The sequence below is a fragment of the Planifilum fulgidum genome (assembly GCF_900113175.1).
Lineage (GTDB): Bacteria > Bacillota > Bacilli > Thermoactinomycetales > DSM-44946 > Planifilum > Planifilum fulgidum.
This window is the reverse complement of record NZ_FOOK01000013.1, coordinates 1-57671: the sequence shown is the minus strand read 5'-3', so window position 1 is coordinate 57671 and position 57671 is coordinate 1. Positions and strand designations below refer to the sequence as shown.

The window sequence follows — 57671 nt, the reverse complement described above, 5'->3', positions numbered from 1 at the left end:
GAGCATCGACGTGGAAGCGGAGGAGATCCTTCGCCGGATTCTGGAGCGCTTCCCCCATCCCGGCCAGCGCCATTTGAAGGAGGCGGTGGAGGACGGTTACAAGCGGTTGATCGCCCCCTCCGTGGAGAGGGAAATCCGGGGCATGATGACGGAGAAGGCGGAAGAACAGGCGATCCGCGTTTTTGCGGAAAACCTGCGCAATCTGCTGCTCACGCCGCCTGTCTCCGGCAAGCGGGTGCTGGGGATCGATCCGGCCTACCGCACCGGATGCAAGTTGGCGGTGGTGGATGAAACCGGCAAACTGCTCCACATCGACGTGATTTATCCCACGCCTCCGGAAAACCGGGTGGACGAGGCGAAGCGGATCACCCGGGGGATCATCGAGGAGTACGGCATCGATCTGATCGCCGTCGGCAACGGCACCGCCTCGCGGGAGACGGAGGCCTTTGTGGCGGAGCTGATCCGGGAGCTGGACAGGGAATGTTACTATGTGATCGTCAATGAAGCCGGAGCCAGCGTCTACTCTGCTTCCAAAACGGCCCGGGAGGAGTTTCCCCACCTGGATGCGGCCTCCCGCAGCGCCGTCTCCATCGCCCGCCGGCTGCAGGATCCCCTGGCGGAATTGGTGAAAATCGATCCGAAGGCGTTGGGGGTTGGACAGTACCAGCACGATGTTTCCCAGAAGCGTTTGGCGGAAAGCCTCGCCGCTGTCGTGGAATCCGTCGTCAATCACGTGGGGGTGGATGTGAACACTGCCTCCCCGGCCCTTCTGGGGTATGTGTCGGGGATCACCTCCGCCGTCGCCAAAAACATCGTCAAACGGCGGGAAGAGGTGGGCCGCTTCAAAAACCGGGAAGAGTTGAAGGAGATTCCCCGCCTCGGGGCGAAGACCTACGAGCAGTGCATCGGGTTTCTGCGCATTCCCGACGGAGAGCAGCCCCTGGACAAGACGCCGATCCATCCGGAATCCTACCCGGTGGTGGAGCGGCTCCTGGCCGAGCTGGGATGTGCACGCGAGGCGATCGGCACCGAGGAGCTGAACGAACGGCTGCACCGGGTGGACGTGTCGTCCATGGCGGAACGGATCGGATGCGGTGTTCCCACCCTTCGGGACATCATCGATGCCCTCCGGAAACCGGGGCGGGATCCCCGGGAGGAGCTGCCGCCTCCCATCTTTCGTTCCGACGTGCTGAAGCCGGAGGACCTGCGTCCGGGGATGCAGCTGAAGGGAACGGTCCGCAATGTGGTCGATTTCGGCGCCTTTGTGGACATCGGGCTGAAAAACGATGGACTAGTGCACATTTCCCGGATGAGCGAAAAATATGTGCACCATCCCCTGGATGTTGTCTCCGTGGGGGATATCGTCGATGTGTGGGTCATCGGGGTGGATCTGGAACGGGAGCGGGTTTCCCTCAGCATGGTTCCCGTCCCGTCCGGGGAAGGCGAATAGGGATCGGACATGTGCAGGGGTGCCGGGGAAAACTCCGGGGCACCCCTTTTTCCAACCTGCCGGGGAAACGGGCCGGATACGGTTCCGAAAACGAGACGGAAAGGAGGGTCTCCTTGATCCGCCGCGGATTCGTTTTGCTGTTGATCGCAGCCCTGCTGGGGGCCCTTGTTTTCATCTTTCGCGATGTGTTCCGTTCGGGGGAAGTCCGGGAACTCCGCCTTCCCGCCGGCCTGGCCCGCCACTATGCGGCGGCGGAGAGGGAGACGGGGATCTCCTGGGCGTACCTGGCGGCGATTGACGAGGTGGAATCGGGGTATCGGAAGGCGACTCCCGCTTCCATCCGGGAACGGGCTGCATGGATGATGGAAAAGACCGGAGGAAACAGCGCTCCGAAAGCGACGGAACGGGCGATTCGCAGCGGATTTCCGGACGACCGGGCGGAGGAAATTCTGGAGATTGCCGAATCGTACCGGTGGATGGTTCCGTCATTGGCCGAGGAATACGCCTTTCCCTTCCGGAAAACGGACTTGAGTCGCATTTCATATTCGGATACCTGGGGAGCCAGCCGGACCTACGGCGGCAATCGGAAACACGAAGGCACCGACCTGATGGCGGAAAAGGGAATCCCCATCCTGTCGGTCTCTGACGGGATTGTCGTGAGCAAAGGGTGGAACCGGCTCGGGGGATGGGCCGTTACGGTCATGGATCGGAATCATCCGCAAAGGTTCTACTATTACGCCCACATGAGCCGCTTCGGCGAGGGGATCGAGGCGGGACACCGGGTGAAAAAGGGCGAGGTGATCGGCTACGTAGGGGACAGCGGTTACGGCCCCGAGGGGACGACGGGAAAATTTCCTCCTCATCTCCATTTCGGCATTTATGTCCGGGAAAATCTTTTGTCATGGAGGCGAGAAGCGATCAACCCCTATCCTCTTTTGAAAGTGTGGGAAGCGGGACAATAAAAAAACGCCTCTGCGGCGCCGCCTTGGCGAAAGAAATCCCGGAATCACCCGCCCATGGATGTCCGGTCTTTGTTGTAAAAGGTGAACCAGCACTCGTTCAGATAGCGGATCTGCCACCGGTCCTTCCCCTGAAAGGCCCGCATCAGTTGTTTTCGCAGCCATCTGGGCATTGCCGTCCCCTCCCGATGCATCCCTCTTTGATTACCCATATTTTATGTGGAACGGAGGTTTTGCGTGTATGATCCTTTGCATGTATCCCGGCGGGAGGAAGGACCCGTGAGCCGGAAGCGGGAGATAAGCGATGCCGCGCTGCAGCGATGGGTGGAAGAGATCTCCGAGCGGGACTTCGGAAAGCCCTTCCGGCACACCGCCCGCTATAACCATCGGCTCCGCACCACGGGCGGTCGTTATTTTCCCCGGGATCACCGCATCGAGATCAATCCCGCTTATCTGGAAGCGGGGGAGGAGACGATGCTGGGCATCATCCGCCACGAACTTTGTCATTACCACTTGCATTTGGAAGGGAAGGATTATCGCCACCGGAGTCCCGAATTTCGCCGGCTTCTCGCGCAGGTGGGAGGACTGCGCTACGCCCCTCCCCTCCCGGGAAGGAGCCGGTCGCTTCCGGTCCGCTACGCCCTGATCTGCCTCCGCTGCGGGCGTACCCACCTCCGGAAGCGGAAAATGGATCCCCGCCGCTACCGCTGCGGCGCCTGCGGCGGCCATCTGGCGCTGCGGCGCCTGAAGTGAGGCCGAAACGTCCTCCGGAATCTCCTGCCATATCAAGACCCGAAGGGACAGGATGAGTTTCTTCCGCGGGGAATGATACAATGGAAGTATCAGAGATGTTTCCCTTTTGGTATGTTCGGAATATTTGGTTGGCTTCCGAAGCGGGGATTTGTGAGGGCGGTTTTCAGATGTGATACTGCAGCTGCGGAGGGATGCTTCATGAAAAAATACGGCCTTTACATCGACGGAAAGTGGACTCCGTCCGGCAGCCGGGAGACCTTTGACGTGCTGGATCCGGCGACAAGGGAGGTGGTCGGAGCCGCAGCCGAGGCCACGCCGGAGGATGTGAAACGGGCGGTGGATGCCGCGCACCGGGCCTTTCCCGGCTGGGCGTCCCGTCCCGCCAAGGAGCGGTCGGCCATCCTGCACAACTGGTACCGTTTGATGTTGGACCATCTGGATGAACTGGCGGAGGGCATGACCCGGGAACAGGGAAAGCCGCTTCGGGAGGCCCGGGGAGAGGTGCAGTACGCGGCGGACTTTGTTCAGTGGTATGGGGAGGAGGCCAAGCGGGTTTACGGGGAAACGATTCCCGCGTCCTTCACCGACAAACGGATTTGGGTTCTCCGCCAGCCCGTGGGGGTGGTTGCGGCGATCACCCCTTGGAATTTTCCGGCGGCGATGATCACACGGAAAATCGCGCCGGCGCTGGCGGCGGGCTGCACCGTGGTGATCAAACCCGCCGAGCAGACGCCCCTCACCGCCTGCCGGCTGGTGGAGCTGATGGAGGAAGCGGGGTTTCCGCCGGGAGTGGTCAATCTGGTCACGGGCAGCCGTCCCGAACCGATCGGAGACGCCCTGCTGCAGGATCCCCGGGTGCGCAAGCTGACCTTCACCGGGTCGACGGAAGTGGGGAAAATCCTGATGAAAAAGGCGGCGGACACGGTGAAGCGGGTCAGTCTGGAGCTGGGGGGGCACGCACCCTTCCTCGTGTTTGAGGATGCGGACCTGGAGGCGGCGGCAGCCGAAGTGGCGGCCAGCAAATTTCGCAACGCCGGCCAGACCTGTGTCTGCACCAACCGCATCTATGTGCACGAGAGCGTGGCGGAGGCTTTCACCGAAGCGCTGGTGAGGCGCGTGGAAGCGATGAAGGTGGGTTACGGGCTGGAAGAAGGGGTGGATATCGGTCCCCTGATCGATGAGCAGGCGGTTCTGAAATCGGAGCGGCACGTGCGCGATGCGGTGGAAAAGGGGGCGCGCATCGCCATAGGGGGCAGCCGTTGCCGCCTTTCCGGAAAGCTGGAGAAGGGGACCTTCTTCCAACCGACGGTGCTGGTCCAGGTGACGGATGAGATGTTGGTGCAGCGGGAGGAGACCTTCGGACCGGTGGCGCCGGTTCAAACCTTCCGGACCGAAGAGGAGGCCATCGCCCGGGCGAACAACACCTCCTACGGTTTGGCCGCCTATCTGTTCACCCGGGATCTTTCCCGGGCGGTTCGGGTGATGGAACGATTGGAGTACGGCATCGTCGGAGTCAATGACGGCCTTCCGTCCGTCGCCCAGGCCCCCTTCGGAGGGTTCAAGGAGAGCGGCATCGGCCGGGAAGGCGGTCGGCACGGGATGGAGGAGTTTCTGGAAGCCAAATATGTGTCCGTCAAGCTGGTCTGAAAGCGCTCCTGCCGGGGGCGGGCCTAAAATCCGTGTTGAAATCGTCCACCTCTGTGGCGGGCGAAAAGGGAGCTTTCCGGGCATATGCTAGGCAAAACCGGGCGGATCCCGCGAGGGAAGCCCGGTTTTTACATGATGCGGCATTTTGTGAGGCTGGAGGCAAAAGATCCTTATTCCACGGCGGGACCTGCCGCATTCACCTCCGCCGAAGGAGAGGTGCAGTGGGCGCACCGCATGGCCTTGGCGGGAGCGGTGACAAGCAGGGAGACACTTCTCGGTTTCCTCCGACTTTCCTTTTTTCAGGCCGGTTCCGCGGAAGATTTGCCGGCGCAGCAACAACAGGGCAAAGGCCGCGCTGAGAAAGTCGATCCCGTCAATGGTTGAACGCGTCCGCCTCCTTCGCGACGGTTAGAGTCCGGCACAAGTTTCCGGCAGATCGGCGAAACGGGTTGGAAAAGTCGATGTGGTCCGGGCAACTGGGCCGATGGAAGGCATCGGAGGTGACGATTTTGTAGAAGGGGGCGCCGATGATCCCCCCGACGGCCGGATCGATCACATTTGCCGCCCATGGCGAATTCCTTGAATTCCCGGATTTCGGGCTGCTCCCTCTCCAAAGCGTTGGATGGGTGACGGATATGGTGTCACAGCGGGGTGCATCCGTCCTCACGCCGGAATTTCCGCGGCTGATATGCACAAAAAAACCGGGCCGATCCCGAAGGATCGCCCGGTGAGCTGTCCTCCCGCATTACCGGTTGAGCAGCTTGAAGAATTCCCGCATGAAGCCCGGCAGGTCCGGCCAGGCGTGGGCGGAAACCAGGTTGTCGTGGACGTGCAGGGTGTTGGTCTGATAGATGGCGCCGCAGGCTTCCACGTCGGGACGGCAGGCCTGGTAGGCGGTCATCTCTTTCCCCTTGATGTGCTCCTTCACCAAGGCCAGGACCTGGGAGCCGTGGCAGATGGAAGCGACCGGTTTGCCCGCTTTGAAGAAGTGTTCGAGAATCGGCTTAAGGTGCTCGTTCATCCGGATGTATTCGGGAGCGCGGCCTCCGGGGATGATCAGCCCGTCGTATTCCTCCGGTTTCACTTCTTCGAAGGAGAGATGGGACTCGATGCGGTAGGCCGGCTTTTCGGTGAACGTCTCCATGTGGGGCTCAAAGTCGTGGCACACTGTGTGCAGCGTTTTTTTGGTCGGCGAGGCGATCACCGCCTCATACCCTTCTTCCAGGCAGCGGTAGTAAGGATAGTAGATCTCCAGTGCTTCAACGGCATCGCCGGTGACGATCAATACCTTTTTGGCCACGTGATCCTCACTCCTTTAAGGGAGATTCGTTCCTGCGCAGGATGGCGGTGTGTATGGGTCCATCTTTATTATATCAAAAGTTTTTCGGGGCAACCGTCCACGGGCGGCTCCGTTCGATTTGGGAACATCCGTTATCGCCGATATGTTTCGACCTTTTCGTTTTCCTGTTTTTTGATTTGTTCCAGAAGATCATTTATGCGTTTGTATTCTTCGTCAATCTGTCCGATTTTTTGTTCACGCAACTGTCGCTGGTATTCCCTGATCATTTTTCGCCGGTGGTTCAGCTTTTTTGTCACCTCTCCCTCGAAGCCTCCCATCGATTCCGGGATGATCCGCTGGTCGATGAGAAACTCCACGGCCGCTTCCATCCGTTCGTATTCCCGGTCGCTCAGGCTTCCGATCTTTCCGGGTTGAACGCTGCTTCCCAAAAGTTCCCATATATATTCATATTCCTTTTGCCGTTTCCAGAAGAGACCCCTGGAGTTGTCGAGATACCAGCGATTGATCTGACTGGAGCGACCGAGGTATGTCCAGATGTTAAATCCGTCCCTCATTTCCTTGGCGGATCGGACATGGGTGAATTCCCCGCCGCCGGCCTTGGCCACCTGTTCCAGGGCCTTCCGGCTGTTTTGGTCCAGATCAAACCCGATGATGTTGACCACGGCTTTGATTTTGGATTGATGCAAAGCCTTGGCCTCCTTCACCGGGTCGCCGCCGCAGGATTCAATTCCGTCGCTGACCACGTACACGATGTTCTCGTCCTCGGGATGGGCCGACGCCAAATCCTCGCCCGCCCCCCGGATCGCCGCGGCCAGCGGGGTCCAGCCCGAGGGTTTCAGGGAATCGATCACTTGGTTGAACCGTTCCTTTTGATAGGCGGACAGGGGATACAGCTCCTCCGTGCTGGCGCAGGAAAGTTTCTTGTCCTTTTCCCGGTTGGTCCCCTTGTGCCCGTAGGCGCGGATGGCGATCCGGATGTCGCCTTCCAGGGAACCGGCAAACTCCTTCACCGCCTTCTTGGCTTCCTCCATCTTGGTGTTCCCGCTGACTTTGCCGGCCATGCTGCCGCTGGAGTCGATCAGGATGACGATGTTTTTCCTCTTGTTCTTTTCTTGCTTTTTCCCTTCCGAATTCTGCTGCCGGTTGGGATCAAAATCCCCGAGTTTGCTCAAGGAGAAGGAGGGCTTGTACTCCTTTGCTTCTTTGATGACGGGTTTGTAATCTTCCGCCATTAGCCACACCAAGCGGTTGTACACCTCATCGGCGGTCATGTTTTTGGGCCATTTCTTCAATTCCGCCTGAACCTTCGCCTCGTCATACCGATCCCCTGCAAACTTTCCGGGGCCTTCGGTGACCATTCCTTCGGGGTCCGTGGCCGCCGGTTTGATGGTTTCTTCGGGCTTGTCCGCGGATTTGCCGGCGCCCGGCGAGCAGGCGGACAGAAGGAGAAGACTGAGAAGGATCAGGAGACAAGGGCGTTTTCTCATCACAAGCCACCTTTCTGCAAAATGGAAAATCGCAAATTCATAGAAAATAATACCATCAAAAAGAATGGCGGGCCAGTTCCCGACACTTCCCTCTGTCTCCCGAAAGAAAAAGGGGCTCCTTGAGACCGGCCGTCCCTGCCGTGGTAGAATGAGATAGAGAACATGTTGGAGGGATTCGCATGACGCTCAACGACTGGTTTGAAAAGGGAATGACGACGAAGGAATATATCGACTCGATGCAGGTCAACCGGGAAGAGATGATGGGGATTTATCAGGAATATGCCCTTCCGGAGGCGGCTCGACCCTTCTATGAAGGGCTTAAGGAATTGCGGCTCCGCGCCGTCATTTTGACGGCGGACTGGTGCGGCGACGCCATGTTGTGCGTGCCGATCCTCATGCGGGTGGCCGAGGCGGCCGGCATGGAGCTGCGGTTTCTCATCCGGGACGAAAACCTGGAGCTGATGGATCAGTATTTGACCAACGGCAAGTCGCGGTCGATTCCCATCTTCATCTTCATCGATGCCGACGGCAGGGAGCGGGCGGTCTGGGGGCCCAGGGCGCCGGAGGTTCAGCGGCTGATCGAGGAAATGCGGGCGTCGCTTCCGCCGAAGGACGATCCGCAATTTGAGGAGAAACAGCGGGAGATGTACCGCTCCTTCAAAAAGCGCCTGTTGGAAGACCGTTCCCTCTGGGATGCGGTGGAAAACAGCATCCGGGGCCGGCTCCGGGAGAAGTTGGGCCGCTAAGGCGCGGATCGGGTTTCGGAGCGGAAGGAGTTCATCCCTCGAGGCAGAAAGTATATGGGGGAAGCGGTTGGATCGGGGGCGGGGCTGAACGCGGGAAAGCGGACCCGGCCCCTTTCGGATCTGTCGTCTGAGGCTCCGCCCGAAGGTTCCGAGACGCCTCGGGAGGGATAAAAGTGTAAAGGAGGTAGATGCATGGAGCCCCGTTCACTTCGTGTCGGTTTTATCGGCCTGGGCATCATGGGCCGCTCCATGTCCCGCAACATCCACCGGGCCGGATTTCCGGTCACCGTGTGGAACCGGACGGCGTCCAAGATGGAAGAGGCGGCGAAGTGGGGAGCGAAAACGGCGGGTTCCCCCAAGGAGGTGGCGGCGGAAAGCGATGTGGTGATCACCATCGTGGGGGACACCCCCGATGTGAGGGAAGTGGTGGAGGGTCCCGGAGGCGTCCTGGAGGGAGCGCGGCCGGGGACCGTTTTGATTGACATGAGCACCATCTCTCCCGAAGCGACCCGCCAAATGGCCCGGCGCGCCGCGGAAAAGGGGGTCCACATGCTGGATGCGCCGGTCAGCGGAGGCGATGTGGGCGCCAGGGAGGGAACCCTTTCGATCATGGTGGGGGGCGACGCAGAGGTCCTCGAACGGGTGCGGCCCGTCCTGGAAGCGATGGGGAAAAACATCGTCCATTGCGGGCCGGTGGGAGCCGGTCAGACGGTGAAGGCCTGCAATCAGATTCTCGCCGGCATCAACCTGCTGGCGATGGTGGAAGCCCTCGCCTTTGCCAAGAAAGCGGGGGTGGATCTGGAGAAGATGCTGCAGGTGACCACCAAGGGCGCCGGAACTTCCTGGGCGCTGGAAAACTATGCTCCGCGCGTTCTGAAGGGGGATCTCGATCCCGGTTTTTCCATCCGGTTTCAGCAGAAGGACCTGCGGATCGTGCTGACGGAAGCGGAAAGGATGAATCTGCCCTTGGTGGGGACCGCGGTGGTGAACCAGCTCCTCCGGTCGATCCAGGCCCACGGCGGGGATGAGCTGGGGACCCACGCCCTGATCACGGCCATGGAGCGGATGGCCAATCTGGAACTGGTGCCGAGGAAGAAAAAGGCGGGTGCGGACTGAAGTCCTCTGCGGGAGCGCGGGGTAAGCCCCTAAAAACGCGGCGGGGACCGAAAAAAGGGTGTACCGCGCAGAGGCCTTCCTTCAAAACGGGGCGCGGTACACCCTTTTGTATGAAGTTGCCGGATGTCGCCCTGCCGGCTAGCTTCCCACGTATTTGCTCACCAGACTGCGGGCAACGCCGGGGTCTTCCGTTCCCTGGACCAGGATGCGCCCGTCCGGGAAGATGACCAGCCGGTGTTCGTCGGCGGAAAAGCGGAGAAGAAACGGGGTGCGCTCCACTTGTCCCAGCGGGGAGAGCCGCCGGGCCAGCCGTTCCAGGTTGAGACGGGCGGGCTTTGCGGGCGTGATCTGGATCGTGTTTCGCCCGCACAGGGAGACGGCCCGGGGCTCCTTGTTTTCCGGATCCAAAAAGTCGTACCGGTGCAGGGCGCATGCGGCGCAGCGGGGGTTTTCTTTGACCCGGAGCGCCGCGTGGTGATAGGGCCACAGTTCGTAGTGATGGAGCCGCCGGTCCAGGGCTTCCGTGTCCCCCACCAGCAGTTTCAGCGCCTCCGCCGCCTGATGGGCGGTGATCATGTGGACGATGGGACCGATCACTCCCGCCGTGTCGCAGGTTTCCGCCGAGCCCGGCTCGGGGGCCTCCGGGAAGATGCAGCGCAGGCAGGGGGTGGCGCCCGGCCGGACGGTGAAGGTCATTCCCCGGGAACCGACAATCCCCCCGTAGATCCAGGGGATGCGGTGCTTGATGCTGACGTCGTTGATCAGATAGCGGGTGTCGAAATTGTCCGTGCCGTCCAGGATCAGATCCACTCCCGTCAAAAGCTCCTCGGCGTTCCGCCAGGTGATGTCGGTGACGTGGGCCTCCAGCCGGACGGAGGAGTTGATCGCCCGCAACTTCCGTTCCGCGGCCACCGCTTTGGGCAGACCCTCCCGGGCATCCCTCTCATCATAGAGCATCTGGCGCTGCAGATTGCTCTCCTCCACGAAGTCCCGGTCGAGGAGGCGGACGGTGCCGACGCCGGAGCGGACCATGTGGTTGGCAAGGGCGGTGCCCAGGGCGCCCAGGCCGACGATGGCCACCCGGGAACGGGCCAGCCGTGCCTGTCCCGCCTCTCCGATGGGAGAAAACAGGATCTGGCGCGAATAGCGTTTCCGGTCGATGTGCATCGGACCCACCTCCGACAAAGCGTATTACGGGGACGGGGCCTGTCCCGCCCGGGGATCCCAGGGCCCTTTCTGGGGTCCTTTCCATTCCGAGCCGTCCGCCCACACTTCCTTTTTCCAGATCGGGACGATCTCCTTCAGCCGTTCGATGGCGTAGCGTCCCGCGGCAAAGGCTTCCCCGCGGTGAGGGGCGGCTGCGGCGATGATCACGCTGATCTCCCCGATCTCCAGGCGGCCGACCCGGTGCGCCATCGCCACCCGGGCATCGGGCCAACGCCGGCGGATTTCGTCGGCGATCTCCTTCATTTTCTTTTCGGCCATCGGCTGATACGCCTCGTATTCCAGGTAAAGGGTTCGCTTGCCTTCCGTCCACTCCCGCACCGTGCCGACGAAGGTGAGGACGGCGCCGGCCCGGGGATTGGAAACCAGGCGGATCATCCGGTCGGCGGAGAGCGGTTTTTCCGTGACGAAAAACAGCCCTTCGTCCGCCTCTTCCCCTCCGCTGACCGGGGGGATGAGGGCGATTTCGTCCCCGGGCCGGACGGTTTGATCGGCGGAGGCGTACTCCTGATTGAGGGAAACGACCGACCGGCGAATCAGCGGGGCGGCCTCCGGATGCCGCTCACACAATTGATCGATCAACTTTCCGACCGTGATCCCCTCATCCACGGCGAGGACGGTTCGTCGCATCCCGGTCGCTTCGGCGATTCCGGCGAAAAACAGCACCTCGATCTCCATCATATCGGGCACGCCTATTACTCCTCTCCGGACATACCGGCGATCCTGCAGCAGGAAGGGGAATGCGGACGGTTGGCAGCGTAAGGCGGCAATTCCCCGACCCTGTGGCGCATATTCACCGGCATTTTTGAATTGTTTTCGGTTTCTATTATATCAACCGCGTCGCGGCGGAGAAAACGGCGGCTTGTACACCTTTCTTCCAATTCTGTCGTTTTTTAAGGATGGGGATGTGGATGGTTCGATCCAGCTCTCCATCTTAATGAAGAGGAGGAAATAAGATGACGGATGAACAGGATGTGGTACGATGGATCTTTGAACTCATGGTGCACCATTTGGAGAGGACCGATGAACGAGAGCGAGCCATCCACCGTTTGGAAGTGACCGATCAGGGCCTGGAAATCGTCGCAAAAAACGGCGCCCTTTACCGCGTTACCGTGCAGAGGATCGGTCCCCCCCCGGCGGGGAAAGGAGAGAGAGAGATGAAGGCGGAAAATGCTTACAACGACGTGATTCAAATCACCGTTTCCGATTGGAACGCCCTGGTGGAGGCGTGCGAAGCCGCCCTGAACTTTTTGGATTACGACCAGCGGAAAATGAGCGAGTTGCGCCTGCAATTTCCCGATTTTCCCTGGGAAAAGCGCGCGCAGATGATCAAGCGGATTTCCGACCAGTTGCGCGCCGCCATCGAAAAAATCGAGGGGGATGTGTTTGAAGAGGTGGAGGAAGACTGAGGAAGGCCGGAAGGGAAGCGCCCTCCTCGACATCGGGGAAGAAAAGGCGGCGGGGAGGTGGACGAATCCTTGCGAAAACAAGCCCTCGGAAACATGTCCCTTGCCGAGGCCCGGGAGAGGCTGCTCCTTTCCTTTCGCTTCTCTCCTCAAACGGAACGGGTTCCGGTTCCGCAGGCACGGGGCCGGGTGACGGCGGAGCCGGTTTACGCCCGGCTGTCGATGCCTCCTTTTCCCGCGGCGGCCATGGACGGGATCGCCGTGCGGGCGGACAGGACCCGGGACGCTTCCCCCGCCCGCCCCTTGCGGTTGGAGGAGGGGGTGGACTGCCATCCCGTCGACACCGGGGATCCCCTCCCGCAGGGGATGGATGCGGTGATCAGGCTCGAGCGGATCCGGCGGATCGACGGGCGGACGGTGGAGATCCGGGAACCGGCCGTCCCCTGGAAGCACGTCCGGTCCGTGGGAGAAGACGTGGCGCAGGGGGAGATGATCCTGCCGGCCCATCACCGCATCCGTCCGGTGGACCTGGGGGTGTTGCTGGCCGGCGGCGTGACGGAGGTTCCGGTCATTTCCAAACCGCGGGTGGCCGTTCTTCCCACCGGCTCGGAATTGGTTCCGCCGGGGAGAGCCCTGAAGCGGGGAGAGATCTTTGAGTTCAACGGCGCGGTTTTTTCCGCTTATCTGGAGGAATGGGGGGCGGAACCGGATTACCGGGGGATCGTGAGGGACGACCCGGAGCTGCTTAAAAGGGCGATCCTCGAGGCCGCGGAAGGCTGCGATTGGGTGGTGGTCAATGCGGGATCTTCGGTCGGTTCGGAAGACTACACCCACGACGTCGTCCGGGAACTGGGGGAGGTGATCCTGCACGGCGTGGCGACCAGCCCCGGCAGTCCCGTTCTGTTGGGAAAGGTGAGGAATAAGCCGGTGATCGGGCTTCCGGGCTATCCCGTCGCGGCATACCTGGCCCTGGAATGGTTTGTCCGCCCCCTGATCGATCACTGGTTCAAAGTGAAGGCGGATCCGCGGCCACGCCTTCGGGTGCGGCTGGAGGAGGACGTGAGGAGCAAGGAGGGGCGGGAGCATTTCGTCCGGGTGAGCATCGGCCGGATCGGCGACCGGTATGCGGCCCGGCCCCTTCCCCGGGGGGCGGGATCCGCGCTGTCCCTGGCCCGGGCCGACGGCCTGCTGCGGATTCCCGCCCGCCGCGGTCTGCTTCGGGCGGGGGAAGAAGTGGAGGCGGAACTGCTTAGGCCGAAGGAACGAATTGACCGTACCCTGTGGGTGGCCGGCGGTCAGGATCCGGTGTTGGAGCTTTTGGTGAACCGGATCCGGCGGGAACGCCTTCCCTTCAGCCTGTCGACGGCCGGCATCGGCAGCCTGCGCGGCCTTCACTCCCTCGCGAGGGGAGGGTGTCACATGGCGGCCATTCACCTGGGGGATGAGGGGGATGGCGTGGAGCACCGGCGTTGGGTGCGGCGGTTTTTGCCGGGGAAGGAGGTTCTCCTCCTCCGCCTGGCCGCGCGTCCCCTCGGCTGGCTCGTGGCGAAGGGCAATCCCGCGGGTTTTTCCGGAGCGGAGGATTTGTCCCGCCGCGGGATCCGGTTCATCAACCGGCAGGAGGGGTCGGGGACGCGCCTTTTTTTGGACCGTCTCCTGCGGGAAAACGGGATCGATCCCTCCACTGTCGACGGGTACGACCGGGAAGTGCTTTCCCCCTGGGAGGTGGCCGCCGCCGTGGAGGAGGGATCGGCGGACGTCGGACTGGGAACGCCGGCGCTGGCGAGGAGGTTCGGCCTCGATTTCCTTCCCCTGAGAGACGATCCCTTCGACCTGGTGATCCCCTTGGAGGTGGCGGAGAGCGAGGCCGGGAGGCTGCTGATCGAACTGGTCCGGTCCGACGCCTTTCGGGCTGCGGCGGCATCCCTGGAGAAGGGCGGTCTGGAAAGGCCGGCGGACGGACACGGAGAATAAAGCCGCTTCCAAACGGGGCGGTCGGAAAGACGGAGCTGATGGGACGTGGAAAAACTGACCCACATCAACGAGCAGGGGCGCGCGCGGATGGTGGATGTCTCCGGCAAACCGGTCACCCGCCGGACGGCGGTGGCCCGTTCCCGCATCCGGATGAAGCGGGAGACGATGGAGCGGATCCGGCAGGGGAAAGTGAGCAAGGGGGACGTCCTGGCGGTGGCCCAGGTGGCCGGAATCATGGCGGCCAAGAAAACGGCGGACCTGATTCCCATGTGCCATCCCGTTCCCCTGAAAAGCGCCGATATCCGCTTCTACGAGGAAGGGGACGAAGTGCTGGTGGTGGAGGCGGAGGTGAAGACCGACAACGTCACCGGCGTCGAGATGGAGGCCTTGACCGCCGTCAGCATTGCCGCCCTCACCGTTTACGACATGTGCAAGGCGATCGACCGGGAGATGGTGGTGACGGACACCTGTCTCCTCTCCAAAACCGGCGGCAAGAGCGGGGATTACGTTCGCAGGGAGGAGAAGTGACCATGTGACGCGTCGGCATTTTGACGGCCAGCACCAAGGGGGCCCGGGGAGAGCGGAAGGACGAGAGCGGCGCCGTCATCCGGGAAATGGTGGCCCGGATCGACGGGCAGGTGGTGCGCCACGAAGTGCTCCCCGACGATCGGGAGCGGATCCGGGAGGCGCTGATCCGTTTTGCCGATGTGGACAAGCTGGACCTGGTCCTGACCACGGGGGGCACCGGAGTGGGTCCCCACGATGTGACCCCGGAGGCGACCCGGGCGGTGATCCAGCGGGAGATTCCCGGGATCGCCGAAGCGATGCGGATCACCACCCTGAAAAAGACCCGGTTTGCCATGTTGTCCCGGTCCCTGGCGGGCACCCGGGGCACCACGCTCATCATCAACCTTCCGGGGAGTCCAAAAGGCGTCAGGGAATGCCTCGAAGCGGTGATCGACGTGATTCCCCATGCCCTGGAGCTGATGAAGGGGATGACCGGGGATCACGGGGAAATTCGATGAGCGAGGGATTACTGAATGTGTTTTTCCGCCATTTCGCCCACGAAGGGGAGGCGGTACCATTCCTTTCCGTAGGCTTTCACCATCAGCAGAATCCACAGGACAAACCCCGACACCCGGATCAGGAATCGGATCAATCCGTCGATCAGCGGGATGAGATCGGCGATGTAATAGGCGGCAAACAGCGTACCGAAGGTCAAAACGGCCTGCATGGCATGAAACTTGACAAACCGGCTGTTTTTTTCGAGGAGCAGGAGAAGAAGCCCGGAGAGAAAAGGGATCAGATAACAGAGCAGGCCGGCGATGTTCACCTCGAGACCCGTCGATGAGCGCATGGCGTCCGGATCCACGGGTTTTCTTTGTTCCTCCATCTCCGCATCCCTCCGTATCCGCATTGTGATGGACGTCCGGGGACTCGGACCTTTCGGGATGGTAACGACGATTTCAGCTTACCACAGGATTCCATCCCTTGAAAGCGGTCGGTTCTTCTCCGGAAAAGGTCGTTTTTTTACGGGTCCCGTGCGGGAGTCGTTTCAGGTCTCCTTTTTTGCCGATTCAAATCGCCGGAATCATTGCAGGGAGGGGAAAACGGGACATGAACAAGCTGCTCTCATGGATGTTGATCCTTTGTCTGATTTTCGGTGGAGGGTGTTCCCTCTTTGCGAAGGAGGAAAAGGAAGTCTCCGGCGAGCCGGAGGAGAAGGAGGTGAAGCAGGCCGCCACCGACATCGAAGGCATGCTCAAGGAAGGACCGGGGAAGTATGCCGGGAACAAGTACGATGAAGAAAAAGTGAAAGCCGAGTTGGACAAGCTTCCGACCGGCTTGACGGCGGATGAAGCGTACAACCACCTGGTGGCCCTTCTGGCGGAAAACTACGAACGCGAAGTGGAGATGCTGGACAGCGTGGATCCGACCATCAAAACCAACCTGGCAACTCCCGGCGCGGCAAAGGCGGCGGAGGGGGAGTCCGCTCTCCCGAAACAGATCAACGTGGAGATTTTGCTGGACGCGAGCGGCAGCATGGCGGGCCGCGTTCCGGGCGGCGTGAAGATGGACCTGGCGAAGGATGCAATCCGGAGCTTTGTCTCCAAACTCCCGGCGGGCGCCCAGGTGGCCCTCAGGGTTTACGGTCACAAGGGAAGCAACCGGAAAGAGGACAAGGACCTCTCCTGTCAAAGCACGGAGTTGGTCTACGAGCCGGGGACCTACGATGAAAAATCCTTCCGAAAGTCGCTGAGCCGGTTCAATCCCACGGGGTGGACGCCCCTTGCCGCGGCGATCGAACAGGCCAAGACCGACCTGAGCGGAAACACGGGGGAAAACGTGGAAAACATCGTCTATGTGGTCAGCGACGGGATTGAAACCTGCGGCGGGGATCCGGTGAAGGCCGCCAAGGACCTCCACGAATCGGATATTCAAGCCGTCGTCAACATCATCGGCTTTGACGTGGACAACGAGGGCCAGCGCGCCCTCAAGAAGGTGGCGGAGGCCGGCGGCGGAAAGTATGCCACCGTCAACACGGGCGAGGACTTGCGGGAGCATTTGGAGGAGGAATACAGGAGTTTGCGCGAGGCATGGGAAATGTGGAGGATTGACAGTTCCCTGGAGGCAGACAGACAATGGGGAGACAAATGGGATGTCGTCAACGAGGCGGAGTCATCGATGCTGGATAAAACATTGAGGGAAGATTCACGAATGTTGGATGCGCGAATATACCTGGACGAATCGGGCAAAATGTCCAGGGAGGAGTACAACTCCTTGCGGGAAAAAGTCTATCATCGCATCAACCAATTGAGGAACTACAGGAGAGAACGCTGTTCGAGGCTGTATGATCTGCTGCGGGAAAACAGGGAAAAGGAGCGGCAGAGGGTAAGGAACAAGGCGGACGAAATGAAGGAGAAGTATGAGCTTGATTGAGACCGGGCCCATCGCCCGGTTTTTTTCGGGCGCCGGCCGGATTCCATGGCAGTGCCCGGAGCCGGTTCAAATCCCCATCCGCCTGCATGGGAAGGCCGGGAAATTCCCCTTGGGGACGGTGCCGGATCAGGGGGGAATTTTCCTCTTGACGAAACGAAATGGATGTGCTATGTTATTAAAGCGTCGACACCTCGCGCGGCGATCGGATCGCGATCGCGGGGTGTCCGATGGGAAAAGCCCTTGCAAACCGGACAAAAATCTTGTATAATCATCAGTGTCGTTCCTCCGTAGCTCAATGGTAGAGCGCCCGGCTGTTAACCGGTAGGTTGCAGGTTCGAGTCCTGCCGGAGGAGCCAGAAAAGCTCAAGCGGCTGAAGGAGCGGCCTGTCGGGACTGGAGACGCAGGTCCCGCGGAGATTCAAATCCCGCTCTCTCCGCCGGAATGTAAAAACTCATGGCCCGTTGGTGAAGTGGTTAACACACCAGCCTTTCACGCTGGCATGCAGGGGTTCGAATCCCCTACGGGTCACCACGTGGACGGTTAGCTCAGCTGGGAGAGCACCTGCTTCACACGCAGGGGGTCGGCGGTTCGAGCCCGTCACCGTCCACCATTTTTGTGGAGAGGAGATTCCTCTCCCGGACGCGGAGCTGTGGTGTAGAGGCCTAACATGCCTGCCTGTCACGCAGGAGATCGCGGGTTCGAATCCCGTCAGCTCCGCCAATTTCTCTTTGTGGCGACCATGGCGAAGTGGCTAACGCACCGGATTGTGGCTCCGGCATTCGTGGGTTCGATTCCCACTGGTCGCCCCACATTGGGGAGTAGCCAAGGGGTAAGGCAACGGACTTTGACTCCGTGATGCGTAGGTTCGAATCCTACCTCCCCAGCCACGCGCGAGCCATTAGCTCAGTTGGTAGAGCACCTGACTTTTAATCAGGGTGTCCCAGGTTCGAGTCCTGGATGGCTCACCAAAAGAAACAGGACTCATCCTTGTCGGTTGCGCGAGGAGTTCCCGTCGGGGCGCTCCTCGCGCGGCGTTTTGATGAGGGTGGTATTTTCTCCGAAGGATTTGAAAAGAAAATTCTCTTCGGATCCCTTGACAACCGGTCCCATACCGTGATATGATTATCTCCGTCGGCAATGAGGCGCACCCGTGCTGGCGACGGAACCGTTTATCCCGTGCGGGTGTGGCGGAATTGGCAGACGCACTAGATTTAGGATCTAGCGCCTTTGGCGTGGGGGTTCGAGTCCCTCCACCCGCACCAATACGGAAGTTCATGCGGTCGTGGTGGAACTGGCAGACACGCTATCTTGAGGGGGTAGTGGCCGTAAGGCCGTGCGAGTTCGAATCTCGCCGACCGCACCAGATTTTCCTGCGGCCCCGCCGGCACGGGGCCGGCGATATCCTTCATCGGATGGTTTCGGGGTGTGGCTCAGCTTGGTAGAGCGCCTCGTTCGGGACGAGGAGGTCGCAGGTTCAAATCCTGTCACCCCGACCACTTCCCTCCAATTTGATCGCGCGGGTGTAGTTCAGTGGTAGAACACCGGCCTTCCAAGCCGGATGCGTGGGTTCGATTCCCATCACCCGCTCCACGGACGGATCGCAGCGTTCGGCTGCGGTCTTATTCTTTTCTATGGGAAAAATGGTAATGGCCGCGGCAAGTATCGCGTTCCCCCGAGGGATGGCCGCATCCCTTTCGAGACGACCGTTATCAGGGCGGGTGATGGTCATGCAGGAAGCTTGTCGGTTTGTTTCGAAAAATGAAGAAGAGACGCGGCGGCTGGGCGTCCGCCTGGCTGAGCTGCTGGAGCCCGGCGATGTGCTGGCCCTCGTGGGGGATCTGGGGGCCGGCAAAACCACCTTCGCCCAGGGAATCGCCAAGGGTCTCGGGGTGGAGGAAGCGGTGGACAGCCCCACCTTCACCATCATCAAGGAATACCGCGGCCGTCTCCCCTTTTATCACATGGATGTGTATCGCCTGGAATCCCCCGATGAGGATCTGGGGTGGGACGAGTTTTTTTTCGGGGACGGTGTCACGCTGGTGGAATGGGCCGACCGGATCAAGGAACTCCTTCCCGATCACACCGTGTGCATCGCTCTCACCGTCGGGGAGACCGGTGATCGCCTGATCACTTTTGCTCCGGACGTGGAGCGGGTGCGCAGGCTTTGCAGGGAGTTGAGGCGGGAATGAAGGTCTTGGCCATCGACACCTCCACGCTGGTGATGGGGGTGGCCCTGCTGGAGGAGGATCGCATTCTCGGCGAGGTGACCACCAATCTGCGCAAGGATCATTCGGTCCGGCTGATGCCTATGGTGGCCCGCCTGCTGGAGGAACTGCGGCTCACCTTTTCCGATCTGGATCTCATCGCCGTCGCCGCCGGCCCCGGCTCCTACACCGGAGTGCGAATCGGCGTGACGACGGCCAAAACCATGGCCTGGAGCCGCAACCTTCCCCTGATCGGCATATCCACGCTGGCGGTCCTGGCGATGAACGGGATGCGGTTTGGCGGGAAGATCGCCCCCCTGTTTGACGCCCGCCGGGATCGAATCTACACCGGTCTGTTTCAGGGGGGCGAGTCCGGGGAAGTGCGCCCCGTAAAAAAGGAGCGGGTCGTTTCCGTCGACGAGTGGCTGAAGGAACTGGAGGGGGAAGGGCCGGTCCTGTTTTTGGGGGACGATGTCGACCGCTTCCGGGAACGGATCAGGGATGCCCTCGGGGAAAACGCCTTTTTCGGATTGCCTCCGGAAAACATTCCCCGCGCCTCTTGTCTCGGCCGCCTTGCCCTGGAGCGCTGGAAAAGGGAAGGAAAGGGGGAAGGGCCGGATTTCGCCCCCAACTACCTGCAGCTGGCCGAGGCGGAGGTGAAATGGTTGTCCCGCCGGGGAAACGGGAAAAGTACGGAGTGAAAGGAAAACGGAGTGAAACCCGATGGATCGACCGCATATCGTGTTCCGGCCGATGAAATTGTCCGACCTGCCGGTGATCATGGAGGTGGAGCGGGCATCGTTTCCCACGCCGTGGCCGCGCCAGGCTTTTTACAACGAATTGGTTCACAATCGGTTCGCCCGGTACTCCGTGATTCAGGTGGACGGCCGCGTGGTCGGGTATTGCGGTTTGTGGCTCCTCCTGGACGAGGCCCATATCACCAATATCGCCATCCATCCCAACTTCCGGGGCCGGGGATTGGGCAAAGCCCTCCTTTCCTATGTGATGCGCCAGGCCAAGGAATGGGGGGCGGGCAAAATGACCCTGGAAGTGAGGGTCTCCAATAAGATTGCCCAGCGGCTGTACAAGAAAATGGGCTTCGAGCCTTCGGGAATCCGCCCCCGCTACTACACCGACAATCAGGAAGATGCCATTATCATGTGGGTGACGTTGCATGGAAACGACGAAAAAACACGGCAATCCCCCGATCAAGGGGAAATGCCTGGTTCTGGGAATCGAAACCAGCTGTGACGAGACATCGGCGGCGGTGGTGGCCGATGGCAGAGAGCTTTTGTCCAACGTGATCTCCTCCCAGATGGATCTTCACCGCCGGTTCGGGGGAGTCGTTCCCGAAGTGGCTTCCCGGCGCCATGTGGAACGGATCACGGCGATTCTGCAGGAGGCCCTGGACCGGGCCGGGGTGCGGCTCGGGGATTTGTCCGCCGTCGCCGTCACCCAGGGGCCGGGACTGGTGGGAGCCCTTCTGATCGGCGTCTCCGCGGCGAAGGCCCTTTCCTTCGCCGCGGGCATCCCGCTGGTGGCCGTGCACCACATCGCGGGACATATTTACGCCAACCAGCTGGTGGAACCCCTTCGTTTTCCGCTGGTGTCGCTGGTCGTTTCCGGTGGCCACACCGAGCTGATTTACATGCCCGCCCACAACCGGTTTGAACGGTTGGGAAAAACCCGCGATGATGCGGCCGGCGAGGCCTACGACAAGGTGGCCAGACTCCTCGGCCTTCCCTATCCCGGGGGACCGCACATTGACCGGCTGGCCCGGGAGGGAAAACCGGTGTATTCCCTGCCGCGGGCGTGGCTGGATCGGGACTCCCTGGACTTCAGCTTCAGCGGCCTGAAGACGGCCGTGGGCAACCTGATCCGGCAAGAGGAAAAGGCGAACCCCGCCGATGTGGCCGCCAGCTTTCAGGAAGCCGTTGTGGAAGTGCTTACGGAAAAGGCGATCGCCGCCGTCAAGAGAACGGGGGTGACCGAGTTGGTTTTGGCGGGAGGGGTTTCCGCCAACAGCGGCCTGAGGGAATCCTTGGCGAAGCGTTGCGCCGAGGAGGGGATCCGATTGCGGATTCCGCCCCCCGTTCTGTGTACGGATAACGCGGCGATGATCGCGGCGGCCGGGACGTATCGCCTGTGGGACGGGCAAACCGCCGGCTTGGATCTGAACGCCGCGGCCAATCTGCCGTTGGGGTAGCCGGCAACACCGGTGATGGACGGCACTGGGCTTCCGGCAGGTTTTTTCGAAAGTCTTGTTCCACCGAAAGGTGGATTTTTTTTTGCCCTTTCAGGGTTTTGTGGATATTGTGGACATTGGTGTGGATATTTTCGTGGATAATTGAAGGCGAAGCGGCGGGCTTCGGTCCCCATCTTCCCCCTCGTTGTGGATAAAGCGGTCTTCACTGTCCACATCCCCCGCTGATTGTGGATAAAATTGTTGATAACCCTGTGGATGCGGCTGTGGATTTCGCGACGGATAGAGACCAAAGGGAAGGGTATTCTAGGTAGTGTCCGATGAATGTCCGGCCCGTGATGGACGTGCGGATGATCTCTGTGCAAACCGGATCGGGCGTGTTGCCGAAGCGGGGAATGCGGTGTGCGGATCCTTTGGCTGATTGCGTTGGTGACGCAACTCATCTGGTCGGTTTCCTGCGGTGCGGTTCGGGCTGAGGAGGCCGATTCGCCCCGTCAGATTTGGATGATCATCATCAACGGCCTGACGCTGTCCGACCTGAGGGAGGAGTCCCTTCCCCATTTTCGCGCTCTCTTGGAGCGGGGAGCCGTGGCCGGGATGAATCTCAAGACCGGCAAAAGGGAATGGGATGCCCATATTTACGCCACCATGGGGGCGGGGACGCGGATCTCCGCGCCGACGGATGCGACCTTTTACCAGACGGGGGAACGGATCGACGGGGAGCTGGCGGGAGATCGTTACGCCATGCGTACGGGTTTAATACCGCCGGATCGGGCGGTGGTTTATCCGGCGGTCCACCGCTACATAAGGGAGAATGAAGCGGGAAATTATCGGATGTCCCCCGGCGCCTTGGGGGAAGCGCTCCGCCGGGCGGGACGGAGCACGGCGGTGCTTGGCAACCTGGATGAAGGGGAGACGGCCGTGCGCTGGGCCCCCTTTCTGACCATGGACGCCCGGGGGATCACTCCCGTGGGGAGCATCGGGCGGGAAACGCTGCTCGTCGATTCCCGCCGCCCTTTCGGCGTGAAGACGAATTATTCCTATTTGCTCGACTGCCTTAAGAAATGGAAAGCTCCCTCCCTCGTCGTGGTTGAGCTTGGGGATCTCTACCGGTTGGACCGCATATCCGCCGAGATGGCCACCGATCGTTATCGGGCGGTCCGCCTGGAAGTGCTGAAGGAGATGGACCGCTTCCTGGGGCGAGTGATGGCGCTCTTGACGCCGGAGCGGCAATTGGTGCTGGTATCCCCCGGATCATCCGCCGACCCCGGGGGAAAGGAAGTGCTGGCGCCGCTGATCTGGTATCGGCCCGGGGGCGAACGCGGCCTTCTTTATTCCCCCACTACCCGGCGGGAGGGCCTCGTCAGCAACGTGGACCTGGCCCCCACCGTCCTCGACGCCTTCGGCATCCCGCTTCCGGACCCGATGCTGGGGCGGCCGATGCGGGTGGTCGACGGATCGATCGATGAATTTTTCCGGGAAATGGAGCGCGTCCACACGATTTACGGGATGCGCGCTTCAGTCATTTCCGCCTTTATCGTGTTTCAGATTGCCGTTTTGCTCAGCAGTCTCGTGATCCTTTGGCGCAGATGGCACCGTTTTTGGGAAGCGATCCAGGGCCTGTTGATCGCCATGCTTGTTCTCCCCTTTCTTCTCCTTTTGATTTCCGGGGCGTCGATTCCGCACACCTGGGGGTTTCTGTTGACGGTGGGGACCCTCGCCCTGTTTTTGACGGCGGCATTGCGGCGGCTGCCCGTTGTCCCCCTGCTGTTGGCGTTGGGGATTTTGGGATGCGTCCCGGTTGTCCTCGACGGGATCTTCGGGGGGACGCTGATTGAAAAATCCTTTCTCGGTTACGATCCCATCAAGGGAGCCCGCTATTACGGAATCGGCAACGAGTATATGGGAATCGTTCTCGGTTCGGCCATTCTGTCCTGTGCCGCCTGGCTGGAGCGCAGGCAGGGCGGGAGCCGGTTGCCGGTGGCCCTTTTCTTTTTGGCGTTGGTCTTCTTTTTTGCGGCTCCCTTCTGGGGGACCAATGCGGGAGGAGCCCTGGCCTCCGCCGTCGGTTTTGGCACCGCTTATTTTCGGTTTTTCCGCCGGAATCAACAAGAAAAATGGTATTGGATCGCCCTGGTTTTCCTCTTTCTGGGGGCGGGACTTTTGATCGGAGTGAATTTGCTGTTTGACGACCAACCCTCCCACATCGGCCGGGCCCTTTCCTACCTGATGGCGGGGGATGTGGATGAGATCGCCCATATCATCATGCGCAAGCTGGAGGTTAACCTTCGCCTGTTGCGCGTCTCTTCCTGGGGGAAGGTGCTGCTCACCTCCCTGTTTGTCCTGACCCTCATTTCGTACCGACCGTTCCGGGGATTGAAGTGGATGAAGGAACATTATCCGAAGCTGTACAACGGCTTCGCTTCCATCGGCGCAGGGGCTCTTGCCGCCCTGGCCCTGAACGATTCGGGGCTGGTCTCCGCCGCGACGGCCATCATCTACGCCGTCGTCCCGTTCCTGATCATCGCCTTCCGGGAGTGGTCCGTTGCGAAGGAGGGAAGAGGCGGGTGATCGGCCGGAGAACCGCGGGGGTCCGGTCCTGAAGGGAGAATGGGCCGCAGCTCTTCTTCCGCAAGTCCCTCCCTGGAAGACGAAGGCGTCCGCTTGGACAGGGAGCGGCCAGGGGGGTTGTGCTTTTTCCCTGCGGTTTCGCCAATCCAAAACCTCAGGTTCAATCCGGGCGCCAAGCGGAGCGGATCCCGGCCCCAAACCGACGTCATTTATAGGAAATTTTTCTTTTTGCGAACCTTTCATTCGGTTGCCACCGTTTTTCCTAGTGAAGAAGGAGGATTCATTTTTCAAGAGATGGCAAATTCCATGGAAGGAGGAGTTCCCGTTTGCATTCCCGCCTCAACGGACCCCTGCCTCCCAGGAGAACCAGACGAGTGCAACGAAGGCGGAGACGATTCCCCGTATACGGGTTGATCACTTTGGTCCTGTTCCTTTGCTCGGGGATGCTGTACGCCCGGGCAGCGGATGTTTTCTTTGAAAAGGAAAAACCTTCCCAAGCCGCGGAAGCTTCCGGTGATCTCGCCGCCCTGCCGGGCTCTGCGGATCCGGAGGGAATTTCCGGCGACGAAGACATGGAACTGACGCAGGAAAAGCCGGATGAAAGCGGCGAGAAGCCGACGAAGGAAAAAGCGAAGGGCGACCGCGAAAAGGCCGAGAGCAAAAAGCCGGAGAGGGAGAAACCCGGGAAAGAAAAGCCGAATGCGATTCCTGCCGGAAAAAAAGAGGAACGGCCCTCCACAGCGGCGACCGGCCGGGTGAATCCGCCGCAACCCTCCGTTTCCAAGACCGACCATCCTCCGGGTGCCCTTTCGGCCTTCGAAAGGGAAGTGGTCGAACTTGTCAATCGGGAACGGGCCCAACGGGGGCTGGCGCCTTTGAAAGTGGATGTCGAATTGTCCCGCGTGGCCCGCGTCAAATCGGAGGACATGCGGGACAACGGGTATTTTTCCCACGAATCCCCCACCTACGGCTCTCCCTTTGACATGATGAGGAAGTTCGGCATCCGGTTCCGGACGGCAGGCGAAAATATCGCCGCCGGCTATCCGACGCCGGAGGAGGCGGTCAAAGGATGGATGAACAGCAGCGGTCACCGCGCCAACATATTGAGTTCCCAGTTCACCCACATCGGAGTGGGTTACGCCAAGGGAGGCCCTTACGGACATTATTGGACACAGCAATTCATCGGCAAGTGATGCGTAAATCCGCCCGCGGGAAGATGTCCCGCGGGTTTTTTCGTCGGGGATCGCGCCCGCGTGCCGATCAGAGGTAAGCGGGCGATCTTGAAAGGATATGGAAATTCTATGAACGGGGGATTTATTGTGAACAATATCACATAATGAATTTCCCCAATTCCCTTATCATGTAGTTAAGAACACGTAAATTTCCCGGTTTTTTGGCGTTTGAGATGAGGATGGGGAGTTTAAGTATGTGATAAATATAACAAATGGAGGGGTTCTGGATGCTTTCTCCCTGCTGCAGCGAGAGGATCAGGGTGGAGTTCCACGAAGAGTATTATCACTGCTGTGACGACGGTTATCCGCTCAAGGTGCCGTATCTGGTTTGCACCAAATGCGGAAAGGGTTACGCCCCCCGATATACGGCGGATGAACAGAGGGAATTGATGGAAGGGAAACGCGCCGGTCGGATGGCATCGTGAAAGCCGGTTGAAAAAAGGACTGGAAGGTTCGCCGCATTCCCCCTTCGCGCCGCCCACAGCGGCGACCGGCCGCCGAGGCGGACCTTGCGTTTGCAAGCCATTCCCGCACATTTTTCGGACGAAGAACGTCTTGCGCTGGCGAATGTGGGGAATGGTTTTTTTGATTGTTCATATCCCCAATTTTTTGTTAACCGGGACAGGGATGTGGATTGGAGAATCACCTTCCACTTGGATGATGACGGCGCCATTGTGCTCCGCAACTGTGGCCGCCACGACCCAACACTAAGAAATCCGTAGCGAGAAGGACCGGTGAAGCCGGCCTTTTTTACTGCGTTGCATGCGGCGATCCGGAAGATGGACGGCGCCGGCTGGAAAGGAACCGGTGGGGTTTTTTACGGCATCTTAGGCCGGGCATTCCGGTTTTGTGACCTCATCCGTCCGCTGGCGGGGGATAATACAGGGGAAAAGATAATCGGCAAGTTGATTTGGCGGGATTCATAAAGAATTTACAGATTGCTCTCCTTTGAAGGGGAAAGGGAATCACAGAGAAAAGTAGAATCAATGAAACGTGTTCGCGGGATTGCCGCCGCGCAGGTCGGAGGGTTTTCCGTCCGCGGCGGTTGGCCCGCGGGCTGTCGGGGCCATTTTCGAAAGGGGGAGAAAGCGCGGTGATCCTGTCCGTGAAACCGCTGGGAGATACGGCGGTGACGGTGCGGCTGGGGGATGCGATTCACCCGGACGTTCACCGCAGGGTGCGCGGCTTTTGTCACCATCTGGAGAAGAATGCTCCTCCCGGCGTTGTTGAATGGGTGCCCGCCTATGGATCGGTCACCGTTTTTTATCGACCCCATGTGATTCGGTATAAGGAGCTGGCGAAGCGCTTGTCGGACCTGGCGGCCGATCTGGACCGGGTTCGGCTTCCTCCCGCGCGGCTGGTGGTGCTGCCGACGGTGTACGGCGGGGAGTGGGGGCCGGATCTGTCCTTCGTGGCGGAGCATAACGGACTGACGCCGGAAGAGGTGATCCGCCTGCACAGTGGACGCGATTATCTCGTGTACATGATGGGCTTTGTTCCGGGATTCCCCTATCTGGGCGGGATGTCGCGGAAAATCGCCGCGCCCCGGCTGGAGCGTCCGCGTTCGCGCATTCCGGAGGGATCGGTGGGGATCGCCGGAAACCAGACCGGCGTGTATCCCCTGGAGACGCCGGGGGGCTGGCGGTTGATCGGACGGACCCCCGTCCGGCTCTACGATCCGCACCGGGAGGAGCCGATCCTGCTCCGGATGGGGGATCGGCTCCGCTTTCGGCCGGTGGGTGAGGAGGAATACCGGGAGATCGAGGAACAGGTGCGCCGGGGGACATATTTGGTGGAAATCCGGGATTGCACGGAGGGAGAAGAAGCATGAGCCGTTGGATGGTGGACTTGAATTCGGATCTGGGAGAGAGTTTTGGCGCCTACACCCTCGGCAGGGATGAGGAGGTACTCCGGTTTGTCACGTCCGCCAACATCGCCTGCGGTTATCACGCCGGAGACCACAACGTGATGGGGCGCACCGTGAAGGCCGCCGCGGAGAAGGGAGTCGGACTGGGAGCCCATCCCGGTCTGCCGGACCTTTTGGGATTTGGCCGCCGGCGGATGGAGGTGGAGCCGAAGGACGTCTACAACATGACGCTGTATCAGGTGGGAGCTCTCGCCGCCTTTGCCCGCGCCTGCGGAAAGCGGCTGCAACACGTGAAGCCCCACGGCGCCCTGTACAACATGGCCTGCCGGGACAGGCGGATTGCTTCCGCCATTGCCGAAGCGGTGGCCGCCGTCGATTCCGGACTGATTCTGTTTGGGCTCGCGGGAAGCCGCCTGGTGGAGGCGGGAAGGGCCGCCGGGCTGACGGTGGCGGAGGAGGTGTTTGCCGACCGGACGTACCAACCGGACGGCACGCTGACCCCCCGCACCGATCCCCGGGCGATGGTCCGCGATCCGGAGGAGGCGGTGAGACGGGTTCTTCGCATGGTAAAGGAGAGAAAAGTCACCGCCGTGGATGGGACGGAAATTTCCATCCGCGCCGACACCGTCTGCGTGCACGGGGACGAACCCCAGGCCTTGGCCTTCGCCCGTCGGCTCCGGGAAGCGTTGCAGTCGGAGGGCGTGGAGATCCGAAGGGTCGGCGAGTGGCTGGGTCCGTCCTGATCCGGGCCGGAGGGGCCGGGAAGTAACGAAGCGGCCTCCCTGCCGGCATCCGACAGCCTACCCCTTTGACCCGAGAAAGGATTGGATCGGAAACGATGAAACCTGCGCTGAAAGTGTTGAAACCGGGACTGTTGACCACTGTGCAAGACTTGGGACGAATCGGATTCCAGCACACCGGCATGGTGGTGGCGGGGGCGATGGACGCCTTTTCCCTGCAGGTGGCCAACTGCCTCGTGGGCAACCGAAGGGGGGAGGCGGGACTGGAGATGACGGTGATCGGCCCTGAACTCAAGGCATTGGATGATATCGTCGTTGCTCTGTGCGGGGCCGATCTGGGGCCGACGGTGGACGGCGTTCCCGCCCCCCTGTGGAAAAGCTTTGTGCTGGAGCGGGGCAGCGTTCTCCGCTTCCGGGGCGCGCTGAGCGGAATGCGGGCTTATTTGGCGGTGGCCGGCGGGATTTGCGGTGAAAACGTGATGGGGAGCAAATCCACCTATGTCCGGGCGAAAATCGGAGGCATAAAGGGAAGACCTCTCCGTCGGGGGGACGTCTTGGAGCGGGGAGAGGGAGGAGCGGCTTCCCGCCGCATTGGCCGGAGCCTTTCCGCCGATTGGATCCCCGGATGGAACAGGAAGGAAGAAGTCCGCGTCATTCTCGGTCCCCAGGAAGAAGCCTTCACACCCAAGGGGATCCGGACTTTCCTCGGGAGTGAATATCAGGTGACGGCCCAGTCCGACCGAATGGGAATCCGCCTGCGGGGACCCGAAATCGAACACCGGGAGTCGGCCGACATCCTTTCCGACGCCGTCTCCATGGGCGCGGTCCAGGTGCCGGCGGACGGTCAGCCGATCGTTTTGATGGCGGATCGTCAGACGACGGGAGGCTATGCCAAGATTGCCGCCGTGATCTCGGTGGATCTTCCGAAACTGGCCCAACTGCCCCCGGGCGGTCATGTCTCCTTTCGGGAGGTCGGCATCGAGGAAGCCCAGGAGCTGGCCGTCCGGCAGGAACGTTTTTTGCATAAGCTGGAAACGGCGGGAAGAAGCGGGTGAGAAGAGCGGCAGTGGCGCCCGATCCCGTCCCTCGCCGATTTCCGGGAAGGAGAGGAGATGTTTGATGTTTTCGTTTCCCAAGCCTGCCGCGGAGCAGTTTTTCCGCACCTTCGACATCACGCTTTTCGCCGTCAGCAAGGACGAAAAACAGCTCGTCTTCGCCGGCAATCTGGGCGGAAAATTCAATCTGTGGGCCATGGACCTGCCCCGAACATATCCTTATCCGTTGACATCCGTCGATCAGGACGTGGGATATGTCCTGATCGATCCGAAACGGCGCTTTATCATCGCCGGTTTTGACCGGGACGGGGACGAGAACTTCCACATCTACGCACTGCCGCCGGAAGGGGGAAATCCCCTCCCCCTTCTGGAACCGAAGGCGAGGGAGAAATTTTTTGCCGTCCATCTGTTGGAAGACGGGGAGCGCATCTACTACCACACGAGCCGGGGGAATCCCACTTATTTGAATATTTGCCGCTACGATTTGGCGAAAAGGAAATGCGAAACCCTGCTCGTCGGCCAGGATGCCCCGGTACATTTGCTTGCCGCAAGTCCGAAGGAGACCGGTTTCGCCTGGGTGAAGTTGCTCAGCAACACGCACCAGTGCGGCTTTGTCAAGAAGGGGGAAGAGGCGGTTTCCCTCACGCCGAATCCGGAGGAGGCGCACATCGTATCCAGCATCGTCTACACGAGTGAGAATCATTTGTATTTTGTGACCGACTACGGCGAAGAGTACGCATACGTGGCCGGCTTTGACCTTGAAAAGCGGGAGTTTGCCCCCGTGGTCACCTTTGAGCGGGAAGAGGCCAGGCATCTGAAATGGCACGCCCCGAGCCGCACGCTGTACATTTCGACCGTCAAAGGGGTGTCGGACAGGCTTTACGCCTTCCGGCCCGATGACCGGACCCTCGTTCCCGTTTCGTTGCCCGTGGACATCGTGGATCAGCTGCACGTCGCCGAGAGCGGCACCCTCTATCTGCTCGGGCGCGGTGCCACTGTTCCCCCGAACCTCTTCCGGAAACGGCCGGGCGGCGGTTGGGAAGCTCTGACGGACAACCGGGTGATGGGCGTTTCCAGAGAGGCCATGGTGGAGCCCGAAGTGGTCACTTATCCTTCCTTTGACGGCCTAAAAATCGAGGCCCTCCTCTTTCGGGCCAAGCCGGAGAGGGCCAACGGGTATGCGATCTTTTGGCCCCACGGCGGTCCCCAGTGGGCGGAGCGCAAGCGGTTCCGGGCCCTGTTCCAGTTTCTCCTCGCACGGGGCTACACCATTTTCGCCCCCAACTTTCGCGGCAGCACCGGATACGGCAAACGCTTCCGCAAAATGGTGGAAAGGGATTGGGGGGGAGGCCCTCGCCTCGACTGTGTGGCGGGGATGGAGTGGCTCTTTCGGCAGGGGATCGCGGAGCGGGATAAGCTGTTTGTCGTCGGCGGCAGCTACGGCGGCTATATGACCCTGCTTCTGGCCGGACGCCATCCGGAATACGTGCGCGCCGCCGTCGACCTGTTCGGACCCAGCGATCTGTTTACCTTTATCGAATCGGTCCCCGATTTCTGGAAGCCGTCGATGAAACAGTTGGTCGGCGATCCGGTGGAAAACAGGGAGAAACTGACGGAAGATTCCCCGATCACGTACCTGAAAAACATGAAGAAACCGATGCTCATCATTCAGGGAGCCAACGATCCCCGGGTGGTGAGGGCGGAGTCGGATCAAATCGTCGCCGCCCTGAAGAAAAGGGGAGTTGGCGTGGAATATCTCGTGCTGGAAGACGAAGGGCACGGATTTACGAAAAAGGAGAACGAGATCAGGGTGTATCGCCGCATCCTCGAGTTTTTGGAACGGCACAGGGGAAGTGAAAGCGGAAAGGCTGTGTGAGCGGGATGGAATCTTTCGCCGGCGCCTTCAGGGCGCCGGCTTTTTCGGGACTTTATGACACCGGAGAACTTTCGCAGATCCTGTTTAAGGGCAAGGTTTTCTTGTATAATTGAAAGAAAGATCTTCATTTTTCATAGGACCTTATATTGTCTGTATTTTCAAGTAATTTCATGGAATTACCATTCGCACCAGATGGAAATGAGGGAGGTCATGTGAAGGAAATTCGCGGGTTTTCTGCGGGAAACCAGCGGTATCGGGTAAAGGACGTGATCCGGTTCGGCTCGAATCAGCTGGTTCAGGCCAAGACGGAGGATGGAACTGTGGTGTATGTGCAGGAGATTCCCCTGCGGAAGCCGCTTCCGTCCCGGACCGCTTCCGCCCTCAAGCTGGATCTTCGCCACGTGCCGTCCATCCTGGATGTGATCTTCGAGAGTCGCAGGGTCAAACTGATTCACCCGCCCCTGCGCGGGGATCCGCTCTCCACCTTGGTCGGCGGGAAAGTCCCGATGAAGCCGTCGCCCGCCCTGGAGATCTGCCGGAAGCTGCTGTCCACTTTGGAGGAGTTGGACAAGCAACCCCTGCCCCTTTCAAGCACCTGTGATCCCCGCAACGTCTATCTGGTGGATGGCGAACCTTATTTTCTCTTTTTATGGATCAAGGGGTATACCGAACCGCCGGAGGAGAAATGGCGTGAACTCCTCTTCTTTCTGTTGACGGGCGAGTTTCCGGAAAAAGGGAAAGCCCCCGAACAGGCCGCCGTTCATGACCGGATTCCCGAACCCTTTCGCCCGTTGGTGGCGGACTTTCTCGACCCCCGATATTCGCGCAGAGACGTTTTGAATCGGGTGAAAGCGGAGCTTCTCCGCATGAAACGGGAGCCGTCGCCGTCCTCGAAGCGGCCCCTTTTGCGCCCGCTGATGCGTCGGAAAAAGGGGATGCTGGCCGCCGCCATCTCCCTCGCGCTGTTGGCCGGAGGGACTTACGGGATATGGACCTTTTCGAGGGATTTGCAGGCAAAGGGGCGGACCGCCCCGTTGGATGAGACGCAGCGGGCGGGCATTGTCTTCGATGATGGGCGGCAGGAGTATGTGTGGCCGGAGACGATTCGGGGAGGTTCCATCATCCGCGGATCCTTCGTCCCCCGGAAAGGCCAGCCCTTCTCGGTGATGCTGACGAACCGGGAATCCGGCAATTCGTACGGTTTTTCCGTGGAGAAGGGACGATTATTGGTTTTGATGTCCAGCCCCGGAATATGGTATTCGCTCGTCGATTCCGAAGGGGCTCTTTCGGTCCGGGACGGAAGCGTGTACAACTTCGAGATCACCTATATTCCCGATAAACCGATCCGCTACTCCATCTGGAAAAAGAATGACACCCGCCGCTGGGTTGCCGTGGGGAACATTCCGGCGGAAAAGAATTTCCGGATCCGTTTTCAGGGGGGAGAGGGAACAAAGCTCCTTCGGTCTGAGGTGATCGCGTACGGCGACAAAGTCTACGAGAAGATTCCGTGGCAGTTGTCCCGGGGGAGTGCGCTGATTCAAGGGGATCGGTGGAAAATGGGGCGCTCCGCGCGGGTGCGGATCAATGCCTCCCCCTTCTCCTTCCGGTTTTTGCGGCCCGAGGGGGATGCGTCCGATCCCCTGCAACTGGTCCTTTCCTCCGGTGAGACGAATCTGGTGTTGGTCTGGGGCAGAGACGGTTACCTGCGTTTATACGAAGATGGCGAAGGGGAAATCGCCGCCTCCCGCGTCGGATGGGATTGGAAACCCGGGATGGAGTCGACGGTTGTCCTCTCCAACGCGCCCGAAGGGCTTCAAATCTCCGTGATGCAGGAAGACCGGAGGCATGTCTGGGTTTATGATGACAGTCCCTTTGAGCTTCAACAGGTGACCGTCGCCGGCGATGACCGTTTGGAGCTGATTCCCTATGATCCGGACCAGAAGGCGGATTCCAATTCCGTTCCCCATTAGAAACGGGACGTGGGCGAACAGGCGGCCGAATCGCCGAAGGGAGTGCGCCGTGGCTCCTCACGGCGCACTCCCTTTTTTCGGGGGGGAAGCTGCTCATTCGGCCAACTCGACCCAGCGATCCGTTTTTTTCGCCAACCTCTCCTCGTGCTCCTCCAGCTGGCCCTTCAGCTCCCGGATCCTTTCGGGATCCCGGAGCACCTCCGGCCGGCACATCGCTTCCTGGATTTCCTGTATTTTTTTCTCCAGCGCCTCAATTTCCGCTTCCAGCCGGGCGGCTTCCTCCTTTCGCAGGCGCTCTTCCCTTTTGCGGACTTCCCTTGACGGTTCCCTCCTTCGCCGGGGGGTGCCGTCCTCTCCCGGGGAAACCTGCCGCTCTTCCAGCCGTTTTTTCTGTTCCAGAAGCGCATCGTAATTGCCGTCATACGAGCGGATTCCTTCCGGCGTCATTTCCCATATCCTGGTGGCCAGGCGGTTGATGAAATAGCGGTCGTGGGAGACGAAGAGGAGCGTCCCCGGATATTCGGCAAGGGCTTTCTCCAGCCGCTCCTTGCTCCGCATGTCCAGGTGGTTGGTGGGCTCATCCATCAGGAGCAGATTCGCCCGTCGCAACATGCGCTTGCAGAGGGAGAGGCGGGCCTTTTCGCCGCCGCTCAGATCGGCCACTTTTTTGAACACGTCATCGCCGCTGAACAAAAACTGGCCGAGGGCGGAACGGACGGCCGTCCGGTCCAGGGAGGGGAAGTCGTTCCACACTTCTTCCAGAACGGTCGCTTCCGGATTGAAGGACTGTTGTTCCTGATCGTAATAATCGAGATCCACTCCCGTCCCGTAACGGATCCTGCCGGACAAGGGCGGGAGAAGGCCGGCGACGGTCTTCAGGAGGGTGGATTTGCCGGTGCCGTTGGGGCCGATCAGGGCGATCCGCTCCCCCCTTTCAATCCGGAAGGAGAGACCGGAGGCCAAAGGGGAGGCCGGATCGTATCCGATCGCCAGTTCCCGGGCTTCCAGCACGTCCTTTCCGCTGGCGGCGGCGATGTCAAAACGGATGGCCGCGGGCGGGCCTTCTTTGGGAGGGCGTTCGACGGGCTTCATTCGCTCCAGGGCTTTTTTCCGGCTCTGGGCCCGTTTGGCGGTGGAGGCCCGGGCGATGTTGCGCCGGATAAACTCTTCCATCCGGCGAATTTCCGCCTGCTGCTCCGCGTACTTTTTTTCCTGGCGGGCAACCCATTCGGCCTTCTGCCGGACGAAGTCGGAGTAATTGCCCGGGTATCGGGTGACGCGCCTCCGGTCGACTTCGTATATGGTTTCCACGATGCGGTCCAGGAAATAGCGGTCGTGGGAGACCACCAGCAAAGCCCCGGGATAGGAGGAGAGGGTCTGCTCCAGCCAGTCGAGGGCATCCATGTCCAGGTAGTTGGTCGGTTCGTCCAACATCAGCAGGTCGGGTTCCCGAAGCAGGAGTTTGGCCAGGGCCAGCCGGGTTTTCTGTCCTCCGCTGAGATCGCGCACGGGGGTTTTGTGCCAATCGATGTCGGAGAGGCCGAGCCCGTGCAGGGCTCCGCGGATGCGCGCCTCGTATTGGAATCCCCCCGCCTGTTCATAGGTCTCCTGCAGGGATGCATAACGCGCCAGCACCTGCCGGTGCCGCTCTTCATCGGCCATCAATGCCGGGTCGCCCATCTCCATCTCCAGCCGGCGAAGCCGCCTTTCCATCTCCCGGAGGGGGGTGAACACCGCAAGGGCCTCTTCCCAGACGGTTCGCTCCGAATCGAGGCCGCTGTCCTGGGCCAGGTAACCGATCCGGGCGTTTTTGGCGATGAGCACTTCCCCGCTGTCGGGGGGGATCTTTGAAGCGATGATTTTCAGCAAGGTGGATTTTCCCGAACCGTTGACGCCGATCAATCCGACGCGTTCCTTATCCGCCACCCGCAGGGTGACCTCTTCCAATACGGGGTGGGCTCCGTAGGATTTGGACACTTGGTTCACTTGCAAGAGGATCATGATCGTCTTTCCTCCCGTATGGGCTTTGTCTGTTTTCCCGGAAGCGCAAGGCGTCACGGTTTGTTCATAGGAGGGAGATTTTCCGGGTGCCGGCGGATGGTGTAAAATTGAAAATAAAAACGTCACCTGTCGGAAAGAGCGGTTGGCGAAGAAGATCCCCTGCGGGGGTTGTTTTGATCGAAAGGGACTTTGCGCCGCCTGTCCCTTAATCGTAGCAGATGACGGGCGAATCGGCAAAAGGGCGGATGCGATCATGTCGGAACAAAAGCGCGTGCTTCGCCGGCGCATGCTGGATCTGCGGGAATCCCTTCCCCCGGAGGAGGCGCGCCGGGAATCCCTGGCCGTCTGCGAGCGGCTGGTCCGTCACCCGGCCTTCCGGGAAGGGGAAACGATCCTGTTTTACTTTCCCTTCCGGAAGGAAGTGGATGTCCGGCCGGCGATGGAGGAGGCCTGGTCTTCGGGAAAACGGGTGGGTCTTCCCAAGGCGGATCCCGGGACGAAGTCCCTCTCTTTCTTCTCCATCCGCAGGGGGGAGCCGCTGGTGGCGGGGGCCTACGGGATACCGGAGCCCTCCGGAAAAGCGTCGGCGAAAATCCCTCCCGGGGCGATCGATCTGGTGGTGGTTCCCGGAGTCGCCTTCGACGGGCGGGGATACCGGCTCGGATACGGCGGCGGATATTATGATCGCTTTTTCTCCCGTCATTCGGGGCCCTTCAGGCGGATCGGGGTCGCCTATTCCTTTCAGGTGGTGCCAACCGTCTTCCCGGAAGCGCACGATCAGCCATTGGACGGGTTGATCACGCCGTCCAGAACTTTCTCTTTCTAGCGAAGATCTCTTTTGAAAAAGAATGCATCGCTTCCGGCCCTGCGGCTCCCCGGCAATTTCCGTTTTTTCGCCGGATTCAGGGGGAATAAATCGGATGATCCGAAGATCGATGAGCGCGGGGGAGGGTCGGAGATGAAAAGCCGGTTGAAGGAAGTTCCTGTCGGCGAAGCGGTGGGATTGGTGCTGGCCCACGATTTGACGGTGATCGATCCGGGGAAATACAAGGGTCCCCTGTTCCGCAAAGGGCATCGGATCCGCCGGGAGGATATCGATGATCTGCTCCGGATCGGCAAGGAGCACGTATATGTGCTCGAATTGGCCGAGGGAGAGCTGCACGAGGACGAGGCGGCGCAACGGATTGCCCGGGCGGCGGCCGGCTCCCATCTCGCCCTGACGGAGCCGAAGGAGGGGAAAGTGAACCTGGTCGCGCAGGTGCAGGGCTTGCTCCGGATCGATGTGGAGGCGGTCACGGCCATCAACCGGGTGGAACAGGTGGCGCTGTCGACGCTCCGGACCCACACGCCGGTGGAAAAGGGTCAGACCGTCGCGGCGACCCGGGTGATTCCCCTGGTTTTTCCGGAAGCATCCATCCGGGAGGTGGAGGATATCGCCGCGCGCCGGGGCCGGCCGGTGGTGGAGGTGGTCCCCTTCCGCCCGCACCGGGTCGGCATCGTCACCACCGGGAGCGAGGTGTATCACGGGCGGATCCGGGACCGCTTCGGGCCGGTCGTCCGGGAAAAGGTGGAGAAATACGGCTCGAAGGTGGTGGGACAGACCTTCGCCACCGACGACAAGGAGATGATCCGGGATCAAATCCGGGCCTTCGTGGATCAGGGAGTGGACATGGTTCTGGTGACCAGCGGAATGTCCGTCGATCCCGATGACCGGACGCCGGGGGCGATCGCTTCCCTGGGGGCGGAGATCGTCACCTATGGAACGCCGATCTTGCCCGGCACGATGCTGATGATCGCCTATTACCGCGGGATTCCCGTCTTGGGTTTGCCGGGTTGCGTCCTTCACGATCCGGTGACCTCCTTTGATCACTTCCTGCCCCGCATTCTGGCCGGGGAAAAAATCACCCGGGAAGACGTGGTCACCCTGGGGCACGGCGGATTGCTCCACTTCTGCTGATCCGGCGTGACCAACTTGTCGGAAAATGGGATTTCATTATAAGATGAATTTGTGAAGGAAATAACAGATGGAAGGACAATCCGGACGCCACCGATAAAGCCCTTGAAATCGGCGGACATTTGAATAGAAAATCAAGCGGTCATAGGGACCGTCGAATGGAGGCGTGCGATGGAAGATCAAAAAATCCCTCATGTCACCGCCAAGCGATTGCCGTTGTATTATCGGTATCTGGAAAAACTGCACGCGATCGGAAAAAAGCGCGTTTCCTCCGCCCAGCTCAGTGAAGCCTTGCAAATCGATCCGGCCACCATTCGACGCGACTTTTCCTATTTGGGCGAGTTGGGCAAGAAAGGCTACGGATATAATGTCAATTACCTGCTTCAGTTCCTGCGGAGTTTTCTGCGGGTGGACGAAGTGACCAATGTGGTGTTGGTGGGCGTCGGCAACCTGGGGACGGCCCTGCTGCGCTACAACTTCTACCGCAGTCACAACACCAAGATCGTCGCCGGTTTTGACAACGATCCGGCGAAAATCGGCACCGAAGTGGACGGCATTCCGGTCTTGTCCATGGACCGCTTCAAGGAAGTGACCGAATTGCACAATGTGGAAGTGGCCATTTTGACCGTGCCTGCCAGCGTTGCCCAGGCGACGGCGCAGCAGATCGTCGAGGCGGGCATCCGCGGAATTCTCAACTTCACGCCGGCACGGCTCAACGTGCCCCCCAAGGTCCGGATCCACCACATCGACTTGACCACGGAACTGCAGACGCTGATCTATTTCCTGAAGAAGTTTCCGGATGAGGAAACGGAAGCGGAAACCGAAACCGCGAAGGAGATGGATGAGGCGCACAAAAGCTAGACGCCTTTCGGCCGGCTTGATTGTCCGGCCTGATCAAATCGGGCGGCACCCGCCAGGCGGGTGCCGCATCTGTGACAATTGCCGTAAGGGATGATTGCGCCATGGACGATAAGATTCAACCGGTGACAGAGCACCTCGGCGAACTGCGGCGGCGGCTGATCTGGATCATTGTCGTCTTCGTTTTCGGTTTGGTGGTCGGCTTTGTCTTTGCCGCCGATTTTGTCCATTGGTTGAAACAGCAAATGCCGTCGAACGTGACGATGCATGTGTTTTCGCCGTCGGAACCCCTCCGCGTCTACATGATGTTCGCCTTTGTCATTTCGGCGGCCATCACCCTGCCCTTCGCCCTCTACCAGGTGTGGGCCTTCGTTAAGCCGGGTTTGACGAAAGCCGAACAAAGGATCACCCTCACCTACATTCCCTTTGCGGCAATCATGTTTTGCCTGGGTCTTTTGTTCGGGTTCTATGTGATCTTTCCCTATCTCCTCCGCTTCATGACGGGCTTGTCCGATGCGCTCGGAACCACGGAAACTTTTGGAATCTATCGGTACTTCGGCTTCATGTTCAACATCGTCTTTCCCCTGGCCCTTTTCTTCGAGCTGCCTTTGGTGGTCATGCTTTTGACCCGCCTGCGGATTCTCCGGCCGGAACCGCTCCGGAAGGGGCGCCGGATGGCTTATTTGGGCATGGTGGTTCTCGCGGCCGTCATTACCCCCCCGGATCTGGTTTCCAACATTCTGGTGTCCATTCCCCTCATTCTCCTGTATGAAATCAGCCTGCTGCTCTGCACCTGGCTCCACCGGCGGATTCAAAAGGAAGATGAAGCGAGGGAGAGGGCCTGGTTGGAAGAATCATAGGATGCGGCGAAGGACCTGCAGGGGATGTCCAAAGTTTATTTTTCTCTGACTCGGGAGATACTGCTTTTGTATGATTGCCCGGCAGGCGCTCCCGAAAAAAATTCCCCCCGGGACTTGCAAATTGGGCGGCACATGCATATTATTATAATTAGTGTTAGCACTCATCGTTGATGAGTGCTAACAACGCGTTTGCGAAGATTTATCTACCTCTTGCGGAAAAGGAGGGTCTCCAGTGACGATCAAGCCGTTGGGTGATCGTATCGTGCTGGAAGCGATCGAGAAGGAAGAAAAGACTGCTAGCGGGATCGTTCTTCCCGATACGGCGAAGGAAAAACCGCAGGAAGGACGTGTGGTCGCCGTCGGTACCGGCCGTTGGGAAAACGGTCAGAAAATCGAATTGGAAGTGAAAGTGGGCGATCGCGTCATCTTCTCCAAATATGCGGGCACGGAAGTGAAAGTGGGCGACAAGGAATACCTCATCCTGCGGGAAAGTGACGTGTTGGCGATCGTCGAGCAGTGATCCGGCGATGCCGTCTGCAGTTTCATTAACCAATAACCCTACATAAGAAAGGGGACGAGGACATGGCGAAGGAGATCAAGTTCAGCGAAGATGCACGTCGTTCGATGCTGCGTGGCGTGGATGCTCTGGCCAATGCCGTGAAAGTGACCTTGGGTCCCAAGGGCCGCAACGTCGTCTTGGAAAAGAAATTCGGTTCCCCCTTGATCACCAATGACGGGGTGACCATCGCCAAGGAAATCGAACTGGAAGATCCCTTTGAAAACATGGGCGCCCAGTTGGTCAAGGAAGTGGCCACCAAAACCAACGATGTGGCCGGGGACGGAACCACGACCGCTACCGTGTTGGCCCAGGCCATCATCCGCGAAGGTTTGAAAAACGTGGCCGCCGGAGCCAACCCGATGGTGCTGCGCAAGGGGATTGAAAAGGCGGTGAATGCGGCCGTCGAAGAGATCAAGAAAATCGCCAAGCCGATCGAAGGCAAAGAGTCCATCGCCCAGGTGGCGGCCATTTCCGCGAACGATGAGGAAATCGGCCAGTTGATCGCCGAAGCGATGGAAAAGGTGGGCAATGACGGCGTCATCACCGTCGAGGAATCCAAAGGGTTCACCACCGAGCTGGAAGTGGTCGAAGGGATGCAGTTCGACCGCGGCTACATCTCCCCCTACATGATCACCGATTCCGAGAAAATGGAAGCGGTGCTGGAAGAGCCCTACATCCTGATCACCGATAAAAAGCTCAGCAACATTCAGGAAATCCTGCCGATCCTCGAAAAAGTGGTGCAACAGGGCAAACCGCTCCTGATCATCGCCGAAGACATGGAAGGGGAAGCCCTGGCCACGCTGGTGGTGAACAAACTGAAGGGCACCTTCACCTCCGTCGCCGTGAAGGCTCCGGGCTTCGGCGATCGCCGCAAAGCGATGTTGCAGGATATCGCCATCCTCACCGGCGGTCAAGTGATCACCGAGGAGCTGGGTCTGGACCTCAAGACCGTCGGCATCGACGCTCTGGGTCGCGCCCGCCAAGTCCGCGTGCGCAAAGAGGAAACCATCATCGTGGACGGCTACGGCGACAAGGGAGATATCGAGGCCCGCATCAACCAAATCCGTCAGCAGCTTGAAGAAACCACTTCCGAATTCGACAAGGAGAAACTGCAAGAGCGCTTGGCGAAACTGGCCGGCGGCGTAGCGGTCATCAAAGTGGGCGCTGCGACCGAAACCGAGTTGAAGGAGAAAAAACTCCGCATCGAAGACGCCCTCAACTCCACCCGGGCCGCTGTGGAAGAAGGAATCGTTGCCGGTGGCGGCACCGCCCTCGTCAACGTGATTCGCGCGGTGGAAGCCGTCGAAGCGACCGGCGACGAAAAGACGGGTGTGAATATCATCAAGCGCGCCTTGGAAGAGCCGGTGCGTCAAATCGCCTACAACGCCGGACAGGAAGGTTCCGTGGTTGTGGAGCGCCTGAAGAAAGAAGAAGTGGGCGTCGGTTACAACGCTCTGACCGGCGAGTGGGTCGACATGATCAAAGCGGGTATTGTCGATCCGGCGAAAGTGACCCGTTCCGCCCTGCAAAACGCGGCTTCCGTTGCGGCGATGTTCCTGACCACGGAAGCGGTCGTCGCCGACAAACCGGAAGAAGAGAAGAAAGACGGTTCCGGCATGGGCGGCGGCATGGACATGATGTAATTCCGCCTTTCCATCGGCATATCGGCACCTCCAACCCTTCCCCCGCGTTTTCGCGGGGGTTTTTCTTTTTTTCGGCTATGCACGTGCGGGGCGAAAATCGGCCATGTTGTCCGGCTTCGTGATCAGGCGGTCAGACTTGACGGAGAAACAGGGAATTGGTATCTTTTAAGTGTACTATCTAAAATAGTACACATAATACAAACCAAACACCTGCCGGCGAGGAGAGCCAGCTTCGGACCGCCGTGAAAGGGGCTGCCGCTTAAGGGATTGGAGGAGATATTATTGGAGGTATTGACGCTGGAGAACGTGTCCAAGGTCATCGGTTCCCGACAGGTGGTGTCAAACCTCAGCCTATCGGTGAAAAAGGGCGAAGTGTTCGGATTTCTGGGGCCGAACGGCGCGGGGAAGACCACGACGATCCGCATGATTGTCTGCCTGGCGAAGCCGAGCAGCGGAAGGATACGCATCAAGGGCTGTGACGTTCAGAAGGAGCGCGCCGAAGCGCTTCGTCACGTGGGGGCGATCGTGGAAAACCCGGAGACCTACCCCTATCTGACCGGGAGACAAAACCTGATTCATTACGCGCGCCTGGCGGGAGTCGGCCGGCGTGAAATGCGGCAGCGGATCGGTGAGCTTGCGGAACTGGTCGGGCTCGAAGAGCGGATCGACGACAAGGTAAAAACCTACTCCCTGGGCATGCGGCAACGGCTCGGTCTGGCCCAGGCGCTGATCGGCAATCCCGGCCTGCTGGTTCTCGATGAACCGACCAACGGCCTCGATCCAGCCGGCATGCGCGAATTTCGCGGCCTTGTGCGAAAAGTCGCTTCCACCGGCATCGCCGTGTTCGTTTCCAGCCACCTTTTGGGCGAAATCCAACAGATGTGCGACCGGGTGGCCATCATCAAGAACGGCCGAATCGTGACGGAAAAGTCCGTCACCGAGCTTCTCAAACGCGGCGATTCCTCGATTTTGATCCGTGCAAGCCGTCCGGAGACGGCGCTCGCCCTTCTCGAGCAGAACGGATGGCGCGCTGAAGCGGCCGGCGAACAGTCGATTCGTGTCTTTGCCCCTGAAAGTCGGGTTCAGGAGCTGATCCGCCTGTTGGTGTTGAACGGGGTGGACATTTATTCGGCTGAGCCGTCCCCCTGGAGGAGTTTTACATGGAGCTTACCGGGGACGGGGCGGAGCAGGGGACCGAAAAGGGGTGAAGACCGGTGCGTGAGCTGGGACGGGTCGTTGCCAACGAGTGGATGAAGCTGATGCGCCGCCGACGGCTGTGGATCGCCGTTCTGCTGGCGGGGCTGGCGGTGTGCGCTTGGAGCGCGCACTCCTATAAAAATTATTTGCACTTGGTGGAATGGGATTTGCCGGAGAAATTGCAGCTACGGATCGAACAGGCCGAACAGGAATTGAAGACGTGGGAGAAAGAGTTGAAAAATCCCGACTCCTCCCGGGAGGGGGAAGATCCGGAGGAGCAAATCGCAGGCGCCAAGCAGGAGATCGCCGATTTGAAGCAGCGGCTGAAGGAGGAACAGAGGTTGGCCTCCGATGATTGGCAACCCGTCGTGCGGGATTGGATTGCCCAGACGGAACGGCAAATGAAGGAGGCGGCTAAAGTCGGAGACAAAGCGGGGGAGGCGATGGCACAGGGTCGCCTGATGGAACTGAAGTACCATCTGGAAAACGGTGTTCCTCCCACCCCCCGTTGGAAGAAGACAGCCTATCAGGAAATGGATGATCTGATCCACCTCATTTCCCGGGTTTTCTTGCCGATGCTGGTCGTGATCCTTGTCGCCGATATCGTTTCCGGTGAAACCACCGCCGGAACGATCAGGCTCCTGCTGATCCGCCCCGTTTCCCGGGCGAAGATCCTGTGCGGAAAATGGGTGGTCAGCGTTTTGGCCACCGTGCTTCTGACGTTCATCATTTTTGCGCTGATGTTCGGGGTGAACGCCGCGTTGTACGGCATGGACGGCTGGGATCAGCCGAAGATCGTGAATGTCGCGTACACCTTTGAAAAAGTGGATTCACCGGATTCTTCGGCGGAACCGCACACGGTGAGCATTCCCCATTATGACCGCGCGGCGATCGTGCCCATGTTCGCGTACATCTTGAGCGGCGGCCTGTTTCTCGCCCTGGCGATGATTGCGGTGGCGACCTTGGTCTTTCTCTGTTCCGTCCTGTTCCGGTATTCGATGATCAGCACCGCCGTCGCTTTCGCCATGATCATCCTCGGTGAAATCCTGTATCAAACGGTGAACAGCGGAAAAATTTTCTGGCTGTATACCGTTCACCTCAATCTGTTGAACAACTGGACGGGACGCTTGGCCGCGGAGTTGCAGGCGGATTTGTCCCTCTCCACCGGATGGATCGTGCTGGGATGCTGGACGCTTCTCGCGATGATTCCCGCCTTTCTGACCTTTACGCGAAGAGATGTGCTGAATCACTGATGAAAATCGCTTTCCGATGAGCGTTTTTCGATGGGACCGTTGGAGGGGATGCGACTGTGGCGAATTTTCGCCGTGAGACATCTCGCGTCTCCTCCGGCTTCCTGACGTGTTTGTTAAGGGTGTGCGACGGAGGTGAGTCTCTTGTGGTTTGACGTGAATCCGCGTTCCGACGTGCCCATCTATCAGCAGCTGGTGGACGGAGTGAAGAAGGCGGTGGCACGGGGAATTCTCGCCCCGGGGGATAAACTCCCGTCGGTCCGGGAGCTGGCCGGCCGAATCGCCATCAACCCCAACACGATCGCCAAGGCGTACCAGGAGTTGGAACGGGAGGGGATCATCGAAACCCTCCGCGGGCGGGGGAGCTTTATCGCAGAGGTCCAAGCGAGAAGCATCGACCGGGAGGAGAAGAAAAGAAGAATGAGAGAAATGCTGGAGAAGGTGCTGGTGGAGGCTTACTACATGCAGATGGAAGAGGAGGAAGTGTTGGCGATGGTGGAGGAGATCATCCGCGAGTGGTACCGGGAGAGGAGGGGATGATCGGATGAGCCGGTTAGCGATTGAGACGCAGGGGCTGACCAAGATCTTTGATGGAGTCACCGCCTTGGACGGGGTGGATTTGACCGTTCCGGAAGGAGCCGTGTTCGGTCTGGTGGGTCCCAACGGGGCGGGGAAGACGACGCTGATACGCACGCTGATGGGCATTCTGCGGCCGACGGCCGGAACGGTCCGCATCCTGGGAAGAGACTGTTTCGAGGGAAGCGGGGAGGTCCGCCAGCAGGTGGGCTACGTGCCGGATGAGCCGGTTTTGTACCCGTCTTTCCGCGTGGAGGAGATGCTTCAGTTGTGCTCCCGCCTGTACCGCCACTGGGATTGGAAGCGATGCGAGGAGCTGCTGGAGCGGTTTCAGCTTCCCCGGAACCGGTGGATCCTGTCCCTCTCCAAGGGGATGAAAACGCGGCTTGCCTTGGCCATCGCCCTGTCGGTCCGGCCGCGCCTGTTGATCCTGGACGAACCGGCGGGCGGACTGGACCCGGTGGTGAAGCATCAGATGCTGGGGTTGGTGCTGGAGGAGGTGGCCGAGCACGGGACGACGGTGCTGATCTCCACCCACCAGCTGGAGGATCTGGAGCGGATCGCCGATCACGTGGCCGTCATGAAAAAGGGGAGGTGTCTGCTGACCCGCACGGTGGAGGACTTGAGAAAGGAAGCCCGCAAAATCCAGGCGGTCTTTCCGGAGGGGCTGCCGGAAGCGGTTCGGAGGATGCCGGAAATTCTGCATGTGGAGAGCCAGGGAAGGGTGTATACGCTCACGGTCGGAAACGGGTTTGACACGGTCCTGGAGGCGGTCAAGGCTCACCGGCCGGTTTATGTGGAAACGGTGAGCCTCGGCCTGGAGGAGTGGTTCATCCGAACCGTGGAGAAGGAGGGGATGAAGGATGGGGCTGTTTCCGCTGAATAAGGGGCTTTTGTGGAAGGAATGGCGGCAAAACCGGTGGCTGCTGGCGGTCCTCTTTCTGTTTGTGATTTTTACACCGGTCATTGAGGCGATGTTGGAGTGGTTGCAAACGGTATTCGGCGGGATGATGGGCATCCTCGAAGTGGACAGGCAATGGTTGGCCCTGTTCGGTTTTGAGAATGCGTGGTCCTTCGAGGTCGCTGGGGCGGTCAAGGGGTTGATAGTTACCGAGTCGGGCAGTGCCGTGGGCTTCAGCCCGCTGTTTCCATTGGCTCCCGTCGCCGTGTGGTTGTGGGGGATTCTGTTGATCGTCCGGGAGCGGACCCCCAACACGCTGGAGTTTTTGGCGGCGGCACCGGTCAGCCGGCGGGAGATTGCCGTGACCAAGTTTTTCTTCGGCGCGGTGTCCATCATCGGGATGATGACGGTCAACCTGCTGTTCGTCCTGGGGATGCGGCTGGTTGAATCGGTGGGATATACCTGGACGGAGGCCCTGTTCTGGTTCGCTTACTGCGTTTCGTACTTGCTGAGCCTCTATTCCCTCGGCTTTTTGATTGCCGCTGTCACGGGAAATTGGGTGGCCTCTTTGGGGGCGGGACTTCTCTGTTCTCAGCTTCACTGGTTGCTTGCGGATGCAATTGGATTTTTCGGGGTGCCCATGGGCCTTCCGGATTCCGCTTTGGGGCGGATCCGGGATGGGCTTGAATATATTTACCTTTTCTTCTATCTGTCCAACTATGCCGTTGACCGTGTCCACACGGGTCATGTGGCCGCCCTCTTCGCCGCTTTTCTGGTGCTGGGAGTGCTTGCCCTCCGGCTGTTTGAAAAAAGTCCGCTGGAGAAAAACGGTCAGGCGTTTGTGTTCGGAAGTTCGCGCTTCTTTTGGGGATTTTGCATTCCGCTGATCCCGGCGGTGTTGGTCGGCGTTGTGTTCAGTTTCAATTGGATCAGCGCGCTTATTGCCGGCGGTTTGGCTTACGTGGCGGGAATCCGGGCGGCGAAATACCTGATGCGTCAGATGGAGGGCCGCGGCATCGGCGCCCGATGACGGCCCGTATCGCGAATCATGCAAACCATTTTTTAAACAAAAAAACCACCGCAATGTGGAAATCGCCGGACGCTCAAACCGATGATCCGGCGTTCCATCGGAGAAAATGTCGCTGGCCGCCGGTGGTGGGCGGGAGAGCTTCCCCCGTCGCCAGGTTGTTTCATCCGGAGGGGGTGTGCCGCTTCGTTTCGCCTCATGACAAAGGGCTCAGTGACACACCCCTTTCCGGCTGTTTCCGTTTTTTCGGATTTCAGGTGTATTTTATCGCTTCCGAACTCTATTCCCGGATGACCCGGATGCGCACCTCTGTGGTCAGTTCGGCGACCTGTCCCGGATCGAGGCCGCGTCCGTCGGGGTCGGCGGGGGCGACGCGGACGACGATCGCGTTTTCACCGGCGGAGAGGGGGATGGATCGTTCAAAGGGACCGCCCTCGTGAATCCGTGTCTCCCCGTTGACCGTCAGCTCCGCCTCCCTGTAGGTGTCTCCCCGGAGGAGGATGCGCGCCTGACCGGTCCGGGTGCCGTCGGCCGGTTCGTAGATGTGGAGGGGAATGTCCCGCCAACGCTTCACTTCGTCGGTGACGAGCATTCGGCCGTCCCCTTCGCTTTTCACGACGAGGGTCCGGTTGGGCAGTTCCTCGCCGTATTCCCCCTTTTCGACCCGGTCCCAGCTGCCCCGGGCGTATTTGTATTCGATCCGGGTCCCTTCCATCAATTCCAGCGACTTTTCCCATGTGTTGTCGCCCACATGGGCCATTTTGAGCTCTTCGGCACCCGGGTTCCACTCGGCCTGCGGAAAGGTGCCCGCGAGGCGGACCGGGTGGTCGGTTCCGGTGTATTCGGGCACCTTCACCCGGAAGGTGACCCGCACCGGCGTTTCCTTCGGCGTCACCTGGACCGGATTGCTTTCGCTCCGGTTGAAGGAGGTGTCCACGGCGAGCACCCGGTAGCGGTAGGTGGTTCCGTTTTCCACGGTGGTGTCGGTGTAGGCGGTCTGATCGGCGCCGACTCTCGCGATTCGCTGCCATTCGCCCCTCCTTCCCTCGGTCACCGTCTGACGCTCCACCTCGTAGAAGGCCAGGTCATCGGCCTTTACCGGATCCCACTTCAGCGCCACCTGCCGGGACTGCTGGTGCGGCTGGTGCAGAACGGGGGCCGGCGGCGCTTCCCGGTCGTCGGAGGGAACTGCGGTGACGCGCACGACGGGCGTTTCTGTCCACTTTTCCCCCAGGCTGGTGGAGAAGCGGAAAACCACCTTCCAGGTTCCCGGCCGGTCGGGGGGGAAGGTCGCCGTGTACTGATCCGCCTTATTCACGGACCGGTCGAACCGGGCGGTTTGCCAAGTGAACGCTTTGTCCCGTTCGTGTTTGAAGCCCACCTCCGCCAGGACCTGGGGGCTGGGCCGGTCCCGGCCGGTCACCCCTGTGACGGTCACTTGACCGATTGCGGTGATTTCCCTTTCGAAGCCGATGACATGATCATCCGATTTCGGCGTCCGGTTGACCGCCGACTGGATCGGCGCATGGGGAACCGCCGAAACGGCGGCTCCGGACTCGCTCCGGTTGCCGGCGGCGTCGACGGCGATGATGCGGTAGTGGTAGCGTTGTCCGTTTTTTACCGTCCGGTCGGTGAAGGAGGCGCCCTTCGATTCCCCCACCTTGACCTCGTATCCCCCGTCGATCGGGCTGCGCAGGATTTCATAGCGCTTCGCATCCCGGACCGGATGCCAGGTCAGGTGCACCTGTCCGTCCTTGCCCGTGGCCCGGATCCGCTCCACCTCCGGCGGGGGAGTGAGATCCTGCCCCGGCGCGGCGATCAGAATGGCTCCGTCCATCGGCTGCAGCTCGATCCGCAGCTTGCCGCCCTCCACCCGGTATTCCCGGTCGTTCCACACGTCCCGAAACAGAACCCCGTCCCGGATGAAGGATCCGACTTCCACTTCCCGGACGCCCCCCGATTTGCTGATGGCGATCACGGCGGCGCCGTCCGTCACTTTCCGCTTTTCCCCGGTTTCGTAGTTGACGATGTATTCGCTGTTGCCCAGGGCGTCTTTGCCGCCGGTGATTTTGCGGCCGAAGACGTAAGTGTCCCCTTCGGCGTGCAGGGTGGTCAGGTCGCCGGTGATGAGGACCGGATGCTGCTGGCGGATTCTCGCCAGCCGCCGGTAGTGTTCCAGCAGGTCCGTGTCGGGATTGTCCCAGGGATATGTGCGCCGGTCGTCGGGATCGTCAAATCCGGTCAATCCCGCCTCGTCCCCGTAGTAGATGGTCGGCGAGCCCGGATAGGTCATCTGGAGCAGGGCGGTCAGCTTGACCCGCTGACGGGCCAGGCGGTTGGCTTCGGCCACCCGCTCGTCGGACCATCCCTTCTGCTCGGCGGGGGTGAGCGGATGGTCCTTCTCCACATCGCCGTACACCTTCATCATTCGCATCGTGTCGTGGGAGCCCATCAGGTTCATCATCGCGTAAAAGGCTTCCCGGGGGTATGATTCGTAGATATCCATCAGACGGTTATCCAGTTCCGCGGCGTCGATCGGGCGGTGCCGGACATCCGTGTCGTCGAAGGGCTCGTCCAGCATGAACGCGATCACCGCGTTGCGGAATCGGTAGTTCATCGTCGAGTCGAAAGTGTCTCCCAAAAGGTCGTAGGTGGCGTCGTTCCAGTTTTCCGTGATCAGGATCGGTTCGCCGTTGGGCGGGTTCAGGTCCCCCCGCTGATCTCCCTTCAGATGGGCGCGCAGGGCTTGCCAGAAATCGCGGGCCACTTCCGGGGCCACATCCAGCCGCCAACCGCTCGCCCCCGCCCGGATCCAGCGGCGGGTGATGGAATTGTCGTTTCGGATGATGAAGTCGGCGAAACTCTTCACATTCAGCTCGCTTCCCTCCGGCGCCCGGATCACCGGCAGGCTGTCGTATCCCCACCACCCCTCGTAGGAACCGTCGTCATTGATGTGGAACCAGGACTCCCAGGGGGAGGCGTAGTGCTCCTTCCACTTCCCCTCCTTTTTCAGCTTCCAGGCCCACCAGGCGCCGATCTCCTCGGGACGATTCTCGGGGTCGCTCCATTTGCCGTACCGGTCGAAATATTTGCTGTCGTCCCCCACATGGTTGAACACCCCGTCGAGAACGATGTGCATGCCCCGTTTTTTCGCCTCCCGGGCCAGGAGTTCAAATTCTTCCTTCGTCCCGAACATCCGGTCGATCCGCTCGTAGTCCGCCGTGTCGTATTTGTGGTTGCTGGTCGCCTCGAAGATGGGGTTGAGATAGAGGGTCTTGACGCCGAGGGATTCCAGATAGTCCAGCTTCTTTCGGATGCCGGCCAGGTCTCCGCCGTAGAAGTCGTTGCTCCAGATACCGTCCCCGTCATAGCCGGGAAGGTCCGACAGATCGGGATTGTCCGGCAGCTGTCCCCACTTTCGGTGTTCGATGGGCGCATCCCCCCGGCTGCCCCGGCCGTCGGCGGCGCGGTTGTTGGAGGGATCGCCGTCGTAAAAGCGGTCCGGGAAAATCTGATAGGTGATTCCCAGCTTGAACCAGTCGGGGGTCCGGAAATCCCGGTCGTAAACCGTCAGCTGAAAGTCGTGCGGATGGCCGTCGGTGGGCTCGCCGATGCCTCCGTCCTGCTCGGGCTGGTCCCCGTAACGGACGATGCGGCTGCCGTCCTGGAGTTCAAAGTGGTACCAGAACACCGTGGGCCGGTCCGATGAGACCGTCGTCTCCCAATATTCCAACAGACCGTCCGGGGAGGTGCCGACCGGCGTCATCGGATGGACGGATTGCTTTTTTTTCAAGTCGTCCCACAGAATCAGCTTTACGGACTCCACATCCCCGGCCTTGGTCTGCATCCGGAGACGAACCGCTTCTCCGGCCGGAACGGCGCCGAAGGGATGTCGGAAGAGCGGGTCGCGGGTGTCATGCTTCAGCTCGTTCCAGTGGATATTGTCGTCCAACCCTTCCGCCGCGGCGGTTGGATTTTTCCCGAATGCCGGCAGCAGGGAGATGGAAAGTGCAATCGTTGTCACGACGGACATCATTGTTTTTATTCGCTTGATCACTCAATTTAGCCCCCTTTTGTGAAACCGATTGCACCAACCGCGATAAAAACGGGCGCGGTCCGCGCCAATACAATTCTGAAAGGTCAAATTTATTTTACTTCAAAAAGGTCTTTCACGGCAAGGGGGAGGAAAGTCGCCCGAATCCGGCATCGACGGGAAGGGGGTCTTGGCTTGCCCGAAAAAATGAGCCGAAGGGGTCATCCCCTTCGGCGAGGTTGTGAAGGGAGTTGCACCGTGTGATTCACAGGGTTTTCGCACAAGGAAATGCTCGCGTCTGGAGGAGGGGTGCCGGAACGGCTGTAGATGGGAAAAATCGAGTTTGCCCGACGGGTGACCCAATGGACTTCATGCGGGCGTATGATTCTCAGTAACCGAAGCCAACTCCGGCGAAGACGAAGATCGTTGCGATCACCAGCAGGAAGATCAACAGCCGACGGAGGCCGATGCCGTAACCGCCGTAGCCATAACCGCTCACACACAACACCTCCTTCAGTGTTGTCACCTTAAATCCTATGCGAGGCCGGTCAATGGGGATGGGTGGGTACCCCATGAATGACAAAAATGGTTAAACGCCTTCGTCGGCGCCCATGGGAGGGTGTGACGTCGCCGCCGGGACGGGATGCGACCGCCGATCATCCATCGAAAGCAGGAAAAGGGATATTTCCGATGTTGGGGGGCTCCCAAAATTGTTTTACAGTTGACAAAGAAAAAAATGATTCCATAGAATTAAAACGGGTAAAATTTTAATAATTCGGAGGGAGCCTCATGTTCAGACGCTTTCGGATGGTCGGGACCTTGGTCTTGATTGCCTTATTGGCGCTTGCTTCCACGGCGTACGCCGTGCCGTCGGTGCCGTTACATACTCAGGAGTTTTCGAAAAAAGTGAACGCGGAGCGCATCTACCAGCACGCGGCCAAATTGGCCGACAGGGATGATGCGAGGATCGCCGGATTTGAGGGGGAACGCCGGGCGGCCGACTACATCGAACAGGAATTGAAGAAATACGGATTGAAAGTGGAGCGGCAGGTCTTTCCCTTCCTCGCCTTTCTGGACCGCGGTTCCGAAGTGCAGGTCGTGGAGCCCGAGCCGAAGAGCCTGGACAGCTTAACCATGTCCTATTCTCCGGCCACGCCGGAGGAGGGTTTGAGGGCGGAGCTCGTCTATGCCGGACTGGGTTCCGAGGAGGAGTTCGCCCAGGTGGATGCGAAGGGGAAAATCGCTCTGATCAAGCGGGGCGAATACACCTTCTTTGAAAAAACCCAAAATGCCGCGAAAGCCGGAGCCGTCGGAGCGATCATCTTCAACAACACATCCGGCAACATCAACGGAACGTTGAGCGAGCCGACGGACATTCCCGCGGTGTCTCTGAGCGATGTGGAGGGTGAAGCCCTGAAGGAACTTCTGGAGCAAGGGGAAAAAGTGATCGTGACCATGAAAGTGGACACGGTGATGGAAAACAGCCATTCCCAAAACGTGATCGGAACGATCCCCGGCAAAAAGGGAGGTCCTTTCAAAGAGCGGAAGACGATTGTGGTGGGGGCCCATTATGACGGAGTGGATACTCCCGCCGCCAACGACAACGCCTCGGGGACCGCAACGCTGTTGGAACTGGCCCGGGTGTTGTCCAAAAAACCGATGTTCCATGATGTGAAGGTGATCTTCTTCGGAGCTGAAGAGGCGGGATTGGTGGGCTCCACCCATTACGTGGAATCCCTGGATCCCCGGGAGATCGCCGATATCGCCGCCATGATCAACATGGATATGGTGGGTGTCGGCGACACCATGGGAGTCATGACGGCGGAAGAGGGGGCCGAATCCTTCGTGGCCGATCTGGCGGAGGAATATATCCGGGCATACGGCCATCCCTACCGGCGCACCGTTTCCGACCGCAGCGATCACGCGCCCTTTGAAGCGGCGGGAATCCCCGTGGCCTTCCTGAATTACGGCCCGGATCCCAACTACCACACCGATGGGGACACGGTGGACAAGCTGTCCAAGGAAAATCTGTACAACATGGGCGTTTTGGTCACCACGTTGACCCACAATATCGCCAATGACAGGAACTTGCCTGAACGGGGTGCAGTGTTTTCAGCTAAGGGCCTGAAAGGAGAAAAGAGGTTCCACAATCCCGAGTTCGCGAACCGATAATACCGTTGTGTTCCTCAACCGGGCAAAGGGAAAACCGCTTTCAAATGTGACAAACGAGGCCGGGTGCGGCGCCTGTCGGGGCGCTTGAACCGGCCTCGTCGCGTTTTGAATCAGGATACACCCGGCTTTTTCCAGGTTTCTACCGCGTCCGCTTCTTGCGCTTTTCCCTTTTCTTCCACAGATGGGCTCCTTGCCAGCATGGTGCCGGCGATCAGGGCTGTCGCTGCGAAAAAGGCACCTCCAGCCAGCCCGAGGGTGCGCGGGGAAATCCAGTTTAGCAGTGCGCCTGTTCCCATCAGGGCCGCTCCGAACACACCGTTTTTGCAGAGAGGAGAGGAAGCCGTACACCCGTCCCAGACGGTCTGACGGCACTGCGCGCATGATGAGGGTATCGGTGCAGGCGTTGCCGATGCCGGCGGCCGTTGCCACCAGGACGAACAGAAAGGCGGCGATCGGGAATGCCGTTGATTGGCTGGCCGGCATCTGGCAAAAGCCTTCTGCAAAAAGGGCGGCGGCAATGGTTTTCCGGAGGTTTTTCGACAGCCGCTGAGCCAGTGCTCCACCCAGCATCAAGCCCGTACCCAGCGCCCCGTAAAGGATGCCGGTGCCGGTGTTTCCCATGTCGAACACCAGGAAGGCATACACGCTGATCAATACATTCAGGATCCCGTCAGCCAATGGGACCAGGATGGCAAAGGCGAGCAGAATCCGGAGCAGCCGTGATGAAGGCAGTGCGTCATCGCCGGTGGAGACTAGCAAAAGTTTCCCTCGCTTGACCCTTCTTTGGCCGCTTTGATATGATGTTTGCGTGGACTGGCTCGTATATGTTCAGGAATATGGCCTGAATGTCTCTACCCGGCCACCGTAAATGGCTGGACTACGAGCATATGGGTCCCCGGACGTCATGATCCCTTCATCAATCTGCTTCATACGACCATCCGAGGAATCGATCGGCCGGAGTCCCGTATTGCCGTAGGTATCGCGGCACGGGCTCCGGCTTGTTCATTGAAGAAAACGATTGCGGATGGGGTCCGTCAAATGGCATGCTATGTCCTGGATGGATCGAAACCATAGACAAATGAAAGGGATGAAGGATGGAGAATCAGACGGAACGCGTAGTGGTGTTGGATTTCGGGGGACAATACAACCAGCTGATCGCGCGGCGGATTCGGGACTTGGGAGTGTACAGCGAGCTGGTCCCTTACCATGTGACGGCGGAGGAACTCGCCCGGATGAAGCCGAAGGGAATCGTCTTCTCCGGCGGCCCCGCCAGCGTTTATGCCGAGGATGCTCCCGCTTGCGATCCCGCCATCTACGAGCTGGGAATTCCCATCCTGGGGATCTGCTACGGGATGCAGCTGATCAGCGCCCGCTACGGCGCCCGGGTGGACCGTGCGGGCAAGCGGGAATACGGGAAGGCGGAGCTGGAAGTGGTGTCCGACTCGCCGCTGTTTCGAGGTCTGGGCACTTCCCTGACGGTCTGGATGAGCCACAGCGACGCGGTGGTGGAACCGCCTCCGGGCTTTCGCGTCGACGGGAGGACGGCGTCGGCGCCCGTGGCGGCCATGAGTGATCCGGACCGCGGCCTGTATGCGGTTCAGTTTCATCCGGAGGTGAAGCACACGGAACAGGGGGATGAGATCCTTCGGAGGTTCCTGTACGACGTATGCGGCTGTGCCGGAGGTTGGACCGCGGAATCCTTTATCGAGGATGCGGTGAAGGAGATCCGCGAGCGGGTCGGGGAGAAGAAAGTGCTTTGCGCCCTGTCCGGCGGTGTGGATTCTTCCGTCACCGCCGCGCTGATTCACCGGGCGGTCGGTGATCAGCTCACCTGCGTGTTTGTGGACCACGGCCTCCTGAGGAAGGGAGAAGCCGAAAGCGTCATGCGCACGTTCCGGGATCACTTCCGCATGAACGTGGTCCAGGTGGACGCCCGGGAACGCTTTCTCTCCAAACTGGCCGGCGTGACCGATCCGGAACAGAAGCGGAAAATCATCGGGAACGAGTTTATCCGCGTCTTCGAAGAAGAGGCCGAAAAACTGGGGGAACACCACTTCCTCGGGCAAGGCACCCTGTATACCGACATCATCGAATCGGGAACGGCGACGGCCCAGACGATCAAATCCCACCACAATGTGGGCGGCCTTCCGGAAGAGATGAAGATGGAGCTGATCGAGCCCCTGAAGACCCTGTTCAAGGATGAAGTGCGCCGGGTCGGCGAAGAGCTGGGTCTTCCCCGGGAGATCATCTGGAGACAGCCCTTCCCCGGTCCCGGTTTGGGGATCCGGGTGATCGGCGAGGTGACGGAAGAAAAACTGGCCATCGTCCGGGAATCGGACGCCATCCTGCGGGAGGAGATCGCCCGGGCCGGCTTGGACCGGGAGATTTGGCAGTATTTCACCGTTCTTCCCGATTTCCGCAGCGTCGGAGTGATGGGGGATGCCCGAACCTACGCCTATACCGTGGGGATTCGGGCCGTCACTTCCGTCGACGGCATGACCGCCGATTGGGCGCGAATTCCCTACGACGTGTTGGAGAGGATCGCCAACCGAATTGTCGGAGAGGTGGAAGGTGTAAACCGGGTCGTGTACGACATCACCTCCAAACCGCCGGCGACGATCGAGTGGGAGTAACATCCTCGGGCATAAGCGGATCCAAACGGCCGGAAAGGCCGGTCCTTTCCGGCTCTTTCCGGCCGGCGCTCTCCGTGGCTTTTTGAACCTTCTATCGCAACGACAAGGAAAGGAGAAGCGAAAATGTCCAAAGGATTGCCCGGGTTGGATCGCTGGTTCCGCCTGACCGAATCGGGCACCAATTGGCGGAGGGAAGTGTTGGCGGGAACCACCACCTTTTTGACGATGGCGTACATTCTGTTGGTCAATCCCTTCATGCTCGGGCAGGAAGGGGGAATGGACTTCGGGGCGGTGTTTGTCGCCACCGCTATCGCCTCGGCGATCGGAACGCTTCTGATGGGCCTTTTGGCCAACTATCCGATCGCCCTGGCCCCCGGCATGGGGCTGAACGCCTATTTCACTTATACCGTGGTGCAGGGCATGGGGGTTCCGTGGCAGACGGCGCTGGGGGCGGTCTTCATTTCCGGAGTGATCTTTCTCCTTTTGACCGCCACCCGCATCCGGGAGATGATCATCAACGTCATCCCCTCGGGGATGAAACACGCCGTCTCGGCGGGGATCGGCCTGTTCATCGCCTTTATCGGTCTGAAGAACGCCCAGATCATCGTCGGCTCCGAGGCCACCTTCGTCGCCCTCAATCCCGACCTGCTTCAGAAGGACATCCTTCTCACCCTGTTCGGTTTGGTCGTCACCGTGCTGCTGATGATCCGCAAAGTGAAGGGGGCCGTTCTGCTCGGCATGCTGGTGACGGCCGTCGTCGGCGTGGTTTCCGGGGTCGTGGCGGCGCCGAAGGGGATTTTCTCCGCTCCTCCCAGCCTGGCACCCACTTTTTTGAAGATGGATATCGCCGGCGCGCTGGATATCGGACTGTTCACCGTGATTTTTGCCTTCTTGTTCGTCGATCTGTTTGACACCGCCGGCACCCTCGTCGGGGTCAGCAGTCAGGCCGGGCTGTTGAAGGACAACAAGCTGCCGCGGGCCGGCCGGGCTCTGATGGCCGATTCCCTGGCGACCATTTCCGGGGCGGCCCTGGGCACCTCCACGGTCACTTCCTACATCGAATCGTCGGCGGGGGTTGCCGCCGGGGGCAGAACGGGTCTCACCGCCGTGACGACCGCCGGCTGGTTCCTGATCGCCCTCTTCTTCTTCCCCTTGGTGGAGTCCTTCGCTTCCGTGGCGGCCATCACCTCGCCCGCGCTGATCATCGTCGGCGTGCTGATGGCCGGCAGCTTGCGGGAGATCGATTGGAAGGACCTGTCCGAAGCGGTGCCCGCGTTTTTGACGGTTCTGATGATGCCGATGTCCTTCAGCATTGCCACCGGGATCGCCGTCGGCTTCATCCTGTATCCGATCGGCAAGATCTTCGCCGGAAAGTGGCGCCAGGTGCACCCCATCATGTACGTTCTGGCGGTGCTGTTCATCACCCGGTTTGCATTTCTGGGGGCCATTTGATTCATATCCCCTTCAAATCCTTAAATGAAAGGCGGAGCATGGAGGCTCCGCCTTTTTGGTTGCGGCGTATGATCATCCTCTCCTTGTCGCACATTAGTATTAATGGAAAAATGCGTCCGAGGCGGGAAAGCGGATCTGTTTTGGCTGTGCGAAGGGCGGGTTTGCTCATGAAACGTGCATTGCTCTCCCTTTTGGTGCTGCTGATTTTGTCGGTTGCCATGTCTCCGGCGGAGGCATCCCCCGCGTGTCCGAAGCCGGCGGATGCCGTCCGGAAACTGGTCAAGGAAAAGGAAGCGGCCGTCAACAGCGGAAATCAAAAACGGTTTTTGCGGGTGATTCACCCTGAGCGCCGGACCTACTTGCGGGAGCAGAAGCGCTGGTTTGAGGACGCCGTCCGGTATATCGATCCCGGTTCCTTCCGGATGGAAGTGGAGTCGGTTTCGCCCGAGCGCCCGTTTCGGCTCCGCGCCCGGATCAAGCAGAGTTATCGCAAGGACGGCAAGACGTATTCCGTAAAGTATTTTCTCCGCTTTGAAAGAACGGAGCAGGGCTGGAAGGATTCGGATCTCGCTTTCGAGCGGATGGCTGCGGGGGATGTGATCGTCTTTTACACGGATCCCCGGTTGAAAAGGCAGGCGGCCGTCGCATTGGACATTGTCGGCCGCGCCGTCGACGCGTTTCATGAAAAATACTCGTGGGTGCCGGCGGAGGCCGTCGAGGTGAAGCTGTACCACCACCCGGAACTGTTCCGGCAGTCGGTGAAGCTCTCCCTGCCGGAGTGGGCGGCCGGTTGGAACGAGGCGGGACAGGCGATCAAATTTGTGGGCGCCCTCCAGATGGAGGATTGGGAAGAAAGCTTCGCCTCGGGTTTGGTTCACGAGGTGACCCACAAGATGGTGAGCGAACGGACCGGGGACAACGCCGCGTATTGGTTGCAGGAAGGCGCCGCGGAGTATTACCAGTCCCGGTTGCTTCCGGGGCTCTTTAGCGCATCGGACGAACAAAGGATCGACCGCCCCTGGCGCTTCGCGGTCTTGGAATCCCTTCAGCTCGAGAAATTGCCCGTCAAGGAGGCTTCCCAATACTACGCCCAAAGCGCCGCCCTGTTCCGGTTTCTCATCGAGCGGTACGGGGAGGAGAAGATGGGAGAAGTGTTTGCCGTTCTCCGCAAGTATCCCACGATCGACCGGGGCAGCGCCGACAAGATTCCCGAATTGAACCGCCGGACCCGGGCGGCCTTCAAGAAGGTGTTGGGAAAGACGATGGAGCAGCTGGAGCGGGAGTGGATTTCCGAGTACAGGGAGGGCACGTCCCGGGGAGAAGGGGTGCCGGTCTCCAAAAAATTGGCGATCATTTCCGGGTTGACGGCGCCTTGATTCCGTGATAAAGTAATTGATGTTTCGGCTCAAAAAAAGAGCCCGGAGGGATTCCAGCAAAAACCTCCGAAAAAAGTGGTTGACAAACGGCGCAAGCCGTGATAAGATAAAATCCGTCGCCGCGAGAGGCGGCGGAACAAAAAAAGAAGGCGTTCCTTGAAAACTGAAGAGCGAAAAGGACCCGTGGTTCCTTTGAGTCATATCAAACTTTCCAGGAGAGTTTGATCCTGGCTCAGGACGAACGCTGGCGGCGTGCCTAATACATGCAAGTCGTGCGGGGTCTTGAAGGGCTTGCCCTTTAAGACCCAGCGGCGAACGGGTGAGTAACACGTGGGTAACCTGCCCGCAAGACCGGGATAACTCCGGGAAACCGGGGCTAATACCGGATAAGACTCCGGATCGCATGATCCGGAGTGGAAAGGCGGCGTCAAGCTGCCACTTGCGGATGGGCCCGCGGC

At 60.0% G+C, this 57671-nt stretch carries 48 protein-coding genes, 11 tRNA genes, 1 rRNA gene and 1 riboswitch (1 of these 61 running past the window's edge); of the genes, 50 read left to right on the top strand and 10 right to left on the bottom strand.

What is annotated here, in order from left to right; genetic code table 11:
• Together BM063_RS09015 and BM063_RS09010 are read left to right on the top strand one after the other, a co-directional pair.
• Positions 1-1450, top strand: partial view of a Tex family protein gene (locus BM063_RS09015; protein ID WP_092038104.1) — the 3' portion only. The gene continues 707 nt to the left of window position 1, outside the view; 1450 of the gene's 2157 nt are visible here — the last part of the coding sequence; its start codon lies beyond the left edge, outside the window; the stop codon is at positions 1448-1450.
• A gap of 113 nt (positions 1451-1563) precedes the next feature.
• The gene (locus BM063_RS09010) at positions 1564-2412 is read left to right on the top strand and encodes a M23 family metallopeptidase (protein WP_143085292.1); all 849 of its coding nucleotides are present in this window, start codon (positions 1564-1566) and stop codon (positions 2410-2412) included.
• A gap of 44 nt (positions 2413-2456) precedes the next feature.
• Here BM063_RS09010 and cmpA read toward each other — a convergent pair whose 3' ends face one another.
• A complete protein-coding gene (gene cmpA / locus BM063_RS09005) occupies positions 2457-2582 on the bottom strand; it encodes a cortex morphogenetic protein CmpA (protein ID WP_092038100.1) in 126 nt (41 codons plus the stop codon).
• Positions 2583-2706: 124 nt separating this feature from the next.
• Here cmpA and BM063_RS09000 point away from each other — a divergent pair, with 124 nt between their 5' ends.
• The gene (locus tag BM063_RS09000) at positions 2707-3162 is read left to right on the top strand and encodes a SprT family protein (RefSeq protein WP_092038186.1); all 456 of its coding nucleotides are present in this window, start codon (positions 2707-2709) and stop codon (positions 3160-3162) included.
• Between the two features lie 198 nt (positions 3163-3360).
• On the top strand, positions 3361-4809 hold the full coding sequence (locus tag BM063_RS08995) for an NAD-dependent succinate-semialdehyde dehydrogenase (RefSeq protein ID WP_092038097.1): 1449 nt from the start codon (positions 3361-3363) through the stop codon (positions 4807-4809).
• A 745-nt stretch (positions 4810-5554) separates the two neighbouring features.
• Here BM063_RS08995 and BM063_RS08980 read toward each other — a convergent pair.
• Positions 5555-6109, bottom strand: coding sequence for a DJ-1/PfpI family protein (locus tag BM063_RS08980; RefSeq protein ID WP_092038091.1), 555 nt, complete (start codon positions 6107-6109; stop codon positions 5555-5557).
• Positions 6110-6240: 131 nt separating this feature from the next.
• Positions 6241-7596, bottom strand: a complete 1356-nt coding sequence (locus BM063_RS08975) for a vWA domain-containing protein (RefSeq protein WP_092038089.1) — start codon at positions 7594-7596, stop codon at positions 6241-6243.
• Between the two features lie 179 nt (positions 7597-7775).
• Between BM063_RS08975 and BM063_RS08970 the strand changes: the two genes are divergently transcribed.
• Together BM063_RS08970 and BM063_RS08965 are read left to right on the top strand one after the other, a co-directional pair.
• On the top strand, positions 7776-8342 hold the full coding sequence (locus BM063_RS08970) for a thioredoxin family protein (RefSeq protein ID WP_092038086.1): 567 nt from the start codon (positions 7776-7778) through the stop codon (positions 8340-8342).
• Between the two features lie 192 nt (positions 8343-8534).
• Complete coding sequence (locus BM063_RS08965) at positions 8535-9458, top strand: NAD(P)-dependent oxidoreductase (RefSeq protein WP_092038083.1); 924 nt, start codon at positions 8535-8537, stop codon at positions 9456-9458.
• Positions 9459-9596: 138 nt separating this feature from the next.
• Here the strand turns inward: BM063_RS08965 and BM063_RS08960 are convergent, their stop codons facing one another.
• Both BM063_RS08960 and moaD read right to left on the bottom strand, forming a co-directional pair.
• Entirely contained in the window at positions 9597-10625 is a 1029-nt protein-coding gene (locus tag BM063_RS08960; RefSeq protein ID WP_425439144.1) for a ThiF family adenylyltransferase, read from the bottom strand.
• A 24-nt stretch (positions 10626-10649) separates the two neighbouring features.
• Positions 10650-11360, bottom strand: coding sequence for a molybdopterin converting factor subunit 1 (moaD, locus tag BM063_RS08955; protein ID WP_092038182.1), 711 nt, complete (start codon positions 11358-11360; stop codon positions 10650-10652).
• Between the two features lie 278 nt (positions 11361-11638).
• Here moaD and BM063_RS08950 point away from each other — a divergent pair, with 278 nt between their 5' ends.
• Genes BM063_RS08950 through BM063_RS08935 form a run of 4 tightly spaced genes read left to right on the top strand, consistent with a single transcriptional unit; the run spans position 11639 to position 15087 of the window.
• Complete coding sequence (locus BM063_RS08950; protein WP_092038080.1) at positions 11639-12091, top strand: hypothetical protein; 453 nt, start codon at positions 11639-11641, stop codon at positions 12089-12091.
• Positions 12092-12148: 57 nt separating this feature from the next.
• A complete protein-coding gene (locus tag BM063_RS08945) occupies positions 12149-14062 on the top strand; it encodes a molybdopterin biosynthesis protein (RefSeq protein WP_092038078.1) in 1914 nt (637 codons plus the stop codon).
• 45 nt (positions 14063-14107) lie between these two features.
• Complete coding sequence (moaC, locus tag BM063_RS08940) at positions 14108-14590, top strand: cyclic pyranopterin monophosphate synthase MoaC (protein ID WP_092038075.1); 483 nt, start codon at positions 14108-14110, stop codon at positions 14588-14590.
• 20 nt (positions 14591-14610) lie between these two features.
• Entirely contained in the window at positions 14611-15087 is a 477-nt protein-coding gene (locus tag BM063_RS08935) for a MogA/MoaB family molybdenum cofactor biosynthesis protein (protein ID WP_245752187.1), read from the top strand.
• 8 nt (positions 15088-15095) lie between these two features.
• Here the strand turns inward: BM063_RS08935 and BM063_RS08930 are convergent, their stop codons facing one another.
• On the bottom strand, positions 15096-15455 hold the full coding sequence (locus BM063_RS08930; protein WP_092038073.1) for a DUF4870 domain-containing protein: 360 nt from the start codon (positions 15453-15455) through the stop codon (positions 15096-15098).
• 224 nt (positions 15456-15679) lie between these two features.
• Here BM063_RS08930 and BM063_RS08925 point away from each other — a divergent pair, with 224 nt between their 5' ends.
• From BM063_RS08925 to BM063_RS08800, 24 genes are all read left to right on the top strand, one after another.
• Positions 15680-17002, top strand: coding sequence for a vWA domain-containing protein (locus BM063_RS08925; RefSeq protein WP_092038070.1), 1323 nt, complete (start codon positions 15680-15682; stop codon positions 17000-17002).
• Positions 17003-17283: 281 nt separating this feature from the next.
• Positions 17284-17358 (top strand) — tRNA-Asn (locus BM063_RS08915).
• A 100-nt stretch (positions 17359-17458) separates the two neighbouring features.
• Positions 17459-17534 (top strand) — tRNA-Glu (locus tag BM063_RS08910).
• A 3-nt stretch (positions 17535-17537) separates the two neighbouring features.
• Positions 17538-17613: transfer RNA gene (locus BM063_RS08905), tRNA-Val, on the top strand.
• A 33-nt stretch (positions 17614-17646) separates the two neighbouring features.
• Positions 17647-17723: transfer RNA gene (locus tag BM063_RS08900), tRNA-Asp, on the top strand.
• A gap of 13 nt (positions 17724-17736) precedes the next feature.
• A tRNA-His gene (locus BM063_RS08895) sits at positions 17737-17812 on the top strand.
• Positions 17813-17815: 3 nt separating this feature from the next.
• A tRNA-Gln gene (locus BM063_RS08890) sits at positions 17816-17890 on the top strand.
• Between the two features lie 5 nt (positions 17891-17895).
• Positions 17896-17971, top strand: a tRNA-Lys gene (locus BM063_RS08885).
• 210 nt (positions 17972-18181) lie between these two features.
• Positions 18182-18265, top strand: a tRNA-Leu gene (locus BM063_RS08880).
• A gap of 14 nt (positions 18266-18279) precedes the next feature.
• Positions 18280-18366, top strand: a tRNA-Leu gene (locus BM063_RS08875).
• 56 nt (positions 18367-18422) lie between these two features.
• Positions 18423-18499 (top strand) — tRNA-Pro (locus BM063_RS08870).
• A gap of 20 nt (positions 18500-18519) precedes the next feature.
• Positions 18520-18593: transfer RNA gene (locus BM063_RS08865), tRNA-Gly, on the top strand.
• A 137-nt stretch (positions 18594-18730) separates the two neighbouring features.
• Complete coding sequence (tsaE, locus tag BM063_RS08860) at positions 18731-19192, top strand: tRNA (adenosine(37)-N6)-threonylcarbamoyltransferase complex ATPase subunit type 1 TsaE (RefSeq protein WP_092038066.1); 462 nt, start codon at positions 18731-18733, stop codon at positions 19190-19192.
• On the top strand, positions 19189-19908 hold the full coding sequence (tsaB, locus tag BM063_RS08855) for a tRNA (adenosine(37)-N6)-threonylcarbamoyltransferase complex dimerization subunit type 1 TsaB (RefSeq protein ID WP_092038064.1): 720 nt from the start codon (positions 19189-19191) through the stop codon (positions 19906-19908). The genes tsaE and tsaB overlap by 4 nt, the downstream gene beginning before the upstream one ends.
• Before the next feature lie 22 nt (positions 19909-19930).
• Positions 19931-20458: a ribosomal protein S18-alanine N-acetyltransferase gene (gene rimI, locus BM063_RS08850; RefSeq protein WP_092038062.1), complete on the top strand. Its 528-nt coding sequence runs from the start codon at positions 19931-19933 to the stop codon at positions 20456-20458.
• Positions 20382-21413, top strand: coding sequence for a tRNA (adenosine(37)-N6)-threonylcarbamoyltransferase complex transferase subunit TsaD (gene tsaD, locus BM063_RS08845; protein ID WP_092038058.1), 1032 nt, complete (start codon positions 20382-20384; stop codon positions 21411-21413). The genes rimI and tsaD overlap by 77 nt, the downstream gene beginning before the upstream one ends.
• Before the next feature lie 399 nt (positions 21414-21812).
• Positions 21813-23981, top strand: a complete 2169-nt coding sequence (locus BM063_RS08840) for an alkaline phosphatase family protein (RefSeq protein WP_092038055.1) — start codon at positions 21813-21815, stop codon at positions 23979-23981.
• Between the two features lie 374 nt (positions 23982-24355).
• Positions 24356-25174 (top strand): CAP domain-containing protein, encoded by an 819-nt coding sequence (locus BM063_RS18205; protein ID WP_342713746.1) that lies wholly within the window; start codon positions 24356-24358, stop codon positions 25172-25174.
• A gap of 299 nt (positions 25175-25473) precedes the next feature.
• Positions 25474-25638: a hypothetical protein gene (locus BM063_RS17625; protein ID WP_218154428.1), complete on the top strand. Its 165-nt coding sequence runs from the start codon at positions 25474-25476 to the stop codon at positions 25636-25638.
• Positions 25639-26306: 668 nt separating this feature from the next.
• Complete coding sequence (pxpB, locus tag BM063_RS08820) at positions 26307-27044, top strand: 5-oxoprolinase subunit PxpB (RefSeq protein WP_342713745.1); 738 nt, start codon at positions 26307-26309, stop codon at positions 27042-27044.
• Entirely contained in the window at positions 27041-27823 is a 783-nt protein-coding gene (locus BM063_RS08815) for a LamB/YcsF family protein (protein ID WP_092038044.1), read from the top strand. Before pxpB ends, BM063_RS08815 begins: the two co-directional genes overlap by 4 nt.
• Positions 27824-27918: 95 nt before the next feature.
• Positions 27919-28875 carry a 5-oxoprolinase subunit C family protein gene (locus BM063_RS08810; RefSeq protein WP_092038041.1) on the top strand — a complete coding sequence of 319 codons (957 nt, stop codon included), beginning with the start codon at positions 27919-27921 and terminating at the stop codon, positions 28873-28875.
• 64 nt (positions 28876-28939) lie between these two features.
• Entirely contained in the window at positions 28940-30751 is a 1812-nt protein-coding gene (locus BM063_RS08805) for a S9 family peptidase (protein WP_092038039.1), read from the top strand.
• 212 nt (positions 30752-30963) lie between these two features.
• Positions 30964-32721 carry a hypothetical protein gene (locus BM063_RS08800; RefSeq protein WP_092038034.1) on the top strand — a complete coding sequence of 586 codons (1758 nt, stop codon included), beginning with the start codon at positions 30964-30966 and terminating at the stop codon, positions 32719-32721.
• Positions 32722-32814: 93 nt separating this feature from the next.
• Here the strand turns inward: BM063_RS08800 and BM063_RS08795 are convergent, their stop codons facing one another.
• On the bottom strand, positions 32815-34722 hold the full coding sequence (locus BM063_RS08795) for an ABC-F family ATP-binding cassette domain-containing protein (RefSeq protein WP_092038031.1): 1908 nt from the start codon (positions 34720-34722) through the stop codon (positions 32815-32817).
• A gap of 253 nt (positions 34723-34975) precedes the next feature.
• On the opposite strand from BM063_RS08795, the gene BM063_RS08790 reads away from it, so the two are divergent.
• The 11 genes from BM063_RS08790 (at position 34976) to BM063_RS08740 (ending at position 45550) form a co-directional block, all read left to right on the top strand.
• Positions 34976-35548 carry a 5-formyltetrahydrofolate cyclo-ligase gene (locus tag BM063_RS08790; protein ID WP_092038028.1) on the top strand — a complete coding sequence of 191 codons (573 nt, stop codon included), beginning with the start codon at positions 34976-34978 and terminating at the stop codon, positions 35546-35548.
• 132 nt (positions 35549-35680) lie between these two features.
• The gene (locus tag BM063_RS08785; RefSeq protein ID WP_092038173.1) at positions 35681-36679 is read left to right on the top strand and encodes a molybdopterin-binding protein; all 999 of its coding nucleotides are present in this window, start codon (positions 35681-35683) and stop codon (positions 36677-36679) included.
• 168 nt (positions 36680-36847) lie between these two features.
• The gene (locus BM063_RS08780) at positions 36848-37537 is read left to right on the top strand and encodes a redox-sensing transcriptional repressor Rex (RefSeq protein WP_092038025.1); all 690 of its coding nucleotides are present in this window, start codon (positions 36848-36850) and stop codon (positions 37535-37537) included.
• Positions 37538-37638: 101 nt separating this feature from the next.
• A complete protein-coding gene (tatC, locus tag BM063_RS08775) occupies positions 37639-38394 on the top strand; it encodes a twin-arginine translocase subunit TatC (RefSeq protein ID WP_092038022.1) in 756 nt (251 codons plus the stop codon).
• A 238-nt stretch (positions 38395-38632) separates the two neighbouring features.
• Positions 38633-38914: a co-chaperone GroES gene (gene groES, locus BM063_RS08770; RefSeq protein ID WP_092038170.1), complete on the top strand. Its 282-nt coding sequence runs from the start codon at positions 38633-38635 to the stop codon at positions 38912-38914.
• A gap of 62 nt (positions 38915-38976) precedes the next feature.
• Positions 38977-40596 carry a chaperonin GroEL gene (gene groL, locus BM063_RS08765; protein WP_092038019.1) on the top strand — a complete coding sequence of 540 codons (1620 nt, stop codon included), beginning with the start codon at positions 38977-38979 and terminating at the stop codon, positions 40594-40596.
• Between the two features lie 282 nt (positions 40597-40878).
• On the top strand, positions 40879-41850 hold the full coding sequence (locus tag BM063_RS08760; RefSeq protein ID WP_092038016.1) for an ABC transporter ATP-binding protein: 972 nt from the start codon (positions 40879-40881) through the stop codon (positions 41848-41850).
• Complete coding sequence (locus BM063_RS08755) at positions 41811-43046, top strand: ABC transporter permease (RefSeq protein WP_092038013.1); 1236 nt, start codon at positions 41811-41813, stop codon at positions 43044-43046. The genes BM063_RS08760 and BM063_RS08755 overlap by 40 nt, the downstream gene beginning before the upstream one ends.
• A gap of 132 nt (positions 43047-43178) precedes the next feature.
• Positions 43179-43583 carry a GntR family transcriptional regulator gene (locus BM063_RS08750; RefSeq protein WP_092038010.1) on the top strand — a complete coding sequence of 135 codons (405 nt, stop codon included), beginning with the start codon at positions 43179-43181 and terminating at the stop codon, positions 43581-43583.
• A gap of 4 nt (positions 43584-43587) precedes the next feature.
• Positions 43588-44505: an ABC transporter ATP-binding protein gene (locus tag BM063_RS08745; RefSeq protein ID WP_092038007.1), complete on the top strand. Its 918-nt coding sequence runs from the start codon at positions 43588-43590 to the stop codon at positions 44503-44505.
• Positions 44483-45550 (top strand): ABC transporter permease subunit, encoded by a 1068-nt coding sequence (locus tag BM063_RS08740; protein ID WP_092038005.1) that lies wholly within the window; start codon positions 44483-44485, stop codon positions 45548-45550. The genes BM063_RS08745 and BM063_RS08740 overlap by 23 nt, the downstream gene beginning before the upstream one ends.
• Positions 45551-45827: 277 nt before the next feature.
• Here BM063_RS08740 and BM063_RS08735 read toward each other — a convergent pair whose 3' ends face one another.
• Positions 45828-49571 (bottom strand): alpha amylase N-terminal ig-like domain-containing protein, encoded by a 3744-nt coding sequence (locus tag BM063_RS08735; RefSeq protein ID WP_177199062.1) that lies wholly within the window; start codon positions 49569-49571, stop codon positions 45828-45830.
• Positions 49572-49968: 397 nt separating this feature from the next.
• On the bottom strand, positions 49969-50079 hold the full coding sequence (locus BM063_RS17845; protein ID WP_211295749.1) for a sporulation protein YjcZ: 111 nt from the start codon (positions 50077-50079) through the stop codon (positions 49969-49971).
• 290 nt (positions 50080-50369) lie between these two features.
• Here BM063_RS17845 and BM063_RS08730 point away from each other — a divergent pair, with 290 nt between their 5' ends.
• On the top strand, positions 50370-51752 hold the full coding sequence (locus BM063_RS08730; RefSeq protein ID WP_092038001.1) for a M28 family peptidase: 1383 nt from the start codon (positions 50370-50372) through the stop codon (positions 51750-51752).
• Here the strand turns inward: BM063_RS08730 and BM063_RS08725 are convergent.
• Positions 51693-52511, bottom strand: coding sequence for an MFS transporter (locus BM063_RS08725; RefSeq protein WP_092037998.1), 819 nt, complete (start codon positions 52509-52511; stop codon positions 51693-51695). The genes BM063_RS08730 and BM063_RS08725 overlap by 60 nt on opposite strands.
• Before the next feature lie 39 nt (positions 52512-52550).
• Positions 52551-52652, top strand: a riboswitch (purine riboswitch).
• Positions 52653-52846: 194 nt separating this feature from the next.
• On the opposite strand from BM063_RS08725, the gene guaA reads away from it, so the two are divergent.
• The 4 genes from guaA to BM063_RS08705 all read left to right on the top strand — a co-directional run.
• Positions 52847-54385, top strand: coding sequence for a glutamine-hydrolyzing GMP synthase (gene guaA / locus BM063_RS08720; protein ID WP_092037995.1), 1539 nt, complete (start codon positions 52847-52849; stop codon positions 54383-54385).
• A 144-nt stretch (positions 54386-54529) separates the two neighbouring features.
• Positions 54530-55837: an NCS2 family permease gene (locus tag BM063_RS08715; RefSeq protein ID WP_177199068.1), complete on the top strand. Its 1308-nt coding sequence runs from the start codon at positions 54530-54532 to the stop codon at positions 55835-55837.
• A 167-nt stretch (positions 55838-56004) separates the two neighbouring features.
• On the top strand, positions 56005-57213 hold the full coding sequence (locus BM063_RS08710; RefSeq protein ID WP_092037990.1) for a peptidase MA family metallohydrolase: 1209 nt from the start codon (positions 56005-56007) through the stop codon (positions 57211-57213).
• A gap of 209 nt (positions 57214-57422) precedes the next feature.
• Positions 57423-57671: ribosomal RNA gene (locus tag BM063_RS08705) — 16S ribosomal RNA — on the top strand; the annotation flags it as partial.

Coding starts and splice junctions, on each gene's coding strand:
- cmpA (WP_092038100.1), bottom strand. CDS start 2,582: ATGCCCAGATGGCTGCGAAAACAACTGATGCGGGCCTTTCAGGGGAAG.
- BM063_RS08995 (WP_092038097.1), top strand. CDS start 3,361: ATGAAAAAATACGGCCTTTACATCGACGGAAAGTGGACTCCGTCCGGC.
- BM063_RS08975 (WP_092038089.1), bottom strand. CDS start 7,596: ATGAGAAAACGCCCTTGTCTCCTGATCCTTCTCAGTCTTCTCCTTCTG.
- BM063_RS08970 (WP_092038086.1), top strand. CDS start 7,776: ATGACGCTCAACGACTGGTTTGAAAAGGGAATGACGACGAAGGAATAT.
- BM063_RS08965 (WP_092038083.1), top strand. CDS start 8,535: ATGGAGCCCCGTTCACTTCGTGTCGGTTTTATCGGCCTGGGCATCATG.
- BM063_RS08960 (WP_425439144.1), bottom strand. CDS start 10,625: ATGCACATCGACCGGAAACGCTATTCGCGCCAGATCCTGTTTTCTCCC.
- moaD (WP_092038182.1), bottom strand. CDS start 11,360: ATGGAGATCGAGGTGCTGTTTTTCGCCGGAATCGCCGAAGCGACCGGG.
- BM063_RS08950 (WP_092038080.1), top strand. CDS start 11,639: ATGACGGATGAACAGGATGTGGTACGATGGATCTTTGAACTCATGGTG.
- BM063_RS08930 (WP_092038073.1), bottom strand. CDS start 15,455: ATGGAGGAACAAAGAAAACCCGTGGATCCGGACGCCATGCGCTCATCG.
- BM063_RS08925 (WP_092038070.1), top strand. CDS start 15,680: ATGAACAAGCTGCTCTCATGGATGTTGATCCTTTGTCTGATTTTCGGT.
- tsaE (WP_092038066.1), top strand. CDS start 18,731: ATGCAGGAAGCTTGTCGGTTTGTTTCGAAAAATGAAGAAGAGACGCGG.
- tsaB (WP_092038064.1), top strand. CDS start 19,189: ATGAAGGTCTTGGCCATCGACACCTCCACGCTGGTGATGGGGGTGGCC.
- rimI (WP_092038062.1), top strand. CDS start 19,931: ATGGATCGACCGCATATCGTGTTCCGGCCGATGAAATTGTCCGACCTG.
- tsaD (WP_092038058.1), top strand. CDS start 20,382: ATGGAAACGACGAAAAAACACGGCAATCCCCCGATCAAGGGGAAATGC.
- BM063_RS08815 (WP_092038044.1), top strand. CDS start 27,041: ATGAGCCGTTGGATGGTGGACTTGAATTCGGATCTGGGAGAGAGTTTT.
- BM063_RS08810 (WP_092038041.1), top strand. CDS start 27,919: ATGAAACCTGCGCTGAAAGTGTTGAAACCGGGACTGTTGACCACTGTG.
- BM063_RS08805 (WP_092038039.1), top strand. CDS start 28,940: ATGTTTTCGTTTCCCAAGCCTGCCGCGGAGCAGTTTTTCCGCACCTTC.
- BM063_RS08795 (WP_092038031.1), bottom strand. CDS start 34,722: ATGATCCTCTTGCAAGTGAACCAAGTGTCCAAATCCTACGGAGCCCAC.
- BM063_RS08790 (WP_092038028.1), top strand. CDS start 34,976: ATGTCGGAACAAAAGCGCGTGCTTCGCCGGCGCATGCTGGATCTGCGG.
- BM063_RS08785 (WP_092038173.1), top strand. CDS start 35,681: ATGAAAAGCCGGTTGAAGGAAGTTCCTGTCGGCGAAGCGGTGGGATTG.
- BM063_RS08780 (WP_092038025.1), top strand. CDS start 36,848: ATGGAAGATCAAAAAATCCCTCATGTCACCGCCAAGCGATTGCCGTTG.
- tatC (WP_092038022.1), top strand. CDS start 37,639: ATGGACGATAAGATTCAACCGGTGACAGAGCACCTCGGCGAACTGCGG.
- groL (WP_092038019.1), top strand. CDS start 38,977: ATGGCGAAGGAGATCAAGTTCAGCGAAGATGCACGTCGTTCGATGCTG.
- BM063_RS08745 (WP_092038007.1), top strand. CDS start 43,588: ATGAGCCGGTTAGCGATTGAGACGCAGGGGCTGACCAAGATCTTTGAT.
- BM063_RS08740 (WP_092038005.1), top strand. CDS start 44,483: ATGGGGCTGTTTCCGCTGAATAAGGGGCTTTTGTGGAAGGAATGGCGG.
- BM063_RS08730 (WP_092038001.1), top strand. CDS start 50,370: ATGTTCAGACGCTTTCGGATGGTCGGGACCTTGGTCTTGATTGCCTTA.
- guaA (WP_092037995.1), top strand. CDS start 52,847: ATGGAGAATCAGACGGAACGCGTAGTGGTGTTGGATTTCGGGGGACAA.
- BM063_RS08710 (WP_092037990.1), top strand. CDS start 56,005: ATGAAACGTGCATTGCTCTCCCTTTTGGTGCTGCTGATTTTGTCGGTT.